The 54,787-nt window shown below is 66.6% G+C and carries 62 protein-coding genes (1 of these 62 cut by a window edge); 11 read left to right on the top strand and 51 right to left on the bottom strand.

The features are described 5' to 3' along the window. The first annotated feature begins 164 nt into the window (after positions 1-164). The 10 genes from Q0C59_RS00985 (at position 165) to Q0C59_RS01030 (ending at position 7,969) form a co-directional block, all read left to right on the top strand. The gene (locus Q0C59_RS00985) at positions 165-1,331 is read left to right on the top strand and encodes a tyrosine-type recombinase/integrase (protein ID WP_291210582.1); all 1,167 of its coding nucleotides are present in this window, start codon (positions 165-167) and stop codon (positions 1,329-1,331) included. Between the two features lie 157 nt (positions 1,332-1,488). Continuing rightward, on the top strand, positions 1,489-1,941 hold the full coding sequence (locus Q0C59_RS00990) for a hypothetical protein (protein ID WP_291210585.1): 453 nt from the start codon (positions 1,489-1,491) through the stop codon (positions 1,939-1,941). Positions 1,942-2,315: 374 nt separating this feature from the next. After that, positions 2,316-3,341: an AAA family ATPase gene (locus tag Q0C59_RS00995; RefSeq protein ID WP_291210588.1), complete on the top strand. Its 1,026-nt coding sequence runs from the start codon at positions 2,316-2,318 to the stop codon at positions 3,339-3,341. Continuing rightward, entirely contained in the window at positions 3,299-3,556 is a 258-nt protein-coding gene (locus tag Q0C59_RS01000) for a hypothetical protein (RefSeq protein ID WP_182120459.1), read from the top strand. Before Q0C59_RS00995 ends, Q0C59_RS01000 begins: the two co-directional genes overlap by 43 nt. A 272-nt stretch (positions 3,557-3,828) precedes the next feature. Continuing rightward, entirely contained in the window at positions 3,829-4,791 is a 963-nt protein-coding gene (locus Q0C59_RS01005; protein ID WP_182120460.1) for a hydrogenase, read from the top strand. A gap of 24 nt (positions 4,792-4,815) precedes the next feature. After that, on the top strand, positions 4,816-6,414 hold the full coding sequence (locus Q0C59_RS01010) for a nickel-dependent hydrogenase large subunit (RefSeq protein ID WP_182120461.1): 1,599 nt from the start codon (positions 4,816-4,818) through the stop codon (positions 6,412-6,414). A 104-nt stretch (positions 6,415-6,518) separates the two neighbouring features. Beyond that, a complete protein-coding gene (locus tag Q0C59_RS01015) occupies positions 6,519-6,833 on the top strand; it encodes a hypothetical protein (protein ID WP_182120462.1) in 315 nt (104 codons plus the stop codon). Positions 6,834-6,851: 18 nt separating this feature from the next. After that, entirely contained in the window at positions 6,852-7,181 is a 330-nt protein-coding gene (locus Q0C59_RS01020; protein ID WP_182120463.1) for a hypothetical protein, read from the top strand. Positions 7,182-7,206: 25 nt separating this feature from the next. Next, positions 7,207-7,659, top strand: coding sequence for a hydrogenase maturation protease (locus Q0C59_RS01025; protein ID WP_182120464.1), 453 nt, complete (start codon positions 7,207-7,209; stop codon positions 7,657-7,659). Then, positions 7,652-7,969 (top strand): hypothetical protein, encoded by a 318-nt coding sequence (locus Q0C59_RS01030; protein ID WP_182120465.1) that lies wholly within the window; start codon positions 7,652-7,654, stop codon positions 7,967-7,969. The genes Q0C59_RS01025 and Q0C59_RS01030 overlap by 8 nt, the downstream gene beginning before the upstream one ends. A gap of 163 nt (positions 7,970-8,132) precedes the next feature. Here Q0C59_RS01030 and Q0C59_RS01035 read toward each other — a convergent pair whose 3' ends face one another. The 35 genes from Q0C59_RS01035 to rpe all read right to left on the bottom strand — a co-directional run bounded on the left by Q0C59_RS01035 (position 8,133) and on the right by rpe (position 41,752). Then, positions 8,133-8,804 (bottom strand): HAD-IA family hydrolase, encoded by a 672-nt coding sequence (locus Q0C59_RS01035; RefSeq protein WP_220459087.1) that lies wholly within the window; start codon positions 8,802-8,804, stop codon positions 8,133-8,135. Positions 8,805-8,869: 65 nt separating this feature from the next. Beyond that, entirely contained in the window at positions 8,870-10,390 is a 1,521-nt protein-coding gene (locus Q0C59_RS01040) for a sigma 54-interacting transcriptional regulator (RefSeq protein ID WP_182120466.1), read from the bottom strand. Continuing rightward, positions 10,387-11,097, bottom strand: coding sequence for an urease accessory protein (locus Q0C59_RS01045; RefSeq protein ID WP_182120467.1), 711 nt, complete (start codon positions 11,095-11,097; stop codon positions 10,387-10,389). The genes Q0C59_RS01040 and Q0C59_RS01045 overlap by 4 nt, the downstream gene beginning before the upstream one ends. Positions 11,098-11,104: 7 nt before the next feature. Beyond that, the gene (hypB, locus tag Q0C59_RS01050; protein WP_291210608.1) at positions 11,105-11,896 is read right to left on the bottom strand and encodes a hydrogenase nickel incorporation protein HypB; all 792 of its coding nucleotides are present in this window, start codon (positions 11,894-11,896) and stop codon (positions 11,105-11,107) included. A gap of 149 nt (positions 11,897-12,045) precedes the next feature. Beyond that, positions 12,046-12,393, bottom strand: coding sequence for a hydrogenase maturation nickel metallochaperone HypA (locus Q0C59_RS01055; protein ID WP_182120469.1), 348 nt, complete (start codon positions 12,391-12,393; stop codon positions 12,046-12,048). Positions 12,394-12,411: 18 nt separating this feature from the next. Further along, a complete protein-coding gene (gene hypE, locus Q0C59_RS01060; protein WP_182120470.1) occupies positions 12,412-13,467 on the bottom strand; it encodes a hydrogenase expression/formation protein HypE in 1,056 nt (351 codons plus the stop codon). Continuing rightward, complete coding sequence (hypD, locus tag Q0C59_RS01065; protein WP_182120471.1) at positions 13,464-14,603, bottom strand: hydrogenase formation protein HypD; 1,140 nt, start codon at positions 14,601-14,603, stop codon at positions 13,464-13,466. The genes hypE and hypD overlap by 4 nt, the downstream gene beginning before the upstream one ends. Then, the gene (locus Q0C59_RS01070) at positions 14,600-15,337 is read right to left on the bottom strand and encodes an SIS domain-containing protein (protein ID WP_246331027.1); all 738 of its coding nucleotides are present in this window, start codon (positions 15,335-15,337) and stop codon (positions 14,600-14,602) included. The genes hypD and Q0C59_RS01070 overlap by 4 nt, the downstream gene beginning before the upstream one ends. Continuing rightward, entirely contained in the window at positions 15,334-15,615 is a 282-nt protein-coding gene (locus Q0C59_RS01075) for a HypC/HybG/HupF family hydrogenase formation chaperone (protein WP_182120472.1), read from the bottom strand. Before Q0C59_RS01075 ends, Q0C59_RS01070 begins: the two co-directional genes overlap by 4 nt. Further along, on the bottom strand, positions 15,606-18,035 hold the full coding sequence (gene hypF, locus Q0C59_RS01080) for a carbamoyltransferase HypF (RefSeq protein ID WP_220459088.1): 2,430 nt from the start codon (positions 18,033-18,035) through the stop codon (positions 15,606-15,608). Before hypF ends, Q0C59_RS01075 begins: the two co-directional genes overlap by 10 nt. After that, the gene (locus tag Q0C59_RS01085) at positions 18,035-19,213 is read right to left on the bottom strand and encodes an NHL repeat-containing protein (RefSeq protein WP_182120473.1); all 1,179 of its coding nucleotides are present in this window, start codon (positions 19,211-19,213) and stop codon (positions 18,035-18,037) included. The genes hypF and Q0C59_RS01085 overlap by 1 nt, the downstream gene beginning before the upstream one ends. After that, the gene (locus Q0C59_RS01090) at positions 19,210-20,094 is read right to left on the bottom strand and encodes a NifU family protein (RefSeq protein WP_182120474.1); all 885 of its coding nucleotides are present in this window, start codon (positions 20,092-20,094) and stop codon (positions 19,210-19,212) included. The genes Q0C59_RS01085 and Q0C59_RS01090 overlap by 4 nt, the downstream gene beginning before the upstream one ends. Positions 20,095-20,114: 20 nt before the next feature. Beyond that, positions 20,115-20,333, bottom strand: a complete 219-nt coding sequence (locus Q0C59_RS01095; RefSeq protein ID WP_182120475.1) for a hypothetical protein — start codon at positions 20,331-20,333, stop codon at positions 20,115-20,117. A gap of 19 nt (positions 20,334-20,352) precedes the next feature. Beyond that, a complete protein-coding gene (locus tag Q0C59_RS01100; protein WP_182120476.1) occupies positions 20,353-20,544 on the bottom strand; it encodes a hypothetical protein in 192 nt (63 codons plus the stop codon). A gap of 56 nt (positions 20,545-20,600) precedes the next feature. Next, positions 20,601-21,659 (bottom strand): hypothetical protein, encoded by a 1,059-nt coding sequence (locus Q0C59_RS01105; RefSeq protein ID WP_291210621.1) that lies wholly within the window; start codon positions 21,657-21,659, stop codon positions 20,601-20,603. An 891-nt stretch (positions 21,660-22,550) separates the two neighbouring features. Beyond that, complete coding sequence (locus Q0C59_RS01120; protein WP_182120478.1) at positions 22,551-22,871, bottom strand: hypothetical protein; 321 nt, start codon at positions 22,869-22,871, stop codon at positions 22,551-22,553. Then, entirely contained in the window at positions 22,853-22,999 is a 147-nt protein-coding gene (locus tag Q0C59_RS01125) for a hypothetical protein (RefSeq protein WP_182120552.1), read from the bottom strand. The genes Q0C59_RS01120 and Q0C59_RS01125 overlap by 19 nt, the downstream gene beginning before the upstream one ends. Positions 23,000-23,031: 32 nt before the next feature. Further along, complete coding sequence (locus tag Q0C59_RS01130) at positions 23,032-23,952, bottom strand: D-hexose-6-phosphate mutarotase (RefSeq protein WP_182120479.1); 921 nt, start codon at positions 23,950-23,952, stop codon at positions 23,032-23,034. 84 nt (positions 23,953-24,036) lie between these two features. Next, positions 24,037-25,383, bottom strand: a complete 1,347-nt coding sequence (locus tag Q0C59_RS01135) for a DUF3422 family protein (protein ID WP_182120480.1) — start codon at positions 25,381-25,383, stop codon at positions 24,037-24,039. Beyond that, positions 25,380-25,934, bottom strand: coding sequence for a hypothetical protein (locus tag Q0C59_RS01140; RefSeq protein ID WP_182120481.1), 555 nt, complete (start codon positions 25,932-25,934; stop codon positions 25,380-25,382). Before Q0C59_RS01140 ends, Q0C59_RS01135 begins: the two co-directional genes overlap by 4 nt. Beyond that, positions 25,934-26,578: an OmpW family protein gene (locus tag Q0C59_RS01145; RefSeq protein WP_182120482.1), complete on the bottom strand. Its 645-nt coding sequence runs from the start codon at positions 26,576-26,578 to the stop codon at positions 25,934-25,936. Before Q0C59_RS01145 ends, Q0C59_RS01140 begins: the two co-directional genes overlap by 1 nt. Positions 26,579-26,803: 225 nt before the next feature. Further along, positions 26,804-27,463 carry a ribose-5-phosphate isomerase RpiA gene (gene rpiA, locus Q0C59_RS01150; RefSeq protein ID WP_182120483.1) on the bottom strand — a complete coding sequence of 220 codons (660 nt, stop codon included), beginning with the start codon at positions 27,461-27,463 and terminating at the stop codon, positions 26,804-26,806. Beyond that, positions 27,463-28,251, bottom strand: coding sequence for a triose-phosphate isomerase (gene tpiA / locus Q0C59_RS01155; protein WP_182120484.1), 789 nt, complete (start codon positions 28,249-28,251; stop codon positions 27,463-27,465). Before tpiA ends, rpiA begins: the two co-directional genes overlap by 1 nt. Next, a complete protein-coding gene (locus Q0C59_RS01160; RefSeq protein WP_182120485.1) occupies positions 28,244-29,239 on the bottom strand; it encodes a cytochrome d ubiquinol oxidase subunit II in 996 nt (331 codons plus the stop codon). Before Q0C59_RS01160 ends, tpiA begins: the two co-directional genes overlap by 8 nt. Beyond that, positions 29,236-30,621 (bottom strand): cytochrome ubiquinol oxidase subunit I, encoded by a 1,386-nt coding sequence (locus tag Q0C59_RS01165; protein WP_182120486.1) that lies wholly within the window; start codon positions 30,619-30,621, stop codon positions 29,236-29,238. Before Q0C59_RS01165 ends, Q0C59_RS01160 begins: the two co-directional genes overlap by 4 nt. A gap of 40 nt (positions 30,622-30,661) precedes the next feature. Next, entirely contained in the window at positions 30,662-32,080 is a 1,419-nt protein-coding gene (gene pyk / locus Q0C59_RS01170; protein ID WP_182120487.1) for a pyruvate kinase, read from the bottom strand. A 19-nt stretch (positions 32,081-32,099) separates the two neighbouring features. Then, on the bottom strand, positions 32,100-33,137 hold the full coding sequence (fba, locus tag Q0C59_RS01175; RefSeq protein WP_182120488.1) for a class II fructose-bisphosphate aldolase: 1,038 nt from the start codon (positions 33,135-33,137) through the stop codon (positions 32,100-32,102). Between the two features lie 62 nt (positions 33,138-33,199). Further along, positions 33,200-34,000 carry an HAD-IA family hydrolase gene (locus Q0C59_RS01180; RefSeq protein ID WP_182120489.1) on the bottom strand — a complete coding sequence of 267 codons (801 nt, stop codon included), beginning with the start codon at positions 33,998-34,000 and terminating at the stop codon, positions 33,200-33,202. 13 nt (positions 34,001-34,013) lie between these two features. Next, entirely contained in the window at positions 34,014-35,204 is a 1,191-nt protein-coding gene (locus Q0C59_RS01185; protein ID WP_246331029.1) for a phosphoglycerate kinase, read from the bottom strand. Continuing rightward, on the bottom strand, positions 35,201-36,208 hold the full coding sequence (gene gap, locus Q0C59_RS01190; RefSeq protein WP_182120491.1) for a type I glyceraldehyde-3-phosphate dehydrogenase: 1,008 nt from the start codon (positions 36,206-36,208) through the stop codon (positions 35,201-35,203). The genes Q0C59_RS01185 and gap overlap by 4 nt, the downstream gene beginning before the upstream one ends. Beyond that, on the bottom strand, positions 36,205-36,936 hold the full coding sequence (locus Q0C59_RS01195; RefSeq protein ID WP_182120492.1) for an HAD-IA family hydrolase: 732 nt from the start codon (positions 36,934-36,936) through the stop codon (positions 36,205-36,207). Before Q0C59_RS01195 ends, gap begins: the two co-directional genes overlap by 4 nt. 11 nt (positions 36,937-36,947) lie before the next feature. Next, positions 36,948-39,002, bottom strand: a complete 2,055-nt coding sequence (gene tkt / locus Q0C59_RS01200; protein WP_291210648.1) for a transketolase — start codon at positions 39,000-39,002, stop codon at positions 36,948-36,950. Beyond that, complete coding sequence (locus Q0C59_RS01205; protein WP_182120494.1) at positions 39,002-39,886, bottom strand: phosphoribulokinase; 885 nt, start codon at positions 39,884-39,886, stop codon at positions 39,002-39,004. Before Q0C59_RS01205 ends, tkt begins: the two co-directional genes overlap by 1 nt. Before the next feature lie 22 nt (positions 39,887-39,908). Further along, positions 39,909-40,997 (bottom strand): class 1 fructose-bisphosphatase, encoded by a 1,089-nt coding sequence (locus Q0C59_RS01210; RefSeq protein ID WP_182120495.1) that lies wholly within the window; start codon positions 40,995-40,997, stop codon positions 39,909-39,911. A gap of 74 nt (positions 40,998-41,071) precedes the next feature. Then, positions 41,072-41,752, bottom strand: coding sequence for a ribulose-phosphate 3-epimerase (gene rpe, locus Q0C59_RS01215; protein WP_182120496.1), 681 nt, complete (start codon positions 41,750-41,752; stop codon positions 41,072-41,074). Between the two features lie 438 nt (positions 41,753-42,190). On the opposite strand from rpe, the gene Q0C59_RS01220 reads away from it, so the two are divergent. After that, entirely contained in the window at positions 42,191-43,111 is a 921-nt protein-coding gene (locus Q0C59_RS01220; protein WP_291210650.1) for a LysR substrate-binding domain-containing protein, read from the top strand. A 64-nt stretch (positions 43,112-43,175) separates the two neighbouring features. Here Q0C59_RS01220 and Q0C59_RS01225 read toward each other — a convergent pair whose 3' ends face one another. From Q0C59_RS01225 to Q0C59_RS01300, 16 genes are all read right to left on the bottom strand, one after another. After that, positions 43,176-45,419, bottom strand: a complete 2,244-nt coding sequence (locus Q0C59_RS01225; RefSeq protein ID WP_291210652.1) for a SulP family inorganic anion transporter — start codon at positions 45,417-45,419, stop codon at positions 43,176-43,178. Between the two features lie 141 nt (positions 45,420-45,560). After that, a complete protein-coding gene (locus Q0C59_RS01230; protein WP_291210656.1) occupies positions 45,561-45,863 on the bottom strand; it encodes a hypothetical protein in 303 nt (100 codons plus the stop codon). Positions 45,864-45,915: 52 nt separating this feature from the next. Continuing rightward, positions 45,916-46,740 (bottom strand): serine protease, encoded by an 825-nt coding sequence (locus Q0C59_RS01235; protein ID WP_291210659.1) that lies wholly within the window; start codon positions 46,738-46,740, stop codon positions 45,916-45,918. Between the two features lie 8 nt (positions 46,741-46,748). Further along, on the bottom strand, positions 46,749-47,378 hold the full coding sequence (locus tag Q0C59_RS01240; RefSeq protein WP_291210662.1) for a BMC domain-containing protein: 630 nt from the start codon (positions 47,376-47,378) through the stop codon (positions 46,749-46,751). Positions 47,379-47,392: 14 nt separating this feature from the next. Next, positions 47,393-49,747 (bottom strand): nitric oxide reductase activation protein NorD, encoded by a 2,355-nt coding sequence (locus Q0C59_RS01245; RefSeq protein WP_291210665.1) that lies wholly within the window; start codon positions 49,745-49,747, stop codon positions 47,393-47,395. 26 nt (positions 49,748-49,773) lie between these two features. Continuing rightward, entirely contained in the window at positions 49,774-50,688 is a 915-nt protein-coding gene (locus tag Q0C59_RS01250) for a CbbQ/NirQ/NorQ/GpvN family protein (RefSeq protein WP_291210668.1), read from the bottom strand. Between the two features lie 33 nt (positions 50,689-50,721). Further along, complete coding sequence (locus Q0C59_RS01255) at positions 50,722-50,934, bottom strand: hypothetical protein (RefSeq protein WP_291210671.1); 213 nt, start codon at positions 50,932-50,934, stop codon at positions 50,722-50,724. Then, positions 50,931-51,566 (bottom strand): ParA family partition ATPase, encoded by a 636-nt coding sequence (parA, locus tag Q0C59_RS01260; RefSeq protein ID WP_291210673.1) that lies wholly within the window; start codon positions 51,564-51,566, stop codon positions 50,931-50,933. Before parA ends, Q0C59_RS01255 begins: the two co-directional genes overlap by 4 nt. A gap of 2 nt (positions 51,567-51,568) precedes the next feature. After that, complete coding sequence (locus Q0C59_RS01265; RefSeq protein WP_291210676.1) at positions 51,569-51,829, bottom strand: 4a-hydroxytetrahydrobiopterin dehydratase; 261 nt, start codon at positions 51,827-51,829, stop codon at positions 51,569-51,571. Further along, entirely contained in the window at positions 51,822-52,259 is a 438-nt protein-coding gene (locus Q0C59_RS01270; RefSeq protein WP_291210679.1) for a bacterioferritin, read from the bottom strand. Before Q0C59_RS01270 ends, Q0C59_RS01265 begins: the two co-directional genes overlap by 8 nt. 33 nt (positions 52,260-52,292) lie before the next feature. Next, positions 52,293-52,643: a BMC domain-containing protein gene (locus Q0C59_RS01275; RefSeq protein WP_291210682.1), complete on the bottom strand. Its 351-nt coding sequence runs from the start codon at positions 52,641-52,643 to the stop codon at positions 52,293-52,295. 57 nt (positions 52,644-52,700) lie between these two features. Continuing rightward, on the bottom strand, positions 52,701-52,997 hold the full coding sequence (locus Q0C59_RS01280; protein WP_291210685.1) for a BMC domain-containing protein: 297 nt from the start codon (positions 52,995-52,997) through the stop codon (positions 52,701-52,703). 57 nt (positions 52,998-53,054) lie between these two features. After that, positions 53,055-53,351, bottom strand: a complete 297-nt coding sequence (locus tag Q0C59_RS01285; RefSeq protein WP_291210687.1) for a BMC domain-containing protein — start codon at positions 53,349-53,351, stop codon at positions 53,055-53,057. Between the two features lie 98 nt (positions 53,352-53,449). Beyond that, on the bottom strand, positions 53,450-53,695 hold the full coding sequence (locus Q0C59_RS01290) for a carboxysome peptide B (RefSeq protein WP_291210689.1): 246 nt from the start codon (positions 53,693-53,695) through the stop codon (positions 53,450-53,452). Next, positions 53,695-53,952: a carboxysome peptide A gene (locus Q0C59_RS01295; protein ID WP_291210692.1), complete on the bottom strand. Its 258-nt coding sequence runs from the start codon at positions 53,950-53,952 to the stop codon at positions 53,695-53,697. The genes Q0C59_RS01290 and Q0C59_RS01295 overlap by 1 nt, the downstream gene beginning before the upstream one ends. A 25-nt stretch (positions 53,953-53,977) precedes the next feature. Continuing rightward, a protein-coding gene (locus Q0C59_RS01300; protein WP_291210694.1) for a carboxysome shell carbonic anhydrase crosses the window boundary here: on the bottom strand, positions 53,978-54,787 show its 3' portion. It continues 678 nt past the right edge of the window; the window shows 810 of its 1,488 coding nt (coding positions 679-1,488); its start codon lies off the right edge, out of view; the stop codon is at positions 53,978-53,980.

A 54,787-nucleotide genomic window follows, 5' to 3' on the forward strand; every position in this document is an offset into this window, starting at 1 on the left:
CTTGACGTATCGAAAACACATGTTATCGATACAGGGACCCCCAGAGTTTTCTGCAGCGTGCAGGGAAGGGGAGACACCCACCATCGATGTACCTTCGCGAACAACTCTCCGACCCCAGCCCCTCACGGACTCCCTCCCACGTCCACAGTCTCCCCTGCGTCCCCGTGCTCGACACCGAACGCGACAGCGCAGCCAGCCGCTTCACACAACTGGGCCTCATGGCCATCGAGAACCAGTGGCTGGCCAACTTCTCCAGCGCCTGCACCCGGCGCGCCTACGCCGCCGACGTGCGAGACTTTGCCGCGTTCTCAGGATTGCAAACCCAGTGCGAGTTGCTGCGCGTTGCGCGCTCCCATGTGCTGGCCTGGCGCCACCACCTGCAGGCCCAGGGCCTGTCGCCGAGCACCCAACGCCGCAAGCTCGCGGCCCTGTCCTCGCTGCTGGAGCGTCTGGTCGATGAGCAGCTCATCCCCACGAACCCGGCACGCGGCGTGCGCAGGCCTCGCTTGGAGAGTCACGAGGGCAAGACCCCGGCGCTGTCCCTTGAGCAAGCCCAGGCTCTGCTGGAGGCGCCCGATGCGAACACGCTCAAGGGCGTGAGAGACCGCGCAATCCTGGCCGTCATGCTGCTGGGAGGTTTGCGCCGCGCCGAGGTGGTGGCCCTCAGGGTGCGGGATTTTGATTGTCAGCGCGCGGGTGTGTCGCACCTGCGAGTGTTGGGTAAGGGTGGCAAGACGCGGTTCATTGCCGCTGCACCCCTCATGCGCGAGAGGGTGCAGCGCTACCTTGCGATGAGGGGCGCACAGCCTCAAAGCGATGAGCGCCTGTTCGTTCGGATGACGGCTGTCCGCCGTCACTCCGGTGCCGGGTGCGATGTCTATCCTCAAGGTCGTCCTATCGAGGAAGACGGTGGGCTATTGAATGACAGCGGCAGCACCGGGCGACGCACCAGCGCGCCCCTGGACATCGCGCCGTACACCGCGTCGTTCGAGCGCAGGCCGAAGAGTCCTCAAAATCTACAGACCAACGCTTCTAATCAGTCGCGGCGTCAGGGGCAGCCCGACACACCACTCAAGTCTTCTGGACTCACTGCGGGCGCTGTGGCCCAGCGCATTGTGCAGCCCTACTTGGCGCAGATCGGAGTGGTGGGGGAGCGGTTTTCTGCGCATGCGCTGCGGGTCACGGCCGCCACGCTCGCTTTGCGTGAGCGCGCCGATCTCAACGAAGTGCGGCACTTCCTGGGGCACGCCTGCATCTCAACAACCACCGCCTACGACCGGCGATGGAGCGATGAGAACCAGCCAGTGAGCCTGGTCCTTCCGCTGGGCTGAGGTCCTCGGCGGCAGGGGGCCTGCGGCAGTGCAGTGTGTGTCGATGCCCATCTCATTTTGGTTATCGACATCTGAGCGAGAGGATCTGAAAAAAGAGGATCTTGTGGACTTGACGCGGAGAGATTTCGTGAGAGCTTGGATGAAAGGAGATCACGAAATGACAACCGTAGCGACCAAACCATCCCATTGCGTTGAACCAAAATTCACCGCCGAATGCTCGCATAAACGCATATCCAAATGCACGCCCGAGGTCGGTCTCGTGCACCGTATCGACGTCGGTATCCACATGCTCGCCACCGAGCGTCTCATCATCGAATTGCGCAGCATGGACGCAGGCGAACTGACCACCCTCTATTCTTGGGTGGGTCGGGTTGTCGATCCGGCATGGGTGCGCACTCTCATTGCAAGTCCACAGGCGCTGGAGTGGCGCGATGTCCGGCGTAACCATCTTCGTGGGGGTGAGTCGTACGCCCGTCAACACACACTGTACGTTCATATTTACGCACCTTTCGAACCTCGCGCGAACGACGCGAACACCCATGAGCGTGTTCAGCGTCGCTTCCTCGATTGGTACGCCTCAGGGGTTGCCAGTACTTCACGTCAATATTGAGCGTGGTATCCGCAAAAGATTGAATGCGACCATTTTCAAAGTTAGCCAGCTGCGTTTTGCTCATAACGGTTAGGCACCCGTGGTTCTTAAATGCCGAAAATTCCCGCGCCCAGACAACTAAATTTGTAACCCTCAAGACCAGTAAAGTTGTAAACGCTCAGCCCGCGCCGGGGTGGCCGAAGCGCGCGCGGCGGCAGTGACCGCAGGCCACGGCACCAGCTGGTTTGAGCCTTCTCCACGGTGCGGCCCTTGCAAGTTGGGCCGAGTTAGGCAGAATCGCTAGTTATCCCGTTTGAATAACTTAGGCTATGAGTCCCATCTACCACCGCCCCGACCTCGCGCACGACATGGCCAAGCAACTGCTGAGCCCCGGCGTGCTCGACCAGGGCCTTCGCTCAGGCTTGTTCCTCTCTGGCCTGCGCCGCACCGGCAAATCCACCTTCTTGCGCCAGGACCTGATCCCCGCACTGGAGAACGCTGGCGCACTGGTGGTCTATGTCGACCTGTGGTCTGACGTCAGCGCAGACCCCAGCACCCTGATCCACGCCGCACTGCGCTCGGCGTTGAAAGAGTTGCAATCCGCGAGCGGCACCGTGTTGTCTCGTCTGAAGAGGATCAAGAGCCTGGACGTGGGCGGTGCGGGCTTCACCTTCGGCTTTGAGATTGCGGACCTCGGTACGGCCAACAGTGTCACCATCGCTCAGGTCGCGCAGGAAGTCATTGGCCAGGCAAAAACGGATCTGGTATTCATCGTGGACGAAGTCCAGCACATGCTCACCTCAGACGCCGGCATTGCCCTCATGCAAGCCTTCAAGGCCGCGCGCGACGCGGTCAACTTGACCCCGGACACTCCTGGCCACTTCATCTTCATCGGTACCGGCTCACACCGTGCCCAGGTGGTGGGGATGACGGTGCAGGGGAAAAACGCCTTCGAAGGAGCCACGTCGGTCGACTACCCGACGCTGGGAGAGGACTACGTGGAATACGTGCTCCAGACACTGCACCAGGAGGGCGTCAAAGTCATTCCCAGCCAGCCGGTGGCCAGCCACGCATTCGGACTGCTTGGCCGTCGCCCGGAAGAATTGGTTCGAGCGCTGCGCACATTGCAGAAGTACCAGCCCCAGGAGGCCGACCTGTACCTTCCGGTCATCGCCGCCACACTCAAGGAAGCAGCCGCGGACATCGAGATCAAGAAGATCGAGGAGCTGGGCGATCTTGCTTGCGCTGTGTTCGGACGTGTTGCCAACGCCGAGGTGGAAGCAAGTGGCCTTTTCTCGGCCTCGGCACTCGGTGCCTATTCGTCGATGCCGCACGGCTGCAGGGAAGCGGGACGGCTTCTATTGCCGCGAGGCCTCTGGTGCCCAACGTGCTGCCGCTGGCCTGGCCTCAGCTGCCCTTGATCTTCGCCAGCGCGCTTCTGATCGAGCCCGGGCTGTGCTTCCTCGGCGCGGGCGACCCCAATCGGCTGAGTTGGGGCATTCTGATCCAGTCGGGTCAGGCACATGGGCTGCGCGGCTGGTGGCACGCCTGCTTCCCAGGGATGCTGCTGGCGGCGACATGCTTGGGACTCGTGTTGCTGGCTTCGGACGCCGACGGACCAGACGAGCGGGTGTGATGCGATCGAGGACGCGAACTAGCTTTGCACTTTCGGCCGACCAGCCAACAAACTTTGCACTGTGTGTGGGGCGGTGGCGAGCGATGCGGCGTCTGCGCGCGCAATCCAGACCGAAATGAGCCACAGCCAGACTGAGAACCCCGCCATTGGCGGCCTCTCCTTCGTGGTATTCCCTATGTTCTGGGCAAAGAGGCCCAGTCAGGCACGCCTCATGCGTATTTACGGTCGCGATGCAACCGTTTGGCAACGTCATTTACGAACCAGGAGACTCCATGGCAAACCTTTTGTGGCTTCAGGGAGGCGCGTGTTCCGGGAACACGATGTCCTTCCTCAACGCCGAAGAACCCAGTGCTTGTGATCTGGTCACCGATTTCGGCATCAATATTCTCTGGCATCCATCCTTGGGCGTGGAACTGGGCGACAACCTGAAGGCCTTGCTGCTGGACCTGACCAGTGGCCGCAAGCCGCTGGACATCTTCGTGTTCGAAGGCAGCGTGGTCAACGCGCCCAACGGCACCGGCGAGTGGAACCGTTTCTGCGGCCGGCCGATGAAAGACTGGGTCAAGGAGCTTTCGGCGGTCGCTGCTTTCACCGTCGCGGTCGGCGACTGTGCCACCTGGGGCGGCATTCCGGCCACGGCCCCGAACCCGTCCGAGTCGGTGGGACTTCAGTTCCTGAAGCGCGCCAACGGCGGCGCCCTTGGTGCAGCCTACAAGTCCAAGGCCGGCTTGCCTGTCATCAACATCCCCGGCTGTCCGGCGCACCCGGACTGGATCACGCAGATCGTCGTCGCAGTCGCCACGGGCCGCACCGCCGACATCACGCTCGACGAGTTCCAGCGCCCGAAGACCTTCTTCCAGTCGTTCACGCAGACCGGCTGCACGCGCAACATGCACTTCGCCTACAAGGTCAGCGCCACCGAGTTTGGCCAGCGCAAGGGCTGCCTGTTCTACGACCTGGGCTGCCGCGGGCCGATGACGCACTCTCCGTGCAACCGCATCCTGTGGAACCGTCAGTCGAGCAAGACGCGCGCGGGTATGCCGTGCATGGGCTGCACCGAGCCCGAGTTCCCGTTCTTCGACCTCGCGCCCGGCACGGTCTTCAAGACGCAAACCGTCATGGGCGTGCCCAAGGACATGCCGACCGGCGTCGACAAGAAGGGCTACCTCGCGCTCACTGCCGCGGCCAAAAACGCCGCGCCCAAGTGGGCCGAAGAAGACATCTTCGTGGTTTGAATCCCTACACAGAAAGCTAAAACCATGTCTCAAGTTCAAACCCTAGACATTTCGCCAGTCGGTCGAGTGGAAGGCGATCTCGACATTCGTGTTGACATCAAAGATGGCGTCGTCACCAGCGCCTGGACGCAAGCGGAGCTGTTCCGCGGCTTCGAGATCATCCTCAAGGACAAGGATCCGCAAGCCGGCCTTGTCGTGACGCCGCGCGCCTGCGGCATCTGCGGCGCTTCGCACCTGACTTGCGCCGCGTGGGCGCTCGACACGGCCTGGCAGACCGAGGTGCCGCGCAACGCGATCCTGGCACGCAACCTGGGCCAGATCGTCGAAAGCCTGCAGAGCCAGCCGCGCTACTTCTATGGCCTGTACGCGATCGATCTCACCAACAAAAACTACCGCAAGAGCAAGTACTACGAGGAAGCGGTGAAGCGTTTCTCGCCATTCACTGGCACCTCGTACGAGCAAGGCGTGACGATCTCGGGCAAGCCGGTCGAAATCTACGCGCTCCTGGGTGGCCAGTGGCCGCATTCGAGCTACATGGTCCCGGGCGGTGTGATGTGCGCGCCGACACTGACCGACATCACGCGCGCCTGGTCGCTGCTCGAGTACTTCAAGAAGAACTGGCTCGAAAGCCTCTGGCTCGGATGCTCGCTCGAGCGCTACGAACAGATCAAGAGCTACGACGACTTCATGGCCTGGCTGGACGAGTCACCGGCGCACGCGAACTCGGACCTCGGCTTCTATTGGCGTATGGGACAGGACATCGGTCTGGATACCTACGGCGCGGGCTTGGGTAAGTACATCAGCTGGGGTTATCTTCCGCACGAGGACAAGTACCAAAAGCCGACGATCGAGGGACGCAATGCTGCGGTCATCATGAAAAGCGGTGTGTACGACGGGAAGACCGACACGCACAAGGTGATGGACCAGAAGTTCCTGCGTGAGAACACTCTTCACGCTTGGTATGACGAAGGCTCCGCCGACGTGCACCCTTTTGATCGCACGACCAAGCCGGTGCAGAAGAATGCCATCGATCACAACGGCAAGTACTCGTGGTCCACTGCCGTCACGCACACGGACGATGGCCGCCTCGAAGCCGGCCCGCTCGCGCGCCAGTTGATTGCCGGCGGCAAGCATGGCGAGAGCTGGCAGCACTACGATCCGCTCATCCTCGACATGTACAAGAAGATGGGTGGCGCCAGCGTGCACCTGCGCCAGATCGGCCGCATGCACGAGACCATCAAGCTGTACCGGCAAGCCGAACGCTGCCTGCGCGAGTTCAAGCTCAACGACCCCTGGTACATCAAGCCGCGCGAGCGCGACGGCCGCGGCTGGGGTGCGACCGAGGCGATCCGTGGTGCGCTGTGCCACTGGATCGAAGTCAAGGACGGCAAGATCAAGAACTACCAGATCATCGCCCCCACGACCTGGAACGTCGGCCCGCGCGACGGCAAGAGCCAACTCGGGCCGATCGAGCAGGCGTTGATCGGCACGCCGATTGCCGATCCTTCGGATCCGGTCGAGGTCGGGCATGTCGCGCGCTCGTTTGACTCGTGCCTCGTCTGCACAGTGCATGCCCACGACGCCAAGACAGGCAAGGAACTGGCTCGCTTCCGAACCGCCTGAGTGCGGTGGGGGCGCGGCGCGGTGCGGCGCGAGTGACCCTTCGCGCCGCGCTGTTGCATCATGCGAGGGCGAATCAAGAACGACGAACTCACGAGGACAGCACCATGCCGATAGACCCCGACGGCAGCATCCGCGCCCGCATGGCCAAGCTGATGGCCGACGGCCTGCGGACCCAGACGGAACCGTTTCCGTACACGAGCACGGAGTTCGCGGCGCTGCTAGATCAGTGCCGTGACTTGGATGCCGATGACGTGGTGGGAAAGATGGTGCTCACCGGTTGGATCGACAAGCCTTACGGCGAAGACCGCATGCGCTGCCAGGAATGCATGTACTACCTTGTGCACCGCAAGTGGTGCGATCTGCCCGAGCTGGATCTGCCGGCCGAGCCCGACTGGTGGTGTCGTCTGTGGCGTATCTGAGCTCGGGCGGAGGTAAGCATGTCGGAAGAAGAACTCTCACGGCAACGCGAGCTGATCCGCAGCGCTCTGGCCGATGGCCTGCACACAGCGTGGCAGGATCGGGCATATGAGAGCGCTGACGTGCGCAGGACGGTTGACGCGCTGCAAGCGATTGCGCCGGATCGACTGGAAGACAAGCTCCGGGTCGCGGGCTTCACGCTGCAGCCCTACGTTGCCGATGAGGCGCCGGAGATCGAACAAGCCTGTCGCACGTGTATGTACTATGAGTCGCATCGACGGTATTGCGACCTCCCGGAGTTGAAGCTTGGAGTCGAACCCGAGTGGGCCTGCGTGCTGTGGCGTGTCTGATTCTGCTATGGGCAGCCGCGTTCGCTTGGCGGTCATCGGATGCGGCAACCCTGCGCGTCGAGACGATGGGGTCGGTATCGAAGTCGTGCGTCAGCTGCGCCGATGCACCGCAGAGGGCGTCGATCTGATTGATGCCGGCACCAGCGGCATGGATGTGATGTTTCGCGTGCGCGGCGCCGAACGCGTGGTCATCGTCGACGCGTGCCGCAGCGGGAGTTCGGCGGGTGCGATCTTCCGCCTTCCCGCGAAGGAGGCAATGACGCCCGTAGAGCACGGGTTCAGTCTGCATGGTCTGCGTTGGGATCATGCGCTGTATGCCGGCAGCAGGATGTTCGGCGAGTCCTTTGCCGATCACGCGGAGGTCATCCTGATCGAAGCGGGCGATATCGGTTTCGGCCTCGAACTGACCGACCCAGTCCGTGCTGCCGCCGCGCGCGTGGTGTGCATGCTCGAACCCTTGGTACGTGGCGATGGATGAGGACAGCCTCGAGACGCTGGTGGAAGTGCGCGCCGGTCGCTTGCATGTGCCGGCGCAGACCTACGAACGCGTGCTGGACGGGTTCCCCGCCGTGGCGCTGCTCGCCCGCGACGACGGCTGGTGGCTCATTCCGCTCAAGGCAGGAGCGGGTGGGTTGCAGCTGAAGCAACGCAACGCACGCGGAGACAGGGTGATCGAAGCGCAGGAGTTCCTGCGCTCGCAGGGGGTCGATGACGCGCAGGAGCCGATGACCTTCAGCTTGGAGTTCGATACAGGGCGTGGCGCGTACCGGTTCGGGCGCACGCGGTGAATCGAAACGACGCCCGCTCTATGTCAGCGGCTCGAACTGCGAGCGAGCCCTTGGCGAGGTCTCATCGCCAACTGAGTCCTACGCACGCTCTTCTGGAGAGTTCGGCGTAGCTTAGCCATGGGTGATCGCGCATGTCGCGGCCCGGTTCTGAAGGCAAGGGATATCAAGGGTCGCCCAGACGCGGCAGTTGCAGCCCCGCCAGGTCGAAATGCCCGGCCGCCGTCCAGAGCGTCGGCGTCACCACGGTCCAAAGGCCCGCGGCCTCGGCCGCCAGCAGACCGTTGGTCGAGTCCTCGAACGCGATGGCCTGGTCGTGGCGCAGGTTAAGACGAGCCAGTGCGATCTCGTAGACGTCGGGCTCGGGCTTCTTGGCGCGCACATGCTCGCCGCAGACAATCACGCTGAAGAGTTCAGGGCCGCGCGAACCCAGCGCCTTGCGCAGAAGGGCGTGCACGCTCGAGGTCGTGGATGCGCTGGCGATGGCGAGACGACATCCAGCGCTTCGTGCCTCGCAGAGGAGTCGGGCGATGCCGTCACGCAGCGGCGCAGCCCCGTCACGCACGGCGGAAATGTAGAACTTCGTCTTCTCGGTGTGGATCCGCGGTACCAGGCCCAGCAGCCGATTCCTCTCGCGCGCCGTGAGGGGCAGCGAGCGGATATGAAACACGAGGCGTTCCTTGCCCCCCGTCACGGCCAACAGCCGGAGATAGTCGGCGCGGCTCCAGGACCAGCCCACGCCCAGGCGCTCGAATGCCAGGTTGAAGGCCACGCGATGCACCTCTTCGGTGTCCGCCATCGTGCCATCGACGTCGAAGATCAAGGCAGCGACGTTCATCGGCGGGGACGCGGGGGTGGCAGGCTCTGACAGGCGAGTCCGGCGAGGCACTCACTGCGCGCCGGTCACTCGTCACCGGCGCGGCGGATACCGTAGCGCTTGATCTTGTTGGCCAGGCCGACGCGGGACAGCCCCAACTCTTGCGCAGCACGGGTGTGGTTCCACTTCGAACGATCCAGCGTGTCGCGCACCAACCGTTCTTCCAATGCTTCGACTTTCTCCTTCAGCGTCCGGCCGGGAAGCAGGAGGTTCACGTTGCTCAACCGGGCCACCGGCAGTGGAACGATCTTGGCAATCTCCGGCGGCAGGTGTCGTTCGGTGATGATTTCGCCGTCCGAGGCCAAAGCCACAAGCCGTCGGATCTCGGTTTCCAGTTCGCGCACGTTGCCGGGGAACGGAAAGGCGCACAGCCGTGCCATCGCATCGGGCGTCAGGCCGGCCACTCGCCTGGACGTCAATCGCCCGTACTTCTCGATCATGTGCGCGACCAGCGGCGGGATGTCGTCGGGCCTTTCACGCAGCGGCGGTATGCGCAACTCGAAGCCGCGTAGGCGGTAGTACAAGTCCTGGCGGAACTTGCCCTCATCGACCAACTGGCGCAGCGGCCGATTGCACGCTGCGACGATGCGCACGTCGCAGCGGCGCGTCTGGTCGGAACCGATGGGCCGCACTTCCCCTTCCTGCAGGAAGCGCAGCAGCGACACCTGCATGCTGGGTGAGATCTCGGAGATCTCGTCGAGAAACACTGTGCCGCCTTCGGCAGCCTGCAAAAGGCCCAGGCGGTCCGTGGTTGCGCCAGTGAACGCGCCGCGACGGTGACCGAAGAGCTCGCTTTGCAGCAGATCGTCGTTGATAGCCGCGCAGTTGACGGCCATGAACAGCAAGGCGTGGCGCTGGCTGAACAGGTGGATCGCGCGCGCCATCAATTCCTTGCCGGTACCCGTCTCGCCTTCGATCAGCACAGGCAGGTCGGTCGGCGCCGCCTTGCGCGCAAGGTTGCAAACCTCCGCCATGGCGTGGCTGACGAAGACCATGCGGTCGAAGGAGTACACCTCCTGCAGGACGGCGCGCATGCCTTCGCTCTGGCGCGTCACCACGGCGTCGGCGAACTTCAACTCGCGTGACAGGTAGCGATGGATGCGCGCCAGCTCGCGCGACTCGAGCGCCCGCCGCAGCAACAGGCGCAGCGACTCGCTCTGCCAAGGCGTGATCACCACCTGGTAGACAGCGGCATCGTTCACCGCCTGCTGCACGACCTCGGCTTCGGCATTGTCCAGCAGCAACACGCGTATCGTCTCTGGCGCGCGGGTACGCAGATCTCGCAGCAGGTCAACGCCGGCGCCATCGACGAGCGACTGTTCAGCCACCACCACGTCGGCGCGGTCGTGCTCATCGTCCAAAGATGCAGCGGCTTCGCGCAGCCGGCTGAAGACGCGCACCCGGTACTCGGCGCCGAACTGCCGGAGCAAAGCCTTGTCTTCGATCAGGCGCGGACCGACCAGCGTGACCCGCCACGCCTGGACTTGCGATGCCGCCTTGGCCGTGCTCAGCTTGGGCACACTGGGGTGGACCTGGGCCGTGTTCATGTCGACGACCACGCCAGGTGCCCGCCAATCGCCATCGAGCTGCAGGCGATGACGATGGTGAAGCTGCGATGCAAGGCCGTCAGTCGCTTGGCGGTGAGCCGCAAGGTGACGCTCAGCGCGCCGGTGAGGAACGCCATGCCGACGATCGATCCGATGCCGAAGGTCGCGATGTACCCCAGCTGCATCGCTGGAGTTGGCAGAGCGCCCAAGGCCAGCAACGCCAGCGCCGCCGAACCTGCCAAGCCGTGCAGCATGCCAACCAGCATGCTCGCCGCGGGCAAGCGATGTGCATGGCGGTGCGGGTCGGTGGCGTGTGCCGGCCTAGGCTCGGACGCGGCGCGCGGGTCGTGAGAGTGCCCGTGGAAGTGCGGCGCCCGGCCAGGGTGGCCATGGCCGTGAAAGTGCACTCGATCCTTCCACAAGCGCCATGCCAGCCGCGCACCGAGCATGATCAGCAATACACCGACCGCCTGCTCGAAGCGCAGTGCCCATTGGGGCGGCATTACCCAGCCCAAACCAGTCACCGCACCGGCGACGACGAGCAGCACCAGCGAATGGCCCAACCCCCAGGCGGCGCCCAGACGCAGCGCGCGCGCCAATGAGTGCTCGCGGGTGGCCAGCGTCGCAACGGCGGCCAGATGGTCGGCATCGGTGGCGTGCTGCATTCCCAGCAGCAGCCCCAGCCCGAAGATCATGAGGACGTCCATGGCGGACTCAGGCAGAACTCGGCCGCACCAACGGGTCGATGCGGCGCATCGCGCGCAGCCAGCCGTACCACTCGTCGAGCCCTTCGCCCTGCGTGGCCGACAGGCGCAGGCAACGGATGGTCGGATTGACGCTGCGCGCATGGCGCTCCGCGCGGCCGACATCGAAGGCCACGTGCGGCGCCAGATCCATCTTCGTCGTGATCATCAGGTCGGCGCTGCGGAACATGTGCGGGTACTTCAGCGGCTTGTCGTCGCCCTCGGTCACCGACAACACCACCACGCGAGCCCGCTCGCCGAGGTCGAACAGAGAAGGGCAGACCAGGTTGCCGACGTTCTCGATGAAGACCACGCTGCCCGAAGCCGGCGCCAAGCGCTGCACCGCGCGCTCGATCATGTCGGCTTCCAGGTGGCAGCCCGCGCCGGTGTTGATCTGGATCGCTGCCGCGCCGGTCTCGCGAATGCGGTCGGCGTCGGCGCTGGTCTCCTGGTCGCCCTCGACCACGCACATCGGAAACTCGCCGCTCAGGTCACGCAGCGTGCGCACGAGCAGCGTGGTTTTGCCCGAACCGGGGCTGGACATCAGGTTCAACGCCAGCACGCCGCGGCCGGACAACCAGCCGCGATTGCGTTCGGCGATGCGCTGGTTCTTGTCCAGCAACGCCGTCTCCAGTGCCACCAGCTCGGCCGGAGCGTCCTGGCGGTGAGCCGCATGCGAGTGACTGTGACCATGATCGTGATCGTGATCGTGATCGTGATCGTGATCGTGATCGTGATCGTGATCGTGATCGTGGGCGTTCAAGACCGGGTGAGCATGCGCACCGCCAGCCTGGCCATGCCCCTCGTCCGGCGCGTGTCGATGGCGCGTGCGCGACCCGTCCGCAAGCACATGCTCGTGCTCGTCGGTGTCCCCTTCGACACGAACATCAGCCTTGCTGTTGCAACCACAGACTACACACATGTTTCCACCTCCATTGCTTTGACGTTGAGTTCCTGTCCGGTGCGGCGGCGCCAGCGGGTCGCGCCGCAGTGGGCGCAAGCCGCGGGCATGGCCTCGGCCTCACCACCCGCAGGCGTGCCGCAGTCTTCGCAGAGCCAGCCCGGCGCGACCTCGACGATCTCGAGTTCGGCCGCCTCCAGTAGCGTTCCCTGCCGAACGACATCGAAGCAAAAACGCACCGAGTCCGGCAGCAGGGCCGTCTGCGTGCCGATTTCGAGCCACACCTTGCGCACCGGCCGCCCCTGCGCTGCCTCGGCAACGATGGCCACCAGGTTTCGTGTGATGCCGAGTTCGTGCATGGCTAGGGTCCTGGCAGCTCAGCAGATGCGCGGCAACTGGTCGCCGTGCAACAGATCCACCACGCGCTCGCCGCCGAAGGCCGAGCGCAACGTCACCAGGCCGGGATGCCCGTGCGCCAGCACTTCGCCCACCACGGCGGCGCGGCGGCCCAGAGGATGCGAGCGCATCGCCGCAAGGACCGCGTCGCAGTCCTGCGGCGCCACCAGCGCCGCCAGCTTGCCCTCGTTGGCCAGATAGAGCGGGTCGAGCCCCAGCATCTCGCAGGCGCCGCGCACCACGTCCGCGACCGGCAAAGCGGACTCCTCCAGGCGCAATGGCATGCGGCTTTCTGCAGCGAACTCGTTGGCCACCGTCGCCAGGCCGCCGCGCGTGCAATCGCGCAGCCAGTGAAGGCGCGGCGCGGCGGCGAACATGGTTTCGATCAGCCCGTTCAGCGGTGCACAGTCGCTTTGCACGGGAATCTGCAGCGCCATGTCGTTGCGTGCAGCCAGCACGGCCACGCCGTGGTCACCAAGGGTGCCGTTGACGATCAGCCGGTCGCCCGGCCGCACCTCGCGTGCGCCAGTCTGGCGCCCCGCGGCAATGGTGCCGATGCCTGCGGTGTTGATGAACAGCCCGTCGGCGGCGCCGCGTTCAACGACCTTGGTGTCGCCGGTGACGATAGCCACGCCGGCCTCGCGCGCACTGCGCGCCATGCTGTGCAACACCTTGCGCAGGGTGTCGAAGGGCAGGCCTTCTTCCAGGATCAGGCCGCAGCTGAGCCAGCGCGGGATGGCGCCGCCGACGGCCAGGTCGTTGACCGTGCCGCAGACGGCGAGCGTGCCGATGTCGCCTCCGGGGAATTCGATCGGGGAAACTACGTAACTGTCGGTCGTGAACGCGAGCGACGAGCCGGCGGGAATCTCTTCGTAAGGAAAGCGTGCCTGATCCTCCAGCGGCGCCAGCCAGCGGTTGTCGAAGGCGGGTGCGATGAGACCGGCGACCAGCTCGCGCATCGCCCGCCCGCCGGCGCCGTGCGCCATCGACACGCGCTTGCCGCTCCAGGCGTCCTTGGGCGTGGGGGTTGGCGTCATGCGGCCACCGCGATCGGGATCACCGGCTCGCGCCGCGCGAACTGGTAATACGCCGCGCACGCCCCTTCGCTGCTGACCATCAACGCGCCGAGCGGCGTCTGCGGCGTGCAGGCGGTGCCGAACACCTTGCACTGCGGCGGCTTGATCGCGCCTTTCAGCACCTCGCCGCACTGGCAGCTCTTGGGGTCGGCAATGCGCGCGCCAGGCACAGAAAAGCGGCGCTCGGCATCAAAGGCCGCGTAGGCCTCGCGCACCCGCACACCCGAGTGGTCGATCGAGCCCAGGCCGCGCCACTCGAAGAACTCGCGCAGCTCGAAGACCTCGGTGATCGCCTCCAGCCCTGCTGCGTTGCCGCCCGGGTCGACGAGGCGCGCGTACTGGTTCTCGACCGCGGCGCGGCCCTGCTCGAGCTGGCGCAGCACCATCAGCAGGCTTTGCAGGATGTCGGTCGGCTCGAAGCCCGAGATCACGAGCGGCCGGCCGTACTCGGCGGCGATGAACTCGAAAGGCGCGGTGCCCGAGACCATCGCAACATGGCCAGGCCCGAGGAAGCCGTCGATCGTCATGCCCGGCGAGTCGAGTATGGCCTTGATCGTCGGCACGATCGTGATGTGGTTGCAGAACAGCGAGAAGTTGCCGATGCCGCGCCGCTTCGCTTCGAGCACCGTCATCGCGGTGGAGGGCATGGTCGTCTCGAAGCCGAGTGCGAAGAACACCACGTCGCGGCCCGGGTTCGCGGCCGCGATCTCGAGCGCGTCCAGCGGCGAATAGACCATGCGGACGTCGGCGCCGTCGGCGCGCGCCTGCAGCAGCGAGCCCTTGGAGCCGGGCACGCGCATCGCGTCGCCGAAGGTGGTGAAGATGACACCGGGCTCATTCGCGATGGCCACGCAGTCGTCGACCCGGCCCATCGGCAGCACGCACACCGGGCAGCCCGGGCCATGCACGAACTCGAGCGCGGGCGGGATCAGGTCCTTCAGCGCATAGCGAAAGATCGAGTGCGTGTGGCCGCCGCATACCTCCATGATCTGCAGCGGGCGTTCGAGGCTGGCGCCCAGGCGCTCGGTGGCGCCGGCGATTTCGCGCAGCAACGCGCGCGCGGCCAGCGGATCGCGGAATTCATCGACGTACTTCATGGAGTTCTTCCTTTCGGGGCCGACGCGCGCGCCGGCCGGTCGTCGGCCAGCAGGCTGTGCACGAGGTCCCACAGCACGTGGTAGATCGCCACATGCGTCTCCTGGATGCGGTGGATGCTGTCGCTGTCCACGAGCAGGGTGAGATCGACGCTCGCCGAGCGCGCCATCGCACCGCCATCGCCACCGGCCAGCGCCAGCGTGCTGGCTTGCAGATCGTGCGCGGCCTCGAGACCGCGCAACACATTGCGCGAGTTACCGCTGGTGGACACGCCCAGCACCATGTCGCCGGCCTTCACCAGCCCCGGCATCTGGCGCGCGAACACCTCGTCGAAGCCGACGTCGTTGCCGACGGCGGTCAGCATGGCCATGTCCTGAGCCAAGTTGTGCGCCGGGAGCGCAGGGCGCCCGGCGGTCACCGGATGCTGGAACTCGACGGCGACATGCGCAGCGTCGCAGCTCGAGCCGCCGTTGCCCATGGTGTACAGGCGCCCGCCGTGACGAAAGCCCTCGGCCAGCAACTGGGCCGCACGCAGCACATCGTTGCCGTGGGCCTCGAAGAAGCGGGTCTTCACGGCCACACTGTCGCGCCACTTGGCCACCATCGCTTCGCGCAGCGCCGCTTCGAGGCGCAGTGCGTCGCGTGCATCCTGCGCAGCTTCGCCCGTGGTCGCCGCGCGAGGCGCGAGATGCGGGTACAGGGCGCCGAGTGCCGCCTTGTCCTTCGATGCGTTCACACCACGGCCCGTGTCTTGTAGCTCTCGAGTTCGACCTGCGCGTCGCCGAGTTCCTTGAGCAATTGCAGCGTCAACATCGCCTCGTGCTCGTCGACGCGGTTCATCGCGAAGCCCACGTGAACGAGCACCCAGGCGCCGATGCATTCCTCGAGCGGCTCGCCTTCGCGCACGATGCAGGCGATGTTGATCTCGCGCTTGACGCCGAGTACGTCCACCAGGGCGAGCTTGGCTTCGGGGCGGGTGATGGCCTCGATGCGGCCCGGGATTCCTAGACACATGGGATCTTCTCCTGTCGTTGTTCGTCCTGGCTGGCGCGGGCCAGTGCGATCAGCGCCTGGCCCCAGGCAAGCCCGCCGTCGTTCACCGGCACCTGGCGCGGCAGCAGGGCCTTCAGCCCCGCCGCCTCGAGCCCGCGCAGAACGAGTTCGGTGAGCACCTTGTTCTGGAACACGCCGCCGCCCAGGGCAACGGTCGTCAGCTCGTGACGTTCGGCCTCTTGCTGCGCCATGCGCACGATGACCGCCGCCAGCCCGCGGTGAAAGCGCGCAGCGATGCGGGCCGCGGGTGTGGCCAGAATCAGGTCGCCGAGCAGGGCCTGCCACATGCCCAGAGGCTCGACGTAGGGCAGGCCCTTGCCCTTGTCCAAGCGAGGAATCGCGAACGGGTAGTCGAGGTCGGCGCTCTCGTCGAGGTCTTGCGCGGTGACCAGAGATTCCAGGCCCATCGCTGCCTCGCCTTCGTAGGCCACGTTGTCGCGGCAGATGCCGATGGCAGCCGCTACCGCATCGAACAAGCGCCCGACGCTGCTGGCACGCGGCGCCAGGGCCGGTTTGGCAAGCATCGCATCAAGCATCTCGCGCGGCTTGGCGCTGAGGAAGCGGTGCAGCTCCAGCTCGTCATAGTTGCTCGTGAAGCGCGGCCAACCCATCTCGGCCATCAACTGCGCATAGGTGTTGCGCCAGGGCTCGCGTGCCGCCAGGTCGCCGCCCGGCAGGGCCACCGGCTTGAAGGTGCCCACGCGTTGCGCCTGCCGGTAGTCGGCGAGCAGGAACTCGCCGCCCCAGAAGCTGCCGTCCTCGCCCATGCCGATGCCGTCGAGCGCTATGCCGAGCACCTTGCCGCCGTGCAGCGGCCACCCGTGCTCGCCCAGGCAGGCGGCGATGTGCGCATGGTGGTGACCGACGCCGACCTGTCGGTCGGCCCAGCGCTCGTGCGCGAGCTGCGTCGAGGCATAACCCGGATGCAGATCGCAGGCGACGAGGTCGGGCTCGAAGGCGTAGAACGCGAGGTAGTCGGCCAGCGCACGCCGCTGGTCGGCCAGGCAGGCGGCATCGTGCAGGTCGCCGATGTGCTGGGACAGCACCGCCTGCCCATCGCGCACCAGCGCGAAGGTGTTCTTCAGGTCGCCGCCGAGCGCCAGCACCTTGGTGCGGTGGTCGAAACCCTCGGGCAGCGGCAGCGGCGCCGGGGCGTAGCCACGCGCGCGACGCATGACCCGGAAGGCGCCGCCGACGACGCGGCCGACCGAATCGTCCACCCGCCGCTGGATCGCACGGTCGTGGTCGAGCACCCACGCGATGGAGGGGCCCAGGCGGGCCGAAGCTTCGTCCAGCCGTATCGCTTGCGGCTCTTCGCTCAGGTTGCCGCTGGTCAGCACGATCGGCGCCTTGCGGCGCCGCATCAGCAGCAGGTGCAGAGCAGTGCTTGGCAGCATCACGCCCAGCGTCGGCAGGCCGGGTGCGACGCCGTCGGCCAGCGGTGCATCGGCGCGCCGCGGCAGCAAAACGATCGGCGCGGCCGGGCTGGCGAGCGCGGCCTCGGCCACGTCGTCGCACAGGCACCACTGGCGCGCCATCTCGACGTCACGCACCAGCAACGCGAAGGGCTTGCCTTCGCGGCGCTTGAGTGCGCGCAACCGCGCCACCGCGTCGGCGTGTGTCGCGTCACAGGCGATCTGGTAGCCGCCCAGGCCCTTGATCAGCACCAACTCGCCGCGCCCCAGCAACGATGTGGCGCCATCCGCGTCGTCGAGCGCGGTCATGGCCTCCAGGCTGAAGGGCTTGCCGTCGATACGGCGCAGCGTGGCGCGCGGGCCGCAGGCGTGGCAGGCCATCGCCTGGGCGTGGAAGCGCCGGTCGTCGGTGTCGCCGTATTCGCGCGCGCAGGCCGCACACAACGGGAAGGGCGCCATCGTCGTACGCGCGCGGTCGTAGGGGGCGCGTTCGAACACGCTCAGGCGCGGGCCGCAGGCGGTGCACGCGGTGAACGCATAGCGGTAGCGGCGCGCGAAAGGATCCAGTGTCTCGGCACAACACGCCGGGCAGATGGCCCAGTCGGGCGCCACGCCGAGGCCCGGCTGCGCCAGCGCGCTGTCGGCGATCGAGAAGGTCGAAGGCAGCGCCGCCGGCACGGCGAGCGGCTGCGCGAGCAGCGCATCGATGCGGGCGCCGCCGTGGTCGAGCGTGCGCAGCCGCTGCTCGAACTCGGCGAGCGCCGGCCCGGGGCCAAAGGCTTCGACGATGGCCATCGTGCCTTCGTTGTGAACGCTGCCCACCACGCCGAGCGCGCGCGCCAGGTGCAGCACCTGCGGCCGGAAGCCGACACCCTGAACGATGCCGCGCACCTGCAAGCGTGCGCCGCACATCGGCGCCGCATGGGGTCGATCGGTCAGCACTGCGGTGGCGGGCGCGGCGCTCATCACGCGACGTCCCACAACAGGATGCGGTTGTTGCCCGAGTCGACGATGATCGCGGTGTTGCCTTGAATCGCGATGGCATACGGCCAGCACAGCGAGTCGCGCACCGCCGGCAGCCAGCGGTTGTCACCCTTGTCGACGAAACTCGCCTGCCCGGCCACCGCGCGCGCCTCGCGCTCGGCAGGTGCGTCCAGGCGCAGCACGCGTGAGTTGGCGGTGTCGGCAACGAAGAGCCGGTCTTCATGCACCGCCAGGCCGTAAGGCATGTTCAGGCTGCGGGCGCTGGGAAAGTACTCACCACGGTTGTGATCCAGCGCGTCAATCTCGCCTTGACCGATGATGAGGTCGCTGCGCGCCATGTTGCTGGCCGGGTCGCCGCGCCACAGCAGCAGGCGGTTGTTGCCGGCATCGGCCACGCATAGATGCCCCTGCCAGACGGCGAGCGCATGGGGCCAGCGCATCGTGGCCTGCGTGACGCCACCGGCGTTTTCGTCGCGGTGCACGAAGTCCGGCTGGCCGAGCACGAGGTTGGCGCGCTGCCCGTCACGCGCCGGCAGGCCGTCGAAGCGCAGCACGCGGCGGTTGCCGGTGTCGGCCACCCACAGGCGCGCACCGTCCCAGAACACGCCATACGGCCAGTGCAGGGTGTCGGCCGCAGGCGTGTCGAGCCCGCGGTTGGCCAACCCGGCGTGCGCATCGGCCTGGCCCAGCACCACGTCGGCCGGCTGTTGACTGTGCCGCGGCGCACGGTGCCAGATCAGCACGCGGTGGTTCCACGCGTCGGCGACTGCAAGGCCCTCGCCGCAAGCGCACACGCCGGTGGGCACGTTCAAGCTGGCGCCGTTGACCTCGGCATGCGCATTGCGGCCCTCGCGGTCGAAGCCGGGTTGTCCGATCACCCACGAAGCGGGTTCGCCATCGCCGGTAGGCACCGCCGGCCAGCCCAGCAGCCGGTGGTGGCCGGTGTCGGCAACCCACAAGGCGCCGTCGGCGGTCACCGCCGCGCCGCGAGGTCCGAACAGGGTGTTTGCGGCGGGCGTCAGGGCGACGCCGGACAGCGGGTCGTGCAGGCCGAGAATGACACGCGCGCCGGCCGCGGCAAGCGCCGCCGGGGCAACTGCGCGCTCGCGCGGCCGTGCGAGCGATACCTTGACGGGCGCGGCAGCCGCGATGCCGTTCATGCCGACGCTCCCAGCTTCACCGCGACGCGCCCACCGCGCACACGAACGGCGTGCACCACCAGTTGCACCTCGGGCACGTCGAGGCATTCGCCGGTATCCAGGCGGTAGCGGAAGCCGTGATGCGGGCACTCGATCACGCCTTCGGCGACAGCGCCATCGTCCAGTGGCATGCCGAGATGCGCGCAGGCGTTCGCCACGCAAAACACCTGCGAGCCGTCGCGGTAGAGCAGCAAGGCCTCGTCGCGCAGCGTACGCGCCGCCACCTGGCCTTGCGGCAGTTCGTCCACGGCGCAAAGATCGACGAAGCCACGATCCTCGGCCTTGGCGAAGGGGCTGACGAAATGAATCGGCACCGCTTCGCCGGGCGCCCGCGTTTCGGCCGAGCGCCGCACCTGGACGACGCGGACGATCTCCGGCGCATGCTCCTTGATCGCACGCTCCACGCCTTCGGACAGCGTCTGGCCCGATGCCGGACAGCTTTGGCAGCTGCCGGTCAAGCGCACCTCGACGGTGTCGGGCAGCTTGATCGCCACCAGCTCGACACCGCCGGCATGCTCGGCCAGCATCGGTGCGACCGACTCCAGCGCGGCGCGGACCCGCGCCTCCAGCGGCTCGCGCACCAGACCATGCAGCCGCAGGACGCCATAAATGAACGGGTCCGACGCCAGCTCGCGCAGCCGGGCCGCGGCCGCCGGCTCGTCGCGCAGCCCCTTGAGCAGGCGCACCAGCGCCTCGCGGTGCAGGGCCTCAATGGCGCCGCGCAGGTTGTCGAGCACGGCGCGCTGCTCCAGCGGCCAGGCCTGGCCGATGGCCTGCAGCGCCGCCACCTCGGTGGCCATGTGGGCCAGCCGCTCGCTGTCGTCGTGGGTCGCTGCGTTCACGGGGCTGGGCCTCGGGTTCTTCAGTTGTACTTGAGGTTGCGGAACAGCCACGGCATCAGCGCGCCGCCGAAGGCACCACCGGCCACCATGCCGAGCCAGGGGTTCAGCCAGCCGAGCGCGAGCATCAGCGCGAGCGTCACGGCAAAGCCGGCGCCGAGCTGGCGGAAGAACGCCCAGTTGTCGCGGAACAGCTTGCCGGCGACGAACAGCTTGATCGAATTGAGCACCATATCGAACATCGTTTGCTCCTTGGCGCGTTCAGCGCAAAGCGTGGATCAGCACGGCCACCACCGCGGCGGGCACCACTGCGGCGAGGCCGAAGAAGGCGCCCATGAAGGCGGCGATCTCGTTGCCCATCGCCTGGCCGCCGAGCTTCACGCCGGTTGCGGCACCGCCCGCCGCGCCCGCCAGCACGGCGGCCAGGCACATCAATACGAGGGTCACAGTCATCGTTTGCTCCATGTTGGTCAATGGTTTGGTGGATGCTCCTGAACCAGGAGTTCTGGTCAATGTTCGGTCGGCCCGGCATCACCGGGGACGCGTGAGGCGCCGAAGTCGGCGTGCGAGGCATCGATGCCGGCGAGTGCGTCGGCCACCGTGGCCGCAGCGTCGTCCAGGCCCGCGGACTGAAAGAGTCGTTGCGCCTCCCGATACAGCGCACGCGCCTTCGCGGTGTTGCCCGGGTTGCCCAGCTCGGGGTGCTCGGGGTCGTCCGGCAGGTTGAGCAGGGCATTGGCCTTGTTGGCCGCGGTGTTGGCGTACTCCACCGGCATGTCGCGCGGGTTGCGCACCTTCAGCGCCTCGTCGTACGCCTCCACTGCACGCAGCAGGTTGGCCACGGGATGACTGCTCGGCGCGTACTGCAGCGCGTTGCCGAGGTTGTTCTGCGTCATCGCGTACTCGCTGGGATGGTCCACCAGCGTCACGATGCCGAGCACCTCCTCGAACGACTGCACGGCGAGCGCCTCGCGCATGCGCGCACGTTCGTCGGTGGCCGGAATCGAGAGGTAGGCGATCGCCAGGTTGTTGTGCAGGATCGAGAACTCGCGCGGCCAAGCTTGTTTGGTGAACACGCGCAGGGCGCGGTGGTAATGCGCGATCGCCTCCTGGATCGTCGCCCGGTGAGCAGCGCAAAGCGTCTGCGTCACGAGGCCCAGGTTCAGGTCGAGTTCGGCCACTTCTTCGGCCAGGCCATGGGTGGCCAGGTCGGCGCGAGCGGCCTCGAAACAGTCGCGCGCCGATTCGAGTGCGGCGGTACCACCATCGGGCAGGGTCTGGTAGGCCGTGCCCTGGCGGGCTCGAATGCGCGCGGCCAGCAACGCGAACGTGGGTGGAACCAGCGCCAGTGCCCGCTCGTACAGCGCCACCGCATCGTGCAACTGGCGCGGCGAGCGCGGCTTGATCTGCAGACCGCGGGCGATCTCCATCAGCATCTCGGCCCGTTCCTCGGGCGCGGCCTCGCCGTCTTCCGCCAGAGCCAGCGCCGATTGCACCTCGGCGTCGGCCACCGTGAAGAGGCTTCGGCCATCCGGTCGGCCCGAAGCGGGCGCCGTGCTTGTCTCCATAAATTTTGTCTCCTTGCTGGCTCTTGGGCCACGCCGGGGTTCGCTACTAGCTGCTATCGCAAGATTAACCAACGGCTCGAGAACGTCTATTAGGTAAACACCTTATGAAAACTAAGTTTGCTATCTAGCCGGCTGGCTATTTGTTGGCGCACCGCGCGGTTGCGTGCCAATGTACTTGCCTGTCAAACATTGTGGACGCGGCTGACCGAGACCCTAAATCGCCTGAAAAAAGGAAACAAATCAAGGATTTGCCAGCCAGTCATCCGTGTTTCGCGGAGGTTCGAACGCAGCTGGCACGAAGCGTGAGCAAGAAGTGACGACCCATCACGCCATTCCGGGCATCCGAGGTCAAGGCCCGGAGACATCTACATGAAGTCGTTCTACGAGGTGACGCGCCGCCAGGGCATGAGAACAAGCCGCGCACACCGATGCTGTGGCGTTATGGGCTGGAGTACACCTGTTGTTCCGAGGACTCCATCCGCTCGACCCACCCCGCTGGCCGAAGACATTGTGGTGTCAATGATCTCGCTGGCCGATGCCGGCAACCAGCCACGGCTGCAGCGGCCATAGCGGACAGGGGCTGCGGCGCTTCTCGGCGTCCATCACTGGCAGCGCTCGCGTTCACGTGAGCGGCCCTACACGGGTGCAGCGGTTCTTGTCGAGATTTCTGGTTGTCGTTGTTGTGGCGCTTGCCATTGAAGGACTTGTTGCAACCTTCAAGGCCGCGCACGAGGACCCACGTCAGTTGTACTTTGCGTCGTGCATCGTCGCCTCTTGCGGTGTTCTGCTCGCAGGCTGGGACTTGTTCATACGGTTCAACAGTTATGCGGAGAAACTTGAGCCGGAGGCCATGGCCGAGGCGAATCAAGAGGGCACTAAGATTAGCTTGGACTAGAGCTTCCACAGCCGGCACCACCATTGCGGCTCGACCGGGACTGGCAACTCGGGCAGGTCGCACCACTTCCGGTGTGGCAGGTAGTAGATGCACTCGGCGCAACGCTGTTCGATGCCACCGAGTTCAACCGGATGCGGCGCGAAGCCGCCGATGTCCAGACGACCCACAAGATCCTCGGCAGGCAGGTCCGCTAGGCGGTCGAGAATGGCCTGGAACTCAATCTGGTTGGCCGGGAACGGTGCCATCTGCGTCGACATGCCAGACGACGGCATCTCCCCGATCCGCATGCGCAGCAGGTTCAGAGCAACGCGGTCCATCGTGCTCCAATCCAAACGAAGTTCTCCAGGTAGTGCGGCTGGTGGAACTCCGCCACCTTCTTGCGTAGGCCCGAGGTGCCGGGCTGCTGGCCGGCAAAGGGCTGGGTCGGCAAGCTGACGATCGCCATCGACGGTTCTCCTGTTGGAGCGGTGCGAGCCTTCAGAGCGGCAGCGCGGCGTAGCTCACCGACAGGGTGTGGCTGCCGCCGGCCGGCACGGTGACCACGTTGTCCAGAGCATTGGCCGACTCCACGCAGACCATCTCGCGCCAACCGCCCTGTCCGGCGCGGCCGGGTCCGAAGTCGCCCATCTTGTCGGCCTTTTCCGCCCAGGGCGTCCAGACCACGGTGGCACGGCTGCCCGTCTTCGCGATCTCTATGCGACGCTGCAGCCCAGGGTCGACGATCACGCAGTCGGCGCCGGTGTTCAGGTAGACGCGGTCCACCTCGCCCGCGAACCGGACGGCGCCCCGCTGCACCTTGCGCACAGCGCCCGCCACCTTGTCCACGTACTCGCACGCGTCCAGGCCCTGCACCTCGACGGCCCCGATGTCGCTGATGCCCAGATAGGTGTGCAAGGCCTCGCCAAGGACGAGGTCCTGCGGGCCGGGGTTGTGCGTGGTCAGCTCGATGCGCAAGCGCCTGCCGACGCTGACCCTCAGCGCCAGCCGGGCTTCGTGCGGCCACTGCGCCCGCGTGGCCTCGGTCGGCGTCAGGGTCAGGCCGATGCTTGTCGAGCCGTCGGGCAGCGCCGCCGTGTCGCAGAGTTCCCAGGGCACCGTGCGTGCAAAGCCGTGGCCGGGCCAGCCGCTTTCCGTGACATGAGGGCCGAACCACGGCCAGCACACGGGCGCACCGCCGCGAATCGACTTGCCCGGCGCGAACGTGGCCAGCGGTGACAACCAGACCACGGGTTCGGCCTGGTCCTTCGGTCGCCAGCTCATCAGGTGGGCGCCTTGCAAGCACAGGCTGGCGCTGCCGTGCGCGTTGTCGATGTCGGCAAAGGCCAGCCCGTTGGTCCCGATGCGCAGGCTCACGTGACCGGGAATCGCGTGGCGCGCGAGCAGTGTGGGGTTCGACATGGCATTCCAATTATGGGCGGGTGAAAGGGTCCGCGCCGAAACCGAGTCCCTGGCTCGACGGTCTTTGCAGCGGGCGCATCGGACTCAATGCCCCTCGACTCGGCTGTGAATCCGGCGCGTCAATCGCCACACGCCCCACAGCACCAGCGGTATCGCGGCGCCGGCGGCGAGTTCAGGGTGGATGGGAACACCCGCCGCCTTGGCCGCTTTGCCAAGGTACAGCAGAAGGCTGACCACGTAGTACGAGATCGCCGCGATCGACAGGCCCTCGACCGTGCTCTGCAGCTTCAACTGGAGTTGCTGGCCCCGAGCCAGCTTGGCCAGCAGCTGCTGGTTCTGCGCTTCGCGGGCGATGTCCACGCGTGTGCGCAGCAGCGCGCCCGCACGCTCGATGCGCTGCGACAGCGATGCCAGTCGCCTGGCGGCCGATTCCACGGTGGCCATCGCGGGCGCGAGCCGGCGCAGCAGGAATTCGCCGAGCGTCTGCGTGCCGGGGATGGCCTGCTCGCGCAGCTCGTCGATGCGCGAGCGCACGAGCGCGTAGTAGGCCTCGGTGGCGCAGAACCGGTAGCTGTGCATCGCCGTGGCCCGCTCGACGCGGGCAGCCACGGCAGTCAGCGTGTCCAGAAGCACGGCGTCGTGCAGGTCCCGCGCCTCCGTCAGCGATGTCAGCTCGGAGACGGCGTGCTCCGCCTCGCGCAGCAGGGTCTGCAAGGACTTGGCCACCGGCAGCCCGCGCAGGGCCAGCAGGCGGTAGGTCTCCATTTCGAGCAGCCGTGCCGCCAGCCGCCCGACGCGCGTTTCGCCGGTACCGGTCTGGGCGATCACCACCATGCGCTCGTAGCCGCTCGCGCGCAGCCGGAAATCGCTCACCACGCAGCTGTGGCCGTTGCGCCCCACGAGTGAAACGACGACCGTGCGATCGCCGAACCAGTGCCGTGCGCGCTCCAGCGGCGCCGCGACCTCCTCGGCGCTGCCGGCGAGGATGACCAGTTCGATCGCCGCCAGCGTGTGCCCGGGGATGCCGCGCAGCCACTCATGGTCGATGACCAGCGCGGCCAGCAACTCGGGATCGCTCGCGCCCTGGGTCGCCTCGGCGGGCAAGGGTTGCACGAGGGAGTAACGCGTGACTTCGGTGTGGCGTTCCCACTTCAGCGTGCCGCAAGGCAGGCGCAGGCGCAGGAAGTGGCCGGCCAACTGCTCGCCCATCAGCAGGCGCTGGCCCGGCAGCTGCCGCAGGTGCTCGAGCTCGCGCTCGATCGGCACACCTTCGTTGAGCACGGCGACCTGCAGCACCAGGGCCGGCAGGCGAATCCGCGCCGTCGGCCGTGCGTGCACCTCGTCGTGCAGGGCGCGCCGCTCGGCGGCGTCGGCAGGCAGGGCCAGCGCGGCGGGGTGGCCCGGTGGTGGTGGCGTGTCAGGGTCGGTCATGGTTTCGGCCCGGCTTCAATCGGGTGGGGCTTCAGCATGCCGTTGCGGAGCGTCTCGGTGATCACCATCCACGGTCCATCGGGCGTCTCGACTGTATAAGTGCGGGTCGCGCTGGCATCGGGCCATCCGACCACTGCCCACGGCCGCGCGCACAGCGCGTCGTCCAATCGGGCCCAAGGTGCCCGCCTGATCCAGAGTCGCTCGAGCAGATGCCCGATCGGTCTCTCGCCGCCTTCGATCTCCTGGGCCACGTCGCGCGGCAGCGTTTGCGTCGTGACGTACGCCAGGCTGTCCAGCATCACTGCACCACGCGAGGCCAGGCAGCTGAAGCGTTCGATCAGGCGCGTGCCGGGCAGGGCGCAGCGCACGGGCTCGGGCGGATCGTTGCACGCACGTTGCTCCAAGACGTGCAGCTGGATCGGTCCGCCGGCAATCGTCTCGCACAGGCGCGTGGTCGAGCCGTCTTGCGCGCACAGCGGCAACAGCGCCCGCGCCACTGCGGCGTCGGCAGGCGTCGACACGCCGGTACCGAAGCGCCGGCGCTTGAGCATCAGAAGCGGTATCCGACACCCACTCCGACCAGCACAGGATTGACCTTGAGCTTGGAAATCGTGGTGCCGCCCGACTTCAGGTCGGTACGGATCCAGGCCTTCTTCACGTCGATGTTCAAAGACCAGGGACCGCCGAGGCCGATATCGATTCCTGCCTGGAGAGCCGGTCCGAAGCTGTTGCGGTCGAGGGTGAGCGGCCCGGTCACGCCGTTGCCCAGTTTGACGCTGGACAGGTTCGTGTAGTTGATGCCGGCGCCGACGTAGGGACGGAACTGCCCGTCGGGGAGGAAGTGCCACTGCACGGTCAGCGTCGGGGGAAGGGCCTTGAACGACCCGGCATCGAATGCACCGACCGCGCTCGAGGTCACCCGCGCGTCGAGCTTGGTGAAAGCCAGCACCAGTTCGGCAGCGATTTGTTTGGTGAAGAAGTACGAGATGTCGAGCTCGGGGGCCCACTTGTCCTTGACAAGGATGGCGTCGGCTGGCACGGCCAGCGAGGGAATCGGACTGGAGTTGTTCGCCGGGTCGATGTGCAGTGCGCGCACGCGAACCAGCCAGGGGCCGGTCTGCGCGTGAGCGGTCGCGGTGCCGAGCACGGGAGCAAGGGCGAGGACGGCGAGTGCCAGGGTTTTGGCAAGGGTCATGAGGTAAGTCTCCAAAGGGTTTGTTTTCGGGCGTGGCCCAAGGCCGCCTCATTCGGGCAAGCCCAATCGGCCGTTGGGTGGCAGTGGTGCAAACGCTGTTTGCACCCGGGAGACTGCGACGCAAGAGGCGTGCCCCGGAGAACCCCTTTTGGCCACCCGCAGCACCGAGTGTCGGGCGCCAGGATCGATGGCGGTCGTGCGGATCATCGCCATCGGCGTTGCCGGTCAAAAGTGAAGCACCTGAACGCCGTCAACCCTGCCGAGCAGGCACAGGTGGGCGTGGTGGCGCGCGAAGAGCCCGACGGTGACCACGCCCGGCCACTGGTTGATCTCGGCTTCCAGCGCGGCCGGATCGGTGATGACCAGGCCATGCACGTCCAGGATCGGATGCCCGTTGTCGGTGACCACGCCCTGGCGCAGAGCCGCGCGCCCGCCGATGGCCTCGAAGCGGCGCGTGATGCGATTCGCAGCGATGCCGATGACTTCCACGGGCAGCGGGAAGCGCCCCAGGACGCCCACTTGCTTGGAGGCGTCGGCGATGCACAGGAAAAATTGCGCCAGATCGGCCACGATCTTCTCGCGCGTCAGCGCCGCGCCGCCGCCCTTGATCATGTGGCCGCGCGGGTCGATCTCGTCGGCTCCGTCCACGTACAACGCCAGCTGTTCGACATCGCCGGCCTCGAGCACGCGGATGCCGTGGCCGCGCAGCCGCGCCGTGCTCGCGTTGCTGCTCGACACCGCGCCGGCGATGCCCTCGCGCAGAGTGGCCAGCGCGTCGATGAAGTGGTTCACCGTCGATCCGGTGCCCACGCCGATGATGCCGCCGGGCGGCACGTGCGTCAGCGCCGCACGGGCGACCATGGCCTTGATCTCGTCCTGCGTCATCAAGTGACCCCCTGCGCCAGCCGCTGTGCCGTAATGGCTACGGCCATGAACTCGTCGACGTTCAACGAGGCCCCGCCCAGCAGGCCGCCATCGACGTCGGGCATCGCCAGCAGCTCGCGCGCATTGGCCCGCTTCATGCTGCCGCCGTAGAGGATGTGCACGCCCGCGGCGATCTCCGCATCCGCCTCGGCCAGGCAGCGGCGGATGAACGCGTGAACGTCCTGTGCCTGCTCGGGCGTGGCCGTGGCACCGGTGCCGATCGCCCACACGGGCTCGTAGGCCACGACCGCATCGGTGAACGCGCTCGCCCCGGCGAGATCGAGCACCGCGCGCAACTGGCGCGCCACCACGGCCTCGGTAGCGCCTTGCTCACGCTCCTGCAGCGACTCGCCGACGCACAGCACGGGCGTCATGCCGGCCCGGCTGGCCGCGAGGAACTTGTGTGCGACGACGGCGTCGCTTTCGCCGAACAGTGCGCGCCGCTCCGAGTGGCCGACCAGCACGCAGGCGCAGCCGAACTCCCGCAGCATCTGGGCCGACACTTCGCCGGTGTAGGCCCCGCTTTCATGCTCCGAGACGTTCTGGGCGCCCCAGGCCATGCCGCTGTCGCCCAGGCATCGTTGCGCCTCGGGCAGGTACAGGAAGGGCGGGAACAACACCAGCTGCACGAGGTTCAGGCGTGCCATGGCACCGTCGGCGTTCGCAGCCGCCAGCGCCTGCACGCCGGCCAAGCTGCCGTTCATCTTCCAGTTGCCGGCCACCAGGAAGTTGCGGCGTCGGCTACCCATAGCGCAGCTCCGTCGCCTTGCCGCCAAACACGCGGTACGAGTAGATGGTGTAGGCAACGATCGCTGGCACCGAGATGCACACGCCGACGAGCGTGACCTTCAGCGTGGCCGGGCTGCTGGCGGCCTGCCACATCGTCAGCTTGTCGATCACGACGTAGGGATAGATGCTGTAGGCCAGGCCGACGAAGCCGAGCACGAACACGGCGATCAACAGCACGAACGGCAGCCAGCACAGCTCGCCGCGCACCAAGCGCGTCGGCAGCACGCGGCGCAACACCAGCAGCGCGCCCGCGGTGGTGGCCGGAATCACCAGCAGCGCGATGATCTGCGGCAGCGCGAACCAGCGCTCGCGCACCGTGGTGCTGATCCAGGGCGTGGCCATCGAGATCAGCACCATGCCCAGCACCACCGGCCACCAGGCCTGCTGCGCCCAGCCGACGGCCTTTGCCTGCAAGTCGCCCTCAGTCTTCATGACGAGCCAGGCGGCGCCCAGCAGCACGTAGGCGGCCGGCAGCGTCAGCGCGATGGCAGCCGCGAACAGCGGGTAGTTCCAGCCCTCGCCGAAGCCGCTGATGTAGCGCCCGAGCATCCAGCCTTGCATCATCGACGCGAGCAGCGAGCCGCCGAAGAAGAGCCGGTTCCAAGCCGCCTTGTGGCTGTCGTGCGCCTTGACGCGGAAGTCGAAGGCCACGCCGCGCAACACCAGGCCGACCAGCATCAGGGTCACGGGCAGGTAGAGCTCGGTCAGGATCAGGCCATGGGCTTTCGGGAAGGCGATCAGCAGCATGCCCACGCCCAGCACGATCCAGGTTTCGTTCGCGTCCCAGAACGGCCCGATTGAGGCCACCATGATGTCCTTCTCGGCGTCGGTGGCGCGTGGCAGCAGCATGCCCACGCCCAGGTCGTAGCCGTCGCTGAGAACATAGACAAGCATCGACAGGCCCATCAGAGCCAGGAAGATCAACGGCAGGGCCTGGTCGAAGCTCATCGGGGCTCGCCACCACGCGTCGGGAACATGGCGGCAGCGACCGGCGCTCCCCCCGGGGCGGCGATGGCCGGCGACAGATCCTCGGGCTTTTCGGCCATGTGCTTCAGAACGAGAACGTAGGCGACGAGCAAGGCCAGGTACAGCGTGACATAGATCGCCAGCGTGAACGCGATCATCGAACCGGGTACGTTCGAGGCCACGTCGGCCACGCGCAGCAGGCCGTAGACGATGAAGGGCTGGCGGCCGATCTCGGTGACGTACCAGCCCGCGACCGTGGCCGCCCAGCCCGAGAAGGTCATGCCCACGAGAACCCACAGCAGCGGTCGCTTCAACGCGGCGGCACGCCAGCCGGCGCGGCGCCCCATCCACCACGACACCCAGCTCACCAGCAGCATCAGCGTGCCGACACCGACCATGACGCGGAACGCCCAGAACACCGGCGCCACGGGCGGGTGCCGATCGCGGAACTCGTCGAGGCCCTTGATCTCTCCGTCCCAATCGTGCGTGAGGATGATGCTGGCGCCTTTTGGGATGCCGATCTCGTAGCGATTGCTGCGTGTGGCCTCGTCGGGCCAGGCAAACAGCAGCAGCGGCGCGCCGCGCTGGGTCTGCCAGACGCCTTCCATCGCCGCGACCTTCTGCGGCTGATGCTCGAGCGTGTTCAATCCATGCAGGTCCCCGACGAAGATCTGCACCGGGATCAGCAATGCCGCGCAGGTGACGCCGACGCGCAGCACTCGCGGGGCCATCTGCGGAGCCGAACCGCGCAGCACCTGCCAGGCGCTCACGCCCGCCAGCACGAATGCACAGGTCAACCCCGAAGCCAGCAGCACGTGGGCGAAGCGGTAGGGGAACGAGGGGTTGAGGATGACCTCGGCCCAATTCTTGACGTGGAACACGCCTTCCACGATCTCGTGCCCGGCGGGCGTCTGCATCCACGAGTTGAGCACCAGGATCCAGAACGCGCTCACGGTGGTGCCGAAGGCGACGAAGAAGGTCGCGAAGCCATGGACGCGCTCGCTCACGCGCCCGTGACCGAAGAGCATGATGCCGAGGAAGCCCGCTTCCAGGAAGAAGGCGGTCAGCACCTCGTAGCCCAGCAGCGGGCCGGCGACGTTGCCGGCGCGCTCCATGAAACCGGGCCAGTTGGTGCCGAACTGGAAGCTCATCGTCACGCCGCTGACCACGCCCAGCGCGAAGGTCAGCGCAAACACCTTGGTCCAGAAGCGGTAGGCCGCAAGCCAGGCGCCCTCTTGCGTGCGGCGCCAGCGCCAGCGGAAGAACATCAGCAACCAGCCCAGCGCGATGGTGATCGACGGGAACAGGATGTGGAAGGTGATGTTGGCGGCGAACTGGGCGCGGGCCAGGAGGAGGGGGTCCATCGGGGGTGCTGCTTTGTGTTCTGTCAGGACGTGGCAGGAATCACACCGTCGCGATGCGCATCAGGTTCGTCGTGCCGGGCGTGCCGAATGGCACCCCCGCGATGGCGACGATGGTCTGGCCACTCTCGGCAAAACCCTCCTGCTGCGCGACGGCGCAGGCTTTGGCAGTCATCTGATCGACATCTGCCGCGTCCTCGATGTGTACCGAGTGGATGCCCCAGGCCAGGGCCAGGCGGCGCGCGACGCCCAGGTTCGGCGTCAGGCTCAGTACCGGCGCTTCGGGGCGCTCGCGGGCGACGCGCAAACTGGTGTGGCCCGAGCTCGTGTAGCAGACGATGGCGCTCGCGTGCACGAGCGCGACGGCATGGCGCACGGCGCAGCACACGGCGTCGGCTGTGCCTGCGGTAGCGGGCGCGCTCGGGCGCGACATACTCATCAGCTGCTGGTGCTGCGGGTCGGCTTCCACTTCGGTGATCAGGCGGCTCATCATGTCCACCGCCTCGACCGGGTAGCGGCCCGCGGCGGACTCGGCAGACAGCATGACGGCGTCGGCGCCGTCGTAGATGGCAGTGGCCACGTCCGAGGCCTCGGCACGCGTGGGCACCGGGCTCGTCACCATCGACTCGAGCATCTGCGTGGCCACGATCACCGGGCGCCCGAGCCGGCGGCAGGTTTGCAAGATGCGCTTCTGGATGCCGGGCACGCGCTCGGCCGGCAGTTCCACGCCCAGATCGCCGCGCGCCACCATCACGGCGTCGGCGCATTCGGCGATGGCGTCCAGCTGCTCGATGGCCGAAGGCTTCTCGAGCTTGGCCACGATGGCCGCGCGCTGGCCAATCAAGGTTCGCGCCTCGGCCACGTCTTCGGGCCGCTGCACGAACGACAGGGCGATCCAGTCCGCGCCGAGTTCGAGCGCCAGCGCCAGATCGCGCCGGTCCTTGGCGGTCAGTGCGCTGATCGGCAGCAGCACGCCGGGCACGTTGACGCCCTTGCGGTCGGACAGCTTGCCGCCAATCACGACACGGGTGTCGGCGAAACTGGCGCCGCAGCGCTCGACGACCAAGCGCAGCTTGCCGTCGTCGAGCAGCAGTTCGGCCCCCGGCGCCAGTGCCGCGAAGATCTCAGGGTGCGGCAGGCCGACGCGGCGCGTGTCGCCCGGCGCATCGTCGAGTTCGAGCCGGAACGGCTGCGACTCGGCCAGCATCACCGAGCCCTCGGCAAACGTGCCCACGCGCAGCTTCGGACCCTGCAGGTCGGCCAGGATGCCGATCGGGCGGCCGGCTTCGCGCTCGAGCTCGCGCAGGATGGTGAAGCGCTCACGATGCGCCACCGCGTCGCCGTGGCTGAAGTTCAGGCGAAAGACATCGACGCCGGCGGCGAACAGCCGCCGGATCGTGTCCTTGTCGGAACTGGCCGGGCCGAGGGTGGCGACGATCTTGGCGTTGCGGTGACGGCGCATGCTGTAGTGCTCTCGCGCGTCACACGTAGCGGGCCGACATTGCCTCGAGCGGCAGCGGCTTGATGCGGGCCCCTTGGCCGGCACAGCCGAAGGCCTCGAAGCGCGCCTTGACCACGCCGCGCGCGGCCTTCTTCGCCGCCTGCAAAGCCTTGCGCGGGTCGAACTCGCTCGGGTGCTCGGCGAACACCTGGCGCATCGCCGCGGTCATCGCCAGCCGAATGTCGGTGTCGATGTTGATCTTGCGCACGCCGCTCTTGATGCCGCGCTGGATCTCCTCGACCGGCACGCCGTATGTCTCCTTGATGTCGCCACCGTACTTGCGGATGATCGCCAGCCACTCCTGCGGCACGCTGGACGAACCGTGCATCACCAGGTGCGTGTTCGGCACCGCGGCGTGGATCTGCGCGATGCGCTCGATGGCCAGGATGTCGCCGGTGGGCTGCCGGGTGAACTTGTAGGCGCCGTGACTGGTGCCGATGGCGATGGCCAGCGCATCGACGCCGGTGCGCGCGACGAAGTCCTTCGCCTCCTCGGGGTTCGTGAGCATCATGTCGTGCGTGAGCTTGCCCGCGGCACCGACGCCGTCCTCCTCGCCGGCCTCACCGGTTTCGAGCGAACCCAGGCAGCCAAGTTCGCCTTCGACCGAGACACCGATCGAGTGCGCCATCTCGCAGACCTTGCGCGTGACCTCGACGTTGTAGTCGTAGCTCGCGGGCGTTTTCGCGTCTTCGAGCAAGGAGCCGTCCATCATCACGCTGGTGAATCCCGAGCGGATCGACTGCTGGCACACCGCCGGCGAGGCGCCGTGGTCCTGGTGCAGCACGATCGGGATATCGGGGTGCATCTCCACGGCCGCCAGCACCAGGTGGCGCAGGTAGGGCTCGCCGGCGTACTTGCGCGCACCGGCCGAGGCTTGCAGGATCACCGGTGACTGCGTTTCCTGCGCCGCCTCCATGATGGCGTGGACCTGTTCGAGGTTGTTGACGTTGAAGGCTGGCACGCCGTAGCCGTATTCGGCGGCGTGGTCGAGCACTTGGCGCAATGAAACGAGGGCCATGGGGTTCTCCGGTGAAGTCGTTGAGTGGGCAGGAAGTCGGTGGGATGCGGGAAGCGGGCTGGCTAGGGGTAGTCGCTGATCGTGTCGCGTTGCGTGAACCAGTCGGCGATGTCGGCCAGACGGATGCGGTCATCCTGGCCAGCGTTTGGCTGCGGAGAGCGAGCACCCGGCGCAGGGCGCCAGCCTTCGCGCGTGTGCAGACCCAGCCCGACGGCGATGGCGCCCTCGACCGCCGCCTGGGCGAAGTAGAAGCTGCGGGTGACGATGACTGGGCAATTGGCGGCACGCGCCGCCGCCACGCCACCCGGCGAGTCCTCGAGGGCGACGGCTTCGAGCGGACCGACGCCCAGCGCCTGCATGGCCTTGACGAAGACCTCGGGATCGGGCTTCTTGCGCTGCACGTCCTCACCGCAAACGACAGCGCCGAACCAATCAGCCCAGCGCTCACCCATGTGCTTGCGCATCAGGGCTTCCAGGTTGGAGCGGCTCGTCGTCGTCGCGATGGCCATGCGAACGCCCTGGTCAAGGCACTCGTGCATCAACTCGAGCACACCCCCGCGCAACGGGATTCCCGTGCCGGCGACCAGTTCGGCGTACAGCGTGTTCTTCTTGGCGTGCAGCGCACGCGCCAGCGCGTCGCGCTCGCCGGCCAGCGGCGGTGCGTCGGGCCGGCTGTTCATATCGTGCATCAGGCGCTCGCGCCCGCCGGTGACCTGCAGGAGTTGCCCATAGCGGGCATCGTCCCAGCGCCAAGGCAGCCCAAAGGCCTCGAAGGCAAGGTTGAACGCGACCCGATGCCCGTCGCGCTCGGTCTCGGCAAGCGTGCCGTCGACGTCCCACAGGAGTGCTTTGAGTTTGCTCATGGGCGGCGTTCCGTCACAGTGCGCGCTTGGCGAGGATCTCGAAAGCCGGCAGCGTCTTGCCCTCGAGCACTTCGAGGAAGGCGCCGCCGCCGGTCGAGATGTAGCCCACGTCGCCCTCGATGCCGTACTTGGCGATCGCGGCCAGCGTGTCGCCGCCGCCGGCGATCGAGAACGCGCTGCTGTCGGCGATCGCCCGCGCGATCATCTCGGTGCCCTTGGCAAAGGCGTCGAACTCGAACACGCCGACCGGGCCATTCCAGACGATGGTGCCGGCGGCCTTGAGTTGGGCGGCGAGCAGTGCCGCAGTCCTGGGACCGATATCGAGAATCAGGTCGTCGTCGGCCACGTCGGCCACGGCCTTCACCGTCGCCGTCGCATCGGCCTTGAACATCTTGGCGCACACCACGTCGACCGGGATCGGCACTGCGGCGCCGCGCGCCTTCATCGCCTCGATCACCGCCTTGGCTTCGTCGACGAGGCCGGGCTCGGCCAGGCTCTTGCCGATCGGCAGCCCCGCGGCGAGCAGGAAGGTGTTGGCGATGCCGCCGCCGACGATCAGGCCATCGACCTTGGCCGCGAGGCTCTGCAGGATGGTCAGCTTGGTGCTGACCTTGCTGCCGGCGACGATGGCCACCAGCGGCCGCTTCGGTTGCGCCAGTGCCTTCGTGATCGCGTCGATCTCGGCGGCCAGCAGCGGGCCGGCGCAGGCGACCTTGGCGAATTGCGCGATGCCGTAGGTGCTGGCCTCGGCGCGGTGCGCGGTGCCGAAGGCGTCGTGCACGAAGATGTCGCACAGCGCAGCCATCTTGCGGGCGAGCGCCTCGCTGTTCTTCTTCTCGCCTTTGTTGAGGCGCACGTTCTCGAGCATCACCACTTCGCCCGGCGCGACCTTGACGCCGTCGAGCCAGTCAGTTGCCAGGCGCACCTCACGACCCAGCAACTCGCCCAGACGCGCAGCCACCGGCTCGAGCGAATCCCCCGGTTTGAACTCGCCTTCGGTCGGCCGGCCGAGGTGCGAAGTCACCATCACCGCCGCACCGGCGTCCAGCGCCATGCGAATACAGGGCACCGAAGCGCGGATGCGCGTGTCCTCGGTGATGCGCCCCGCATCGTCCTGCGGCACGTTGAGGTCGGCGCGGATGAAGACACGCCGGCCCTCGACGGCGCCCTGCGCGATCAGGTCGGCGAAGCGCAGCACCTTCACCGCGACGCTCCCATCACGCGCACCATCTCGAGCACCTTGCTCGAGTAGCCCCATTCGTTGTCGTACCAGGCCACCACCTTGACGAAGGTCGGGTCGAGCATGATGCTGGCCTCGGCGTCGAACACAGAGGTGCAGGCCTCGCCGCGGAAGTCGGTCGAGACGACCTTGTCCGTCGTGTACCCGAGCACGCCTTTCATCGCCCCCTGGCTGGCGGCCTTCATCGCGGCGCAGATCTGTTCGTAGCTCGTCTCTTTCGAGAGTTCGGCCGTCAGGTCGACCACCGACACGTCGCTGGTCGGCACGCGAAACGCCATGCCGGTGAGTTTTTTGTTCAACGCGGGAATCACCCGGCCCACGGCCTTGGCCGCGCCGGTGGACGAGGGGATGATGTTCTCGAGGATGCCGCGGCCACCGCGCCAGTCCTTGTTGCTCGGGCCGTCCACGGTCTTCTGCGTCGCGGTGGCGGCGTGCACCGTGGTCATCAGGCCGCGCTTGATTCCGAAGCTGTCGTTGAGCACCTTGGCCACGGGCGCCAGGCAGTTCGTCGTGCAGCTGGCGTTGCTGACGATCGTCTCGCCGGCGTACTGCGTGTGGTTGACGCCGTAGACGAACATCGGCGTGTCGTCCTTGCTGGGCGCGCTCTGGATCACCTTCTTCGCGCCCGCGTCGAGGTGCTTCTGGCAGGTATCCAGCGTCAGGAACAGGCCGGTCGCTTCCACCACCACGTCGACGCCGACATCGCCCCAGGCCAGCGCGGCCGGGTCCTTGACAGCAGTGAGCCGGATCTTGCGGCCGTTGACGACCAGCGTGCCGCCGTCGACGACTACGTCACCCTTGAAGCGGCCGTGCACGCTGTCGTACTGCAGCATGTAGGCGAGATAGTCGGGTTCGAGCAGGTCGTTGATCGCGACCACCTCGATTTCGTTCTTGAAGTCCTGCACGGCGGCGCGAAACACCATGCGGCCGATGCGGCCGAAGCCGTTGATTGCGATGCGAATTGTCATGATGAACTGGAGAGGTGCTTTGCAGCGGGTGAGCCGTCGGGCGCGCAGGAGCGGCCGGCGATAACAAAGTGGGCAAGTTCGTCGAGACTGCGGAACAGTCGCGCGGGGCGCGCGTCTTCGATCGGCTGACCCGCGTTGTAGCCGTACGGAACGGCCCACGCGGTCACCCCAGCGTTGCGTGCCGCCTCGACGTCGATGCGCGAGTCGCCGACATGGCCGCATCGATCGGCATGGCCGCCCAGCTGCTTGACAACATGGCGCAGCACCCCGGGATCGGGCTTCTTCACGCTCAGTGAATCGCCGCCGATCAGCAGATCGAATTGGTCCCAGAGTCGATGCGCGCGCAGCAATCGCTCGGCGTGGCGTTGTTCCTTGTTGGTGACGCAGGCCAGCTTGACGCCGGCGGCCTTGAGTAAGCGCAGCGCTTCGCGTGCGCCCGGGTAGGGAACGCTCGAGGTACCAGTGGTCAACGCATAGTGTTCGTCCATGCTGGCGAGCACTTGGTCCGGCCGTACGCGCTCGGCGAGATGGGGCTGCTCAATCATGACCCGGCCCAGCAACTTGATCATGAGCTCGCGCGTGCCGGCGCCGATCAGCGCGGTCACCTCCGACGCCGGGCGGCGCGCGATGCCGTGCGACTCGAGCGCGCGATTGGCCGCCTCGGCGATCTCCGAGGCCGTGTCCACCAGAGTGCCATCGAGATCGAAACTAACAATGTCGTAGTGCATGTCGGTGGTTTTCAGTTGGGGGATCGGACGAAGCGATCTTCGAGCGCCACCTGCCGGCGCGCCAGTTCGGCCAGGGCCTTGGCGTTGAGGCCGAAGTGCTCATAGACCTTCGGCCCGGGCGCCGACTCGCCGAAGCTGTTGACGCCCAGTGCCTCTGCACACTGGTACTGCCCCCACCAGGCGGTGACGCCTGCTTCGACGCCAATGCGCGGGATGCCCCGGCCGAGCACTTGCTCGCGCCAGCCGGTCTCCTGCCGATCGAAGACGGTGCTGCTGGGCAGGGAGACCACCCGTGCCGCGATGCCCAGCGCATCGAGCAGGCGCTGCGCCTCGATGGCGAGGGATACTTCGGAGCCGGTGCCGATCAGCACCACTTGCGGCTCCGGACGGTCGGAGAGCACGTAGCCGCCGCGACGGATCTGCATCACCTGTTCCGGCGTTCGTGCTTGCGGCGGCAGGTTCTGGCGCGACAGCAGCAGGGCGCTCGGCCGAGTGCGTTGTTCGAGCGCGAACGCCCAGGCCACCGCCGTCTCGGCGGCGTCTCCGGGCCGCCAGACGTCGAGATTGGGGATCAGGCGCAGGCTGGCGGCATGCTCGACGGCCTGGTGCGTGGGCCCGTCCTCGCCCAGGCCGATGCTGTCGTGCGTGAAGACGTGGACCACGCGCAGCTTCATCAGCGCGGCCATGCGGATGGCGTTGCGGTTGTAGTCGCTGAAGGTGAGGAAGGTGCCGCCGTACGGAATGAAGCCGCCGTGCAGGGCGAGCCCGTTCATGATCGCCGCCATGCCGAACTCGCGCACACCGTAGTTGATATGGCGTCCGCCGCTCTGGCCGGCACGCACGGCACCGCAGCCCGGGAAGTCGGTCAGGTTCGAGCCGGTAAGGTCGGCGCTGCCGCCGAGCATCTCGGGGATCTTGGGTGCCAGGATGGCCAGCGTTTGCTGGGAGGCCTTGCGTGAGGCAACCGCCGCCGTGGCTTGTCCGAGTTCGACCATCGCCGCCAGCGCGGCCTCGTGGAACGATGCCGGCAGTTCGCCGGCAATCCGGCGCTCGTACTCGGCGGCCAGCGCGGGGTGTTCGGTCCGGTAGGCCTCGAAGGCCAAGCGCCATTCGGCCTCGCGTTTGGCGCCCAGATCGCGTGCGCTCCAGCGCGCGCGCACGGCGTCGGGGACCTCGAACGGTCCTGCCTGCCACCCGATCGCGGCCCGCGTGGCGGCGATCTCGTCGGCCCCAAGGGCTTCGCCATGCGCCTTGGCGGTGCCGGCGCGCCCCGGGGAGCCGCGGCCGATGGTGGTGCGGCAGACGATCAGCGTGGGTCGGTCGGCGGATCGGCGTGCCTCGGCAATGGCTTGCCCGACGGCCACGGTGTCGTGGCCGTCGATCGGGCCGATCACGTTCCAGCCGTAGGCGCGAAAGCGCTGTGAGGTGTCGTCGGCGAACCAGGCGTGCACCGCACCGTCGATCGAGATGCCGTTGTCGTCGTACAGCGCGATCAGCTTGCCCAGCTTCCACACGCCGGCCAGCGAGCAGGCTTCGTGGCTGATGCCTTCCATCAGGCAGCCGTCGCCAAGGAAGACGTAGGTGTTGTGGTCGACGACGACATGTCCCGGGCGGTTGAACTCGTCGCCCAGCAGCTTCTCGGCCAGCGCGAAACCCACTGCGTTCGTCAGGCCCTGGCCCAAGGGTCCGGTCGTGGTTTCCACGCCGGGCGTGAGGCCGACCTCGGGGTGCCCTGGGGTTTTGCTGTGCAATTGGCGGAAGCGCTGCAGTTCCTCGATCGGCAGCTCATAGCCCGTCAGGTGCAGCAGTGCGTACAGCAGCATAGAAGCGTGACCGTTGGACAGCACAAAGCGGTCGCGATCCGGCCACTTCGGGTTCGCCGGGTTGTGTCGCAGGTGCCCATTCCACAGCGCCACGGCCATTTCTGCCATGCCCATTGGCGCGCCGGGGTGGCCGGAGTTGGCCTGCTGCACAGCGTCCATGGCCAGGGCGCGCAGCGCGTTGGCGAGTTCGTCGTAGCGGCCGCTGTCGGGGCGCAGTACGCGGTCGGTGGAGGTGCCGGCCATTACAGGGCTCCCAGCGCGCGATGGCGCTGTTCCATCATGCGCCAGATGTAGGGCGTGAAGATCAGCTGCATCGCGATCTCCATCTTTCCGCCCGGCACGACCAGCGTGTTGGCGCGGCTCATCCACGAGTTGTCGATCATGTTCAGCAGGTAGGGGAAGTCAATGCCCTTGGGATTGGCGAAGCGGATCACGCAAATGCTCTCGTCGGCGCTCGGGATGTCGCGTGCAATGAAGGGGTTGCTGGTGTCCACCACCGGCACGCGCTGGAAGTTGACGTGCGTGTGAGAAAACTGCGGCACGATGTAGTGCACATAGTCGGGCATGCGGCGCAGGATCGTGTCGGTGACCGCCTCGGCCGAGTAGCCGCGCACGTTTTTGTCGCGGTACAGCTTCTGGATCCACTCGAGGTTGATCACCGGCACCACCCCGATCAGCAGGTCGGGGTGCTTGGAGATGTTGACCTCGGGGGTCACGACCGCGCCATGCAGGCCCTCGTAGAACAGCATGTCGGTGCCGGCGGGCAGGTCTTCCCAGGGTGTGAAGGTGCCGGGCTCCTGCTTGTAGGGCGCGGCCTCCACGGGGTCATGCAGGTACTTGCGACGCTTGCCCGTGCCCGACTTGCTGTAGCTGGCGAAGAGCTGCTCGATCTCGGCGAACAGGTTGTTGTCGGGCCCGAAGTGGCTGAAGTTCTTGTCGCCGGCCTTTTCGGCTTCGGCCTGGCGCGCGCGCATCTCCTTGCGGTCGTAGCGGTGGAAGCTGTCGCCTTCGATGACCGCGGCGGTGACCTTCTCGCGGCGGAAGATGTTCTCGAACGTGCGCGTGACCGACGAAGTGCCGGCGCCGCTGCTGCCGGTGATGGCGATGATCGGATACTTGTGGCTCATGGCGTTCTCGGATGGTTCTGGTTCAGGCTCTGAACAGGCCGCGCTCGGCAAACAGGGGTGGCGGTGCTGCGCTTGGCCCGGGTTCGCTGTGGTAGCGCTCGATGAGCTCGACCTCGTTCTTCGAACCGAAGATCAGGCCGATGCGCTGGTGCAACGATGTCGGCTGCACGCCCAGCATCGGCTGGCGTCCGGTGGTGCAGCGCCCGCCCGCCTGCTCCATCACGAAGCCGATCGGGTTGGCCTCGTACAGCAGGCGCAGCCGCCCCGGCTTGTTCGGGTCCTTGGTGTCGCGCGGGTACAAGAAGACGCCGCCGCGCATCAGGATGCGGTGCGCCTCGGCCACCATGCTGGCGATCCAGCGCATGTTGAAGTCCTTGCCGCGCGGCCCGGTCTTGCCGGCCAGGCACTCATTCACATAGCGTGTGACCGGCTGCTCCCAGAATCGGCTGTTGGAGCTGTTGATCGCGAACTCCTGGGTGTCGGCTGGCACCTGGATGTTCTTGTGCGTCAGCACGAACTCACCGAGATCCGGGTTCAACGTGAAGCCGGCCACGCCGTTGCCGACAGTCAGCACGAGCATCGTCGTCGGGCCATAGAGCGCATAGCCGGCGGCCACCTGCGTGGCACCGGGCTGCAGGAAGTCGGCTTCGGTCACGTCGCGGCCACTGTCGATCACGTCTTGCGGCGCACGCAGGATCGAGAAGATGCTGCCGACCGAAACGTTCACGTCGATATTGGACGAGCCGTCCAGCGGGTCGAACACGAGCAGGTACTTGCCGCGCGGGAAGACCTGCGGAATCTGGCTCGGCGAGTCCATCTCTTCCGAAGCCATGCCCGCCAGCTCGCCGTTCCACTCGTTCATGTGCAGGAAAATCTCGTTGGACAGCACGTCCAGCGGTTTCTGCACCTCTCCCTGTACGTTGACCGCGCCGCCTTCGGCCGGAACGGCCATGCCGCTGTCGAGCGCGCCGTAGGCGACGATGCGCGCGATGGCCTTGCAGGCGATCGAGACGTCGAGGATCAGCGCGTTGAGGTCGCCGCTGGCCTGCGGGAAGCGGCGGCGTTCCTCGATTAGGTAGCGGGTCAGCGTCCAGCGTTGCGAGAGTGGCATGGTAGGGCCCTGTGGTTCGTGGTTCGGGTGTGGTTGCTACCGCTGTCTGGCAAGCGCGGCGTACGAGATGTGCGTCAGGCGACGAGCGGCCCGGGCGCGCTCAACTCGGCGCGCATGGCCTGGATGACGGAGCGGTAGTCACCGGCACCGAAGATCGCGCTGCCGGCAACGAAGGTGTCGGCCCCGGCATCGGCGGCGCGCCGGATGTTGTCGACTTTGATGCCACCGTCGACTTCGAGCCGGATATCGCGCCCGCTGCGGTCGATCAGCTTGCGCGCCTGCTCGATCTTGCGCAGTGCCGAGTCAATGAAGCTCTGACCGCCGAAGCCCGGATTGACGCTCATGATGAGCACGAGGTCGATCTTGTCCAGCGTCCACTCCAGTATGTCTAGCGGCGCGGCCGGGTTGAACACCAGGCCCGAGCGCTTGCCCTCGGCCTTGATCAACTGCAGCGTGCGGTCGACATGCGCGCTGGCATCGGGATGGAAGCTCACCAAGTCGGCGCCGGCCTTGCAGAAGGCCTGCGCCAGCGTGTCCACCGGCTGCACCATCAGGTGCACGTCGATCGGCGCGGTTGTGTGCGGACGCAGCGCCTGACACACCATCGGGCCGAAGGTGAGATTGGGGACGTAATGGTTGTCCATCACGTCGAAGTGGATCCAGTCGGCGCCGGCTTCGACCACCGCGCGCACCTCCTCGCCAAGGCGGGCGAAGTCGGCCGACAGCAGCGAGGGTGCAATGTGGTAGGTGGTCATGGTGTGTGCGGGGATAAAGTCGGATCTAAGCCGATCCATCTGGGTACTTGCTTCAACGAATGAATGCTAGGTGACTGGTTGGATAAATGAAAGTTAGAATCTCTGTGACTAATGATTAGCAAAAGCTAAACTATCGAGGTGAATCTTGGTATTGATCGAACGTGTTACCCGCAAGATCAGCGCGCTGCGCAGGCACTGTGGCATCTGCAACAGGTTTCGTGCCACGCGCGAATGTCCCTCGGGTAAATCCCGATCCGAAAGTCGCAAGTCCTTGAATTTGAAGGGGCTTAAACGGCTGTCCCACATGCGAAGCGATACAAGAGCGTCGGCCGATCGGCAAGCCGGTTGTCTATTTGCAGGAGCTTCGGCAAGTGATCTTTCATCACGTCAAGGGGAAATGGCCAGGATCCTGACTGGCGCCTGCCGCGCGAACGCCCCATGCACGTGACCTTTCGCCAACTGACCGTGTTCGCCGAGGTCGCCCGGCAGTCCAGCGTGCTGCGCGCTGCCGAGGCGCTGCACCTGACACCCCCTGCGGTCTCGCTTCAGATCAAGGAGCTGGAGAACCAGGTCGGCCAGACGCTGTTCGATCGCACGGGGCGGCGCATGTCGCTGACCACGTCGGGCGAGTACTTCCTCGTCTACGCGCGCAAGCTGCTGGCGACGTTGAAAGATGCGCAGGATGCGATGGCGCGGCTGAGCCGCCTGGAGTCGGGGCGCCTGACGATCGGCATGGTCAGCGCGGCGATGTACTTTCTTCCGCAGTTGCTGGCGAAGTTCCACGCCGAACACCCGGCCGTGGACGTTCGGCTGCGCTTGGGCGTGCGCGACGAACTGGGTGCCATGCTTCGGGCCGCCGAGGTGGATCTGTGCGTGATGGGGCGGGCGCCGAACGACGTGCCCTGCCGCGCCGAGCCGTTCGCGATGCATCCGCACGTACTTGTCACCTCGCCGAGCCACCGCTTCGCACGCGCCGAAGCCGTGCCGGCGGCGGCGCTGGCGGAAGAGCCGTTCGTCGTGCGCGAGGCCGACTCGGGTACGCGAATCGTGCTCCACGAGTACCTGGAGCGGCATCGCATCCAGCCGACCTTCGTGATGGAGATGCCCAGCAATGAGGCGATCAAGCAGGCCGTCATGGCCGGCATGGGGGTCAGCCTGCTGTCGCTGCACACGATCGAACTCGAGTGGAAGAACGGCCTCATCGCCGCGCCCGCAGTGGAAGGCATGCCACTGATGCGCCGCTGGCATGTCGTGTATGCCTCGGGTAAGCATTTATCGCCCGCCGCCGAAGCGTTCAGGTACTTCATGCTCGAGCACGCGGAAGCCCACTTGGCGAGCTTGTTCCGCGAAGCCCAATAAGCAGGGCGGCAGGGCTGACGGAACGTGTCGTTGACCGGGCCAATCAGGTCCGGATCAGGTGCCGTCAAGTCACTGCGGAGTGGTCTGCGAGCGCCGTTGCCAGAGTAACGAGCATTTCGGTGTGCTGTGCGTCCTCCAACTCCCGCTGCGGGCAGAAGGCGAGCACGACGCGCCCACGGATTTCAATGTAGAGCGGGCCAAAGCGCTCCAGCGCATCGAGCACCGCCGGTGGCATGTCCGGGAGCCCCTGTCCCGGCGGCATGTAGAGCCGGTAGCCGGGCGCCGCAGCGACGTCGGAACGCTCGCTCAGGTTGACGAGATAGCGCTCCAGGTAGTGCCCGGGCGTGAGGACGAAGTCGGGCTGCGTCGAGTCGGCCGGGAGCTCGTACATCATGAGCGTGTGCCGGTGCGGCACGTGGTAGTCAGGGGCCGAAGTGTGGCTGTAGTCGAACAGCCGAATCTGCCCACCGGCCCAGGCGCCGTGCATGAGGTTGCTGATCTCGCGCTGATCGCCGCGCCGCAGGTAGACAAAATCGTGGCGGTTGATGATGGCCGCGACCTGCGGCGCGAAGGCCAGCCCCAGCCGCTGGGCCAGCGCCGCCATCTGCTGTGCACGCTCGTCGCGCTGTGCGATTCGCTGCGCAATGTGCGGCTCCTGCATGCGGGCGGCCAGCGGATGCGCCGAGAAGGCATGAAAGCGCTCGATACCGTCCACCGAAAATGGCCGCCCGTGGGCGGCCGCTTCTTCCTCGAAGTGCTGCAGAAACTCGGCCGCCGTGTGGTCGATAATGCGTGCCGACTCGGTGAAGCGCAGCCGCACACCGTCGCTCTGCGGCAGGCGCGCCAGCGCTTTTTCCAGCGGCAGCAGGTTGAAGCCGACCAGCGAGCCCAGCGTCAGCACATGCACGGTCTGGCCCGCGTGCTCCTCGCTGCGGTGCTTGATGACCGGGCTGCGGAACATGCTGGTGAAGTTGGTCCACAGCAGGCGGCTGGAGGTGCCCCAGTCCATTCGCCCGGTCAGCACCAGCCGCACCGACGGCATCAACAAATAAACCAGCAGCACCAGTTCGATGGCCACGCCGATGAACATGCCCAGCAGCAGGTCGGTCAGTAAAATGGCCAACACGGTGCCGACGAACACCACAAAGCGGTCGCGGCCGATGGCCAGCATGCGCGTGAACAGCGCGGGCTCGCACAGGCGCCAGCCGATGTAGATCAGGATGCCGGCAATGGCCGCCAGCGGGATGAGCCGGAGCACATCGGGCAGCACCAGCACGAACAGCAGCAGGAACAGACCGCTGTACAGGTTGGACCACAGGGTGCGCGCACCGGCGTCGATGTTGGCGCGGCTGGGCACCGCGTTCGGGATCACGGTGAGCCCGCCGATCATGCCCGAGGTGAGGTTGCACACGCCCATGGCGCGCAGGGTCTTGTTGGCATCGGACTTGCGCCGCCAGGGGTCGAGCTTGTCCACCGCCTTCACGCTGGCGACCGACTCCACGCCGTCGATCATGGTGAAGGTGAACACTACCAGCGCCATCGTCAGCCACAGATCGGGGCTGGACAGGAAATGGGCAAACGCCGGAAAGTGAATGCCATCCAGCACGTGCTCGGGCATGGCGATGCGCAGCTTCGCATCAAAGCCCAGCAGCGAGCTGGCCAGCACGCCAAAACCGGCCACGACGATCGCCGCCGGAAGCCAGCGCCAAAGTCCGTTGAGCTTGCGCCGCAGTGCAAACATCAGCCCCAGGCTGACGATGCCCACCCCCGCCACCAACCACTGCGCTTGCACCAGCTGTTGCGGCAAATTGCCGATGGAGTCCAGCACCGATTTGGAGGGAATGGACGGCGCACCCAGCAGCGCTGGAACCTGGCGCACGATGATCATGATGCCAATCGCCGCGAGCATGGCCTCCACCACGGTGGCCGGCAGCATGGCGGCGTACTGCCCGGCGCGCAGGGCGCTGAGCAACAGTTGCAGCACGCCCGTGAGCACGATGGCCACCAGCACCAGCGGGTAGCCCAGCGCCAGATCGCCGTGCCCCAGCAGCAGCATGCCCCACAGCAGCACCGGAGCCAGCGCCGCCGCCGGCCCGCTGACGGTGACGTGCGAGCCGCCCAGCAGGGGATACAGCAGGCCCGCGACGATGGCCGAAATCAGGCCGGCGATGGCCGGGGCGCCCGATGCCAGCGCCACCCCGAGGGAAAACGGCATCCACAGCAGCGCCACCTGCAGGCCGGCTGTCGCGTCATGGCGCCAGTGCCTGAGCCCGGCAAAGCCGCTGGCGGGCGTGGTCTCTAATCCCATCTCACCTCCCCGATGGGTCGCGACTGGGCGGTATCAAAGTCAGACATGGTTTGACCCCAAAACGATGAACAAACACAAAACGAACGCTGCCTGACGCGGCGCCAGGCCATACAGCGCCCAGGACGCAGCGCGCACTACGCCCTACTCGTCGTCACCCAGCTCAGGATTCCAGCCCAGCCCTCGGCCACGCGCCGCGGCCCAGGCATACAGTTCGGCATGGCTTTGCTGCAACGCGGGCGGCAACCGGCTGGGTAAGGCGCCGTGTTCGTCCCAGGTCTTCGACACCTTGTCCATGAGTTGCTGCATGCGGCTCAGGTCCCAACCCGCGCAGTCTTCACTGCGCGGCAGCAGCTGGAACAACCATGCATCGAGCACGACACGCCCGAGCGTGGTCATGCCGTGCGAATCCTGGTTGAAACCGCTGTAGATGATCTTGTCTTGCATGTTGTCTCGGCACTGTTGTGGTTGTGGTTGTGGTCGGATCAGGGCAGGGGCCCTATTCGAGCCATTTGCCCAGGTACGCGTTGATGACTTCGACCACCGCCTGCGACTTGATGACCAGGCCCAGGTCGATCATTTCCGAGCCCATGACCATGCCCTGGTTGTTGGGCGGCACGGGCGCCACCACCGGGTGATTGGCCTCTTCGCGGAAGAAAACCGCCGCCACCACGCCCGCGAACAGGAATCTCTTGCCCACGCTCTGCTGCGGACGCAGCGTCTCGGGCAGGTAGACGAACACCGGGCTGCCGCTGGAGCCGGGGTAAACGGCGGCATCGATCAGGAATTCGGCCCGCCCCTCGAAGTTCAACGCCATGGGTGTGGCCGTGGTGCCGCGCCGCAGGATGGGCATCAGGTTGACCTGGTCCCACACGCCGCTGGGGTAGCCCACGAACAGCACTTCTTCCAGTGCGTCCAGCGCGCGGGTGGCGGCCTCATCGGGCACCAGACGCGTGTCGATGGGCTGGTAGTACAGCTCAACATCCTGGGCGTTGGCGGCCTGCTCCAGCGGGCGCATGGGCACGATGGCCAAGTCCACCGCCGGGTCGGGATGCCCGAACCAGGCCTGCGGAAAATCATCGATGTTGAGCTGGAAACGCTGACCCAACAGCGGCTGACCATGGCGCTTCTGGGTGAACACCAGCCCCCCGCGCCGCACCCCTTCGACCAGATGCCGGTTGGTGACGATGAAGGTGTGGCTGCCGCGCGCGTGCGCATGGCTGACGACAAACGCGGTGCCCGAGCCCTCGCTGCCATCTTCCAGCACCGTGTCCACGCGAACGGTGTTGAACAGCAGCTTCTTGGTAGTGGAGTTGATGTCCATGGGCTATTTCAGTCCTGCCGCGCCTGGCGGTTGAGCTGGTCAATGGCGCGGTGCGCGGCCTGCGCGGCCGCCTCGGCCTCGGCCTCGGTGCCCATCATGGTGAGGCGGCCAAAACTGCCGAAAGCCTTGACATCCACCAAGGTCACGTTGGCGGCCTTTTCGGCCTCGTTGGCAGCATAGACGATGTAACCGGCCGGCTCGGTTTCCAGGATGAACATGCTCTTGCCCGGCAGCAACATCGAGCCCTTGCGCAGTTGCCGGTTGATCAGCGTGGCATGGTCGGGGGTGACGGCGCAGATGACCTCGCTCCAGGCGATGCGGCAGGCCATGCGGTCCCCCTCCTGGGCACCGAGCTGCTCCAGCATGATGCGCCCGGCCTCCTGCACCTCGCTCTGGTTGCGGTAGTGAATTTCCATCGAGCCGAACGAGCGCTCCACGACCTGCTCGCCCATGCGCACATTGGTGCGCTTGAGCGCGATGTCGGACAGCCGGTGCACCGCCATGCCGGGCGCGACTTCGACCCACAGGCAGGCGTCGCCCGGTATCGGCAGAAAGCCCTGGGACGAGGTGGCCAGGTACGAGGCCAGTTGCGGCTGCAACGAGTCGATGAATACGAAGGCGCGCAGGCTGATGTCCATGGATCGCCTCGGCCTCAGCGGGTCAGGCCCATGTAGAGCAGCGGCAGCTTTTCGGGCAGGCGCTCCACATGATCGATGACGGTGAAATTCTTGGCGCCAAAAATGCGCGCCACGTACTGGTCGGCGTGCGGGTCCAGGCTCAGGGCATAGACGGTGATGCCATCGCGCGCAAGCTCTTGCACCGCGCGCTGGGTGTCCTGGCGCAGGTACTGGGGGTCGCGCACGTCGTTGTCGGCCGGTTCACCGTCGGTGATGATGAACAACACCTTCTTGCGCCTGGGCTGTAGCTTGAGCGCCGCGCCTGCGTGGCGCAAGGCCGCACCCATGCGGGTGGAGTAGGCGCCCTTCATGCCCGCCAGCCGCGCCTTCACGAGGGCGTTGTACGGTTGGTCAAAGTCCTTGAAGCGGTGGTAGTGCACATCGTGTCGGCCGTCGGAGCAAAACCCGTGCAACGCGAAGGGGTCGCCAATGCGGTCCAGAGCGTCCGACAACAGCACCGTGGCGGCGCGCGACAGGTCCATGATGCTGTAGTCCTGCCCGCGCACCTTGTCGTTGCACGACTCGGACATGTCCAGCAGCACCATCACCGCCAAGTCGCGCTCGCTGCGCTGGTTGCGCATCATGATGCGGGTATCGGGTTGCTGGCCCATGCGGATGTCGATCATGGCGCGCACGGCTGCATTGATGTCCAGCTCGTCACCGTCTTCGACCCGCCGGATGCGCTGCATGCCCTGCGGGATCATGGAACCGATCAGGAACTTCAGGCGCGACATCACCGGCTTGTGGTCGCTCTCAATCTGCTCGATCAGCGCCAGCTCGCCCAGCGGCGGCTGGCGCTCCAGCACCGTCACCCAGCTCGGGCGCTCTAGCTGGATCTGGTGGTCCCACTCGTGGTAATGCACCGGGTCGGCCACGGGCGGGCGGCCCTCCAGCGAATTGATGCTCACGCCTTCCTGGTCGAGGTAGAACTCGCTCGGCAGCACCCAGATTTCCTGCGCGTCATCGCCGGCAAATTCGTTGTTGGTCTCGTTGACCATCTCCATCAGGCGGACCTTCTTGCGCACCTGCTTCGGGGCCCAGGTGGCTTCCAGCGCCGCCGCCTCGTCGTAGGCCTCGGACGCCCAGACGGTGCGGTTGTCGTCGCGGTAGAGCGCGCGCAGGCCGTCGGTGCGCGGGTTGTATTCGGGCAGGTCCAGCGGGCCCAGGCTGTGCGCCAGGGCCACGCCGATGTTCCAGCTCAGCTGGTTGCTGGACAGGTCGGCCTCGGCCCGGAACAGCGCCACGCCTTCCTGCACCCAGGGGTGCGGGTCGCTCGACTGTTCTTCCAGCAAAGCCCGCGCCAGGCGGTTCAGCAGGTCGCCCAGACTGGTGGGCTCGGCCGCATCGGAGGGCGCGTGAAACACCAGCCAGGCTGCCCGCATGTTGGGAAACCGGCTGCAGGCCAGCGCCTCCACGCGCGCATCTTCCACCACCTCGATGATCGCCTTTTGCGTGTTGTTCAGCGTCTGCAGCGACAGCGGCGCCTGCGTGAACATCAGGTGCGCCGCGCAGTGGTTGACCACGGCGCGGTAGACCTCGACCCCCGCCACCACGCCGCCGTCCGGCGTGTCATCGCCCTGGGGGCGGAAGTCGTCGTAGGCATCGGCGATGTGGACACAGAAGCGCTCGATGTACGGCTTGAGCCCGTCGCGGTTTTCGTAGTCGCCGGCGGTCGGGCGCAGAAAGACGTCGCGACCCCACATGGCGCGCAGATAGATGTTCAGGCGGCGCTGCACGTCCACGAACAAGGTGCCCTTGCGCTCTTGCTGCAGCACCGACAACGCATCGCCGCTTTGCAGCGAGAAGTACCTGACTTGGCCCTCAAAGTCGGCCTTGTAGGCCTGCGCGCCCCACATCACCCAGCGCCGCAACCCGCCCAGCGTGAGCTGGGACAGCAGGCGGTCCAGGTTCTCCAGCATCGGGCGCAGGCCGCGTGGCGCCTGTGCCAACACGATGGACAAGACGTTCAGGTAGTGGCGAAACAGCTCTTCGTCACCCAGGCGGCTGGCCGCCAGCGGCGCCGTGCCCACGATCAGCGCGAGCACCGCACCGGAGGTCTTGGACGCCATGCCGAGCAGGAAGTTGACTACGTCGGGCAGCACATCCTCGCCGATGGCGCGTGCCACCTCGGGCATGGTCTGGATGAAGCTCACCACCAGTTCTTCGCCGCGCCCCAGCTGGTGCAGGGCCACCGCGCCCTTGAGATAGTTGTCCAGCCCGCGCGCCGAAAACACCCGCGCCGCTTCGCCCCAGGCCGCGCGCAGCACCTCCTGTGCGTCTTGCGGCAAGTCCGCCAGAAGCTCAGCGTGGTCGTCGAGGTGGATGGCCATGGGACGGGTGCGGTGCGGCTGCCGACTCAGAAGTAGGTGGTGACGGCCGCGTCGAGCGCGTCGCGCATGTCGGGGTCGTCGGTGATGGGGCGCACCAGCGCCACCCGGCAGGCGGCCAGCGCCGACACGCCTTGGGCAATCAGCGAACCCGCGTAGATCAGCATGCGGGTGGACAGGCCCTCGTCCAGGCCGTGGCCCTTGAGGTTGCGCGCGCGCTCGCCGATGTGCACCAGCTTCTTGGCCACATCCAGGCCCACACCCGACTCGTGCGCCACGATCTCGGCCTCGGTGTCGTGCTCGGGGTAGCTGAAATCCAGCGCGCCAAAGCGCTGCTTGGTGGACTGCTTCAAGTCCTTCATCAGCGACTGGTAGCCCGGGTTGTAGGAAATCACGATCTGGAAGTCGGGGTGCGCCTGCAGCAGTTCGCCCTTTTTTTCCAGCGGCAGCACGCGGCGCGCATCGGTCAGCGGGTGGATCACCACGGTGGTGTCCTGGCGTGCCTCAACCACCTCGTCCAGGTAACAGATGGCCCCATGGCGTGCCGCTACCGCCAGCGGACCGTCCTGCCAGCGCGTGCCCTGGGCATCCAGCAGATAGCGACCCACCAGATCGGAGGCGGTCATGTCTTCGTTGCAGGCCACGGTGATCAATGGTTTGTCCAGCTTCCACGCCATGTACTCGACAAAGCGTGTTTTGCCACAGCCGGTGGGGCCTTTGAGCATCATGGGCATGCGCACCGAGTACGCCGCCTCGTACAGCTCGACCTCGTCGGCCACCACCCGGTAGTAGGGCTCGCTGCGCACCCGGTGCGGCGCTAGCACATCAGCGTCTGTGGAGGTGGCCGAGGCCTGGCGCAGCGAGGCCTGGGGCGCCTGCTGGCTGGCGCGCGCCAGCGCTTCCTGGCGCGGCGAATAGGTTCTGGAGTAGAAATCGTTAGGCATGGAGGGTCCCCTCAAACATCGTTCAACCTGGGTTCAATCGGGCCACACGCGATCCGGGAAAGCGATGCCGCTGTGGGTCGGCGCCTGGGTGGCCACTGGCTTTGCGGCAACGGGCTTGGGCGCCGTCGCCTTGGTGGCGGTAGGTACCGGGGAGCGACCGGTTTTGGCGGTGACAGGTGCAACCGGCTGCGTGCGGGTCTTGGCCTGGCGCACGCTAGCCGAGAGCTTGTCTTTTAGGTTGGTCATGGTTCAAGAATCTCGTGGATGATGGCTTCGATGTCTGCGGCGGCGGGCGCGCCACGCCCACCCATCTGGTAGACCGACACGCCGTCCAGCGCAGCGGTGCGAAAGGCGGCACGGCGCCGTACGGTGGCCTGCAGAACCGGCAGTCCGAAGTCGGCCAGGGCTTCGGTCATGGCCCCGGACAACGCGCTCTGCGGCTCCATCTGGTTGAGCACGAGGTAGGCCCGGATCTGAGGCCGCAGGCGGCGCGCCTCTTCGATCTCCAGCGGCAGGCGCAGACTGGCCCACAGGTCCACCGGCGAAGGCAACACTGGAATCAGCGCCAGATCGCAGGCACGCAAGGCCTGCACCGAAGCATGGCTCTCCAGCGACGGTGGACAGTCCAGCACCACGTGGGCAAAGGCCCGAAACGTCTGGCGCAGGCTGCGCGCATCCCACTTTCCTTGAAGCTGCTTGACCGACACCGGAAACGGCGCACTGCCCTGGCTGGCCCACTGCACCGAAGAGCCCTGGGGATCGAGGTCGATCACCACCGTGTTGCCGCGCCGGGCCAGGCCGGCGGCCAGGTTCATGGCCAGCGTGGTCTTTCCCGCGCCGCCCTTCTGGTTGATGACCGCCGTGACCTGGGTCGGCATGGTCAGACGCCCGCAGGGTGGTACAAAGCGTTGATACGCACCGCAAGATCGGCATCGGCCAGACCGGCCGCGTTCGGATCCAGCGTCACGTTCACATAGGTGCTGCCAAAATTGATGTTTTGCGGGTGCACGCCCTGGGCCTCGGTCAGCGCCGACAACGCGTCCACGAAGTCACGCGTCTGACCATAGCGCTCGAAATCAAAGCGCCGGAACAGCGTCGGCTGCTTGCCGCGGGACTCCCAGCCATCGGGTTGCTCAGCCATGGTTGATTTGCTCCGTCATGAGGTGATCCATGTCGGCCAGATGCGCCATTTCTTCTTCAAGAATGGACCTCATCAGCTCGGCCACATCCCCATCGCGCACACGGGTGGCGTGCAACAGGGCTTCTTGGTACAGGTGCACCGCGTCGAACTCCATTTGCCGGTTGGCCCGCAACAATTGTTCAACCGTGCGCCCCAGCCGGACAGGTGCCAGAACGCTGGCGCTGGGGGCCACCCCCAGCAAAATCAAACGCTCCATGAGCCGCTCGGCATGCCCCAGCTCCTCGGCCGCTTCGCGCTGCAAATGCCCGGCCAGTTGCACCTCGCCCCAGAGTCGCGCCAACGCGCTTTGCGCCAGGTACTGCTGAACGGCACCGAGTTCATGCGTCAGTGCCCGACTCAGCCAGCCCAGGGTGCGGGGATCTGCGTTCATGGTCCAAGGGTGTCAGCGGCGACCGACAGGGCGTTAGCTGCGCACCATGGTGATTTCACCGTCGAGGCCACCACCTTCGCCATCGGGGGCGGTCGGCAGCATGCCTTCGACTTCGGTGTGCACGCGAGCGATGATGTGCGCGGCCACCAGGCCATCGCCCACGCGCTCGCAGGCGTCGGCACCGGCGCGCACCGCGGCGTTGACGGCACCGGTCTCGCCACGCACCAGCACCGTGACGTAGCCGCCGCCGACGAACTGGCGACCCACCAGACGCACCTCGGCGGCCTTGGTCATCGCGTCCGCCGCTTCAATGGCGGGCACCAGGCCGCGCGTTTCAATCATGCCCAGGGCAACACCGCTCACCGCAGCTCGTACATTGGCCATTTGGGTTCTCCATCGCTCCGCAGAGCATTGTTGTGGGTATCGGATCTGGGAGCCAGATCAGGGGGTCGGTGCGGACGGCAGCATGCCTTCCACTTCGCTGTGCACACGGGCGATGATGTGCGCGGCCACCAGGCCGTCGCCCACGCGCTCGCAGGCATCGGCACCGGCGCGCACCGCGGCGTTGACGGCACCGGTCTCGCCACGCACCAGCACCGTGACGTAGCCGCCACCGACGAACTGACGACCCACCAGACGCACTTCGGCGGCCTTGGTCATCGCGTCCGCCGCTTCAATGGCGGGCACCAGGCCACGCGTTTCAATCATGCCCAGGGCAATGCCTCTGTTGTCAGCCATGTCTATCTCCTCGTTGGGGGTGATGGGGGGTGCCCAGTCTGCGGGGGTGCAGAACGTTCAGGCGGAAGGCGTGGAGGGCAGCATGCCTTCCACTTCGCTGTGTACACGGGCGATGATGTGCGCGGCCACCAGGCCGTCGCCCACGCGCTCGCAGGCATCGGCACCGGCGCGCACCGCGGCGTTGACGGCACCGGTCTCGCCACGCACCAGCACTGTGACGTAGCCGCCACCGACGAACTGACGACCCACCAGACGCACTTCGGCGGCCTTGGTCATCGCGTCCGCCGCTTCAATGGCGGGCACCAAGCCACGCGTTTCAATCATGCCCAGGGCAATGCCTCTGTTATCAGCCATTTCAATACTCCTTCATGAACAAAAAGAACCAGAACTAAAACCAAACCACCTCGAAGTCTCAAGGCCTTCGTCTACCCCACCGCCCGTCCATCGCGGTCTCACGGATCCCACTGATCAATGATTCCGCAAATGGTCAGGTCGGTGATGACCTGCGGGTCGCTCATCGCCAGCCGCGCCGCGCTGCCGCTGGTGGTGAACACCCATTTGCCCTCCGGCACGCCCACCGCATCGGTGGCCACCGACAGATCACCCTGCTGACTCTGAAGCACCCGAAGCGAAGCCGAGCGCAAGCCCGGCACCCGGCGCGTGCACACCAACTCGTCTTTGACGCGCATGATGTCCATCAGACCGCCTCCCCTTGCCAGTGATCGATGATCCCGACGATGGTGAGATCGGACGGAAACTCGCGGCTCCCCGCAGCATCCCGCGCTGCCGACGAACCGACACAAATCACCCAGTCTCCGGGGATGCAACCCACGGCGTCCACCGCCACGCTGCGCGCGCCGCCCGCCTTGTCCTGCACCACCAGCAAAGGCCGGTGTCCAAACGCGTTGATCCGGTTTGTCGACACCAGCGTTTTCTCGACTTTCATGATCTTCATAAATGCCTCTTGTCGGCTGTGGACTTCAATGACCGCTGGTAACGGTGGACGCGTCGATCCAGGCGCAGCGCTCGCTGCCGTCCTGGTCGCTCACCGCCATCTGGCAATGCAGCAGACCCTGTGCATGCAGGGACGCGTAGCGCGACTCGATGGCCGACCTGACCCGCCGACAGCGGCTGATCGCGCGTTCGCGGGCACCGGGCACGCGGGACGCATAGTGGAAGTGCACCAGCACCGGCACCGGCAGGCCGCGGCTGACGTTGAGCCCGGTGAATATCTTGATGCCCACGTCCAGGTCGGGCGCTCCCTCTTCCACGGTGTCGAGGTGGGCGAAGTAAAACTTGTTGCGCAACTGCAGCTCGCTCATGGCCTCGCCCGCGCAAATGAAGCGTTCGTTGTGCCCGATGTCGGCGTAGCGGCCTTCGTGGTGCTGGATCACGTATTCGATCTGCGACAAGTTGGCCTCCAGCAGGCGCTCGACGAGCTGGCGCATGCCGGGACGCAGGCCGCCATCGCGCGCGGCGCTCTCCACGGCGCGGGCAATCGCCTCGCGCGCAGCGGGCGCGCTCAGGCCCAGCGTGTCGCGAAAGAGCTGCGCACTCTCCGCATAGCGCAGCGGGCAGTTGGCCGACTGCTCATCGGGCAGGTGCACGCGAATCGCATCGGTGTCGGTGTCCATGCCGATCAGCAGCGTCTCGGGCGCAGCGCCCCGGCCAAAGCTGTTGTCCACGGCGGCGCGCAGTTCATCGAGCTTGGCGGTTGCCGCCATGGTGGCCAGGTGGTCCTGGCTGCCGTGGGCGGCGCAGCCCTGGTGGCAGGGGTTGGAGGTGCTGTA

The organism is Hydrogenophaga sp. (assembly GCF_022844385.1).
Lineage (GTDB): Bacteria > Pseudomonadota > Gammaproteobacteria > Burkholderiales > Burkholderiaceae_C > Hydrogenophaga.

Excerpts from the sequence above, each read along its gene's own strand:
- Q0C59_RS00990 (WP_291210585.1), top strand. The coding sequence starts at position 1,489 with ATGACAACCGTAGCGACCAAACCATCCCATTGCGTTGAACCAAAATTC.
- Q0C59_RS01005 (WP_182120460.1), top strand. The coding sequence starts at position 3,829 with ATGGCAAACCTTTTGTGGCTTCAGGGAGGCGCGTGTTCCGGGAACACG.
- Q0C59_RS01010 (WP_182120461.1), top strand. The coding sequence starts at position 4,816 with ATGTCTCAAGTTCAAACCCTAGACATTTCGCCAGTCGGTCGAGTGGAA.
- Q0C59_RS01015 (WP_182120462.1), top strand. The coding sequence starts at position 6,519 with ATGCCGATAGACCCCGACGGCAGCATCCGCGCCCGCATGGCCAAGCTG.
- Q0C59_RS01020 (WP_182120463.1), top strand. The coding sequence starts at position 6,852 with ATGTCGGAAGAAGAACTCTCACGGCAACGCGAGCTGATCCGCAGCGCT.
- Q0C59_RS01030 (WP_182120465.1), top strand. The coding sequence starts at position 7,652 with ATGGATGAGGACAGCCTCGAGACGCTGGTGGAAGTGCGCGCCGGTCGC.
- Q0C59_RS01035 (WP_220459087.1), bottom strand. The coding sequence starts at position 8,804 with ATGAACGTCGCTGCCTTGATCTTCGACGTCGATGGCACGATGGCGGAC.
- Q0C59_RS01040 (WP_182120466.1), bottom strand. The coding sequence starts at position 10,390 with ATGAACACGGCCCAGGTCCACCCCAGTGTGCCCAAGCTGAGCACGGCC.
- Q0C59_RS01045 (WP_182120467.1), bottom strand. The coding sequence starts at position 11,097 with ATGGACGTCCTCATGATCTTCGGGCTGGGGCTGCTGCTGGGAATGCAG.
- Q0C59_RS01055 (WP_182120469.1), bottom strand. The coding sequence starts at position 12,393 with ATGCACGAACTCGGCATCACACGAAACCTGGTGGCCATCGTTGCCGAG.
- hypE (WP_182120470.1), bottom strand. The coding sequence starts at position 13,467 with ATGACGCCAACCCCCACGCCCAAGGACGCCTGGAGCGGCAAGCGCGTG.
- hypD (WP_182120471.1), bottom strand. The coding sequence starts at position 14,603 with ATGAAGTACGTCGATGAATTCCGCGATCCGCTGGCCGCGCGCGCGTTG.
- Q0C59_RS01075 (WP_182120472.1), bottom strand. The coding sequence starts at position 15,615 with ATGTGTCTAGGAATCCCGGGCCGCATCGAGGCCATCACCCGCCCCGAA.
- hypF (WP_220459088.1), bottom strand. The coding sequence starts at position 18,035 with ATGAGCGCCGCGCCCGCCACCGCAGTGCTGACCGATCGACCCCATGCG.
- Q0C59_RS01085 (WP_182120473.1), bottom strand. The coding sequence starts at position 19,213 with ATGAACGGCATCGCGGCTGCCGCGCCCGTCAAGGTATCGCTCGCACGG.
- Q0C59_RS01095 (WP_182120475.1), bottom strand. The coding sequence starts at position 20,333 with ATGTTCGATATGGTGCTCAATTCGATCAAGCTGTTCGTCGCCGGCAAG.
- Q0C59_RS01100 (WP_182120476.1), bottom strand. The coding sequence starts at position 20,544 with ATGACTGTGACCCTCGTATTGATGTGCCTGGCCGCCGTGCTGGCGGGC.
- Q0C59_RS01105 (WP_291210621.1), bottom strand. The coding sequence starts at position 21,659 with ATGGAGACAAGCACGGCGCCCGCTTCGGGCCGACCGGATGGCCGAAGC.
- Q0C59_RS01120 (WP_182120478.1), bottom strand. The coding sequence starts at position 22,871 with ATGGACCGCGTTGCTCTGAACCTGCTGCGCATGCGGATCGGGGAGATG.
- Q0C59_RS01125 (WP_182120552.1), bottom strand. The coding sequence starts at position 22,999 with ATGGCGATCGTCAGCTTGCCGACCCAGCCCTTTGCCGGCCAGCAGCCC.
- Q0C59_RS01130 (WP_182120479.1), bottom strand. The coding sequence starts at position 23,952 with ATGTCGAACCCCACACTGCTCGCGCGCCACGCGATTCCCGGTCACGTG.
- Q0C59_RS01135 (WP_182120480.1), bottom strand. The coding sequence starts at position 25,383 with ATGACCGACCCTGACACGCCACCACCACCGGGCCACCCCGCCGCGCTG.
- Q0C59_RS01140 (WP_182120481.1), bottom strand. The coding sequence starts at position 25,934 with ATGCTCAAGCGCCGGCGCTTCGGTACCGGCGTGTCGACGCCTGCCGAC.
- Q0C59_RS01145 (WP_182120482.1), bottom strand. The coding sequence starts at position 26,578 with ATGACCCTTGCCAAAACCCTGGCACTCGCCGTCCTCGCCCTTGCTCCC.
- rpiA (WP_182120483.1), bottom strand. The coding sequence starts at position 27,463 with ATGACGCAGGACGAGATCAAGGCCATGGTCGCCCGTGCGGCGCTGACG.
- tpiA (WP_182120484.1), bottom strand. The coding sequence starts at position 28,251 with ATGGGTAGCCGACGCCGCAACTTCCTGGTGGCCGGCAACTGGAAGATG.
- Q0C59_RS01160 (WP_182120485.1), bottom strand. The coding sequence starts at position 29,239 with ATGAGCTTCGACCAGGCCCTGCCGTTGATCTTCCTGGCTCTGATGGGC.
- Q0C59_RS01165 (WP_182120486.1), bottom strand. The coding sequence starts at position 30,621 with ATGGACCCCCTCCTCCTGGCCCGCGCCCAGTTCGCCGCCAACATCACC.
- pyk (WP_182120487.1), bottom strand. The coding sequence starts at position 32,080 with ATGCGCCGTCACCGCAACGCCAAGATCGTCGCCACCCTCGGCCCGGCC.
- fba (WP_182120488.1), bottom strand. The coding sequence starts at position 33,137 with ATGGCCCTCGTTTCATTGCGCCAAGTGCTCGACCACGCCGCCGAATAC.
- Q0C59_RS01180 (WP_182120489.1), bottom strand. The coding sequence starts at position 34,000 with ATGAGCAAACTCAAAGCACTCCTGTGGGACGTCGACGGCACGCTTGCC.
- gap (WP_182120491.1), bottom strand. The coding sequence starts at position 36,208 with ATGACAATTCGCATCGCAATCAACGGCTTCGGCCGCATCGGCCGCATG.
- Q0C59_RS01195 (WP_182120492.1), bottom strand. The coding sequence starts at position 36,936 with ATGCACTACGACATTGTTAGTTTCGATCTCGATGGCACTCTGGTGGAC.
- tkt (WP_291210648.1), bottom strand. The coding sequence starts at position 39,002 with ATGGCCGGCACCTCCACCGACCGCGTACTGCGCCCCGACAGCGGCCGC.
- Q0C59_RS01205 (WP_182120494.1), bottom strand. The coding sequence starts at position 39,886 with ATGAGCCACAAGTATCCGATCATCGCCATCACCGGCAGCAGCGGCGCC.
- Q0C59_RS01210 (WP_182120495.1), bottom strand. The coding sequence starts at position 40,997 with ATGCCACTCTCGCAACGCTGGACGCTGACCCGCTACCTAATCGAGGAA.
- rpe (WP_182120496.1), bottom strand. The coding sequence starts at position 41,752 with ATGACCACCTACCACATTGCACCCTCGCTGCTGTCGGCCGACTTCGCC.
- Q0C59_RS01220 (WP_291210650.1), top strand. The coding sequence starts at position 42,191 with ATGCACGTGACCTTTCGCCAACTGACCGTGTTCGCCGAGGTCGCCCGG.
- Q0C59_RS01225 (WP_291210652.1), bottom strand. The coding sequence starts at position 45,419 with ATGGGATTAGAGACCACGCCCGCCAGCGGCTTTGCCGGGCTCAGGCAC.
- Q0C59_RS01230 (WP_291210656.1), bottom strand. The coding sequence starts at position 45,863 with ATGCAAGACAAGATCATCTACAGCGGTTTCAACCAGGATTCGCACGGC.
- Q0C59_RS01235 (WP_291210659.1), bottom strand. The coding sequence starts at position 46,740 with ATGGACATCAACTCCACTACCAAGAAGCTGCTGTTCAACACCGTTCGC.
- Q0C59_RS01240 (WP_291210662.1), bottom strand. The coding sequence starts at position 47,378 with ATGGACATCAGCCTGCGCGCCTTCGTATTCATCGACTCGTTGCAGCCG.
- Q0C59_RS01245 (WP_291210665.1), bottom strand. The coding sequence starts at position 49,747 with ATGGCCATCCACCTCGACGACCACGCTGAGCTTCTGGCGGACTTGCCG.
- Q0C59_RS01250 (WP_291210668.1), bottom strand. The coding sequence starts at position 50,688 with ATGCCTAACGATTTCTACTCCAGAACCTATTCGCCGCGCCAGGAAGCG.
- Q0C59_RS01255 (WP_291210671.1), bottom strand. The coding sequence starts at position 50,934 with ATGACCAACCTAAAAGACAAGCTCTCGGCTAGCGTGCGCCAGGCCAAG.
- parA (WP_291210673.1), bottom strand. The coding sequence starts at position 51,566 with ATGCCGACCCAGGTCACGGCGGTCATCAACCAGAAGGGCGGCGCGGGA.
- Q0C59_RS01265 (WP_291210676.1), bottom strand. The coding sequence starts at position 51,829 with ATGGCTGAGCAACCCGATGGCTGGGAGTCCCGCGGCAAGCAGCCGACG.
- Q0C59_RS01270 (WP_291210679.1), bottom strand. The coding sequence starts at position 52,259 with ATGAACGCAGATCCCCGCACCCTGGGCTGGCTGAGTCGGGCACTGACG.
- Q0C59_RS01275 (WP_291210682.1), bottom strand. The coding sequence starts at position 52,643 with ATGGCCAATGTACGAGCTGCGGTGAGCGGTGTTGCCCTGGGCATGATT.
- Q0C59_RS01280 (WP_291210685.1), bottom strand. The coding sequence starts at position 52,997 with ATGGCTGACAACAGAGGCATTGCCCTGGGCATGATTGAAACGCGTGGC.
- Q0C59_RS01285 (WP_291210687.1), bottom strand. The coding sequence starts at position 53,351 with ATGGCTGATAACAGAGGCATTGCCCTGGGCATGATTGAAACGCGTGGC.
- Q0C59_RS01290 (WP_291210689.1), bottom strand. The coding sequence starts at position 53,695 with ATGGACATCATGCGCGTCAAAGACGAGTTGGTGTGCACGCGCCGGGTG.
- Q0C59_RS01295 (WP_291210692.1), bottom strand. The coding sequence starts at position 53,952 with ATGAAGATCATGAAAGTCGAGAAAACGCTGGTGTCGACAAACCGGATC.